This is a genomic window from Paenibacillus sp. CCS19, from assembly GCF_033239625.1.
In the GTDB taxonomy this organism is placed as follows: Bacteria; Bacillota; Bacilli; order Paenibacillales; family Paenibacillaceae; genus Paenibacillus_T.
Genome location: NZ_BTCK01000027.1, coordinates 1 through 57,671, shown reverse-complemented (window position 1 = coordinate 57,671; position 57,671 = coordinate 1). Strand labels below are relative to the sequence as shown.

Sequence of the window (57,671 nt, the reverse complement as noted above, 5' to 3'; positions counted from 1 at the left end):
GCCGCACCGCCATTCACCATCTCGCACCATTCGGTCTGGTACAGCGGGAGCATATCCTCGAACTGCGAGAAATACTCAGCAGCAATTCGCTTATCCTTCTCGGTTGCCCAATAGGAGTGCACCGCATAGGCATCGATCGACTTCGACAGCACCTCGTCGTCCATAATTCGCTTATACATGGCGAGCGTGTAGTTCGGGTCGTTCCATGTGCCGGATTCGGCGATGAGCAGCTTCACCGGCAGATCCCGTTTCTGCAGCTCCAGCGCTACCTTACGCGATAGACTGATGACCTGCTCCGGCTCGTAGTGATTGCCCTCTTGCCCGCCCTTCCACTCCCATTGCGGCTCATTGATCGGGCTTAGATATTTGACCGGTATGCCCTCCTTCAGGAAGAGCTCCGTAATATCAACTAGATAAGTTGCAAAAGCTTCTTCGTTCTCCGGCGGCAGATTGGACAGTCCGTTCGGATCGCCGGAAGAGTAGCCGGATTTCGTCAGCCTCGCCGGCGGGCTGTTGGCGAACAATTCAACCGTAGCGCCGCGTTTGACCGCCGCTTTCATCGCATTGATTGCATTCTTGTCTCGATTGAGATCGTAAACGCCCGGCGATACTTCAACCGATTCCGTACTGCGCCATGGATCATCTGCGACCGTAGGCTGGCCGGCCCCAATGTTGTACCTATAAATGTTGAGCCCGATGCCTTTCTTGCTGTCGTAGAGCAAATCCATAATGTCGTCGATATTATCCCAGCCGCCGACATCTTGCGCCCACCAAGCGCCGGATGCTCCGAAGCCTTCGATTTCCTGATAGGTCTTATCGTAGTTAAGCTGAATGGAATCCCCCACTACATCGCCGCCTTCATCCTCTGGCTTAGAATCATGCTGCATAATTGACCGATAAGCGAATGAACTAACAACGAGACACATAAGCAAGAAGACGATTGGGATGATGAACCTTTTCTTACGAAGAAACATTTGTTCACTCCTAACCCTGCCCACTCGAATGACACCGCTTTCATAAACCTCAGTTGACCCAGTCTCGTGAATGTCGACCGCCCCCTCCGATTCAATAATGAATGGAGGGGCTCCATGATCCGCGCTGCTCTCGATCAATCGGAATCGGTCAACATCCGCAAACTCGTGTGCTATGGAAACCTTATTTTGTCGAATGAATCTGTCGAATTTTATAGAAACCGGTTGCATGAAATGGGTTTCATAATGGTTATAAAGCTATGAACTCTAGTCCGTTCAGTTGTCCTGGTTCCTGTCGATCAACCGCCTCCAGCAAGATCGAGAGTTGTGCGCCGTCATCTCCGAACCAAGGACCTGGCAAGTAAATCGAGCTTGCGTCGCCGCCAGTCAGCACCGGCCTTTCCGCTCCGCCCTTCAGCCACAGTCGGCTTACGATGGTTTCATTATGGAACACGGTCATTTTCAAACCTTGCCCATCTGCTCGCACCCGCCATCCGCGTCCTCGATCGGAATTAGCGACTGCCGCATACAACCATGCCGCTCCTCCGCTCTCGAGCGATAGAGGCAGCTCCACCGTCTCCGCTGCCTGCCGATGACGCTGAGCATGCGCCAGCAATCCTTCTTCGGCTCCGGATATCGTCCAGTTGTCGGCGTCGACCGCTTCGTAGAATCGTACTCTTCCTGCCCTTGCTCCTTGAGCCCGCTCGACGAGTACCGTGAATTGCAGCTGCTCGCCCGGTGTTACAAGCGATGAAAGGTCCAAGTAAGGATCATACGGATGTACTTCACCAGCTTCTCTGCCGTTAATGTACCATACCGCCTTACCTTGGAAACCTTCAAGATGTACGATGAATCGATTCGCTTCTGCGTCCGTCCTATAGGTGCGCCGGTATAATTCACGAACCGGATGATCCGGCGACATCCATCCACCGAAGCCTACCATCGGCCACAATGTATCATCGAACGATTCGGTCCATTCCTGCTTGAAGGGACGATCCTGCAGACGATGCACATGCCAGTTCTGCGTAATATCCGCGGATCGAAACACGGCTGCAATGCCCTTCAAACCTTTGAGCGCGTGAAGTCTGAGTCCTAGCAATCTAGCATCGTCGAAATTCGAATGTCCCCAAATTTCGGTCTTCGCTGTAATGGCAGATACCGTCTTCGGCTCTGCAAAAGGGATGTACCAGCTGCTGCCCGCAGGCACTGCAGTTCCTGCATACCGTCCGTCTGCATACAGCGAGATAATGTCGCTGCCTTGGCGAATGAACAAACCATGTGCCTTCCGGTTGTTAACAGCTGCGACATGGCCTTCATACCAAGCGAAACCTCTGTATATGCCTACCTTCTCCAAGTAATCGATCGTGCCCTTAATCCGCACCACATCGTCGGAGCTCAGATCGGATACCATCGACACGGCGGGATTGAATTCAGCGAGCTGCCATTGCACGTTCGCCTGGACTCGTTCAATCGAAGCCGCTTCCGGCTGCTCGATGACAATGCCCTCATCGATCAAGTAACGTTCCATGTACAGCGCTTTCATCAATGTCGTTGAAACAAGGATCAGTTGGCGTCCATCCTTCAGCGTAATGACGACTTGGCCGTCTTCATTCTCTGTAACCGAGAGTTTAAGGCGGACAAGGTTCTGATCGACCGCTGCATCTGCATGAACGGTATCGATTGCCACGTATCCTTCGAGTTCAAGTACGATCTCGCTCTTCGCATGTTGGTGGAACAGAAGCACCGTTCGCTGATCATCCGCTTCAACATGAAACAGCTCGGCACCTGCATAAATCAGCTTGCCTGAAGCGCCCCACCGTTCAAGCGGTACATCTACCGGAAGGATGATCGATCTGCCTGATGGCAATGACAGCGGATACAATTCCGAGGACGATTCGAGATGACGGCTCTGTATATCGATCTGCTTCGCCTCATTGTCTCCGTTCGTTACGAACAACAAGCTTCCTCCGCCTTGCAGCTTAAGCTCGTGAGGCCCGAACGCTTGCGCGGGCTCATCCGCCAGCTTCCAATCGGTTTCGAATTCAGCCTCCGCCTGTGCTATAGCATCTCCATATGTACCAATGACGCGAGTCAGCAGCCTTCCCTCGTATGCTTCGCCTCGTACGATGCCCTCGGGAGAAATCATCCCGCCGAAATCGTAATCCGACGTCATAAAGGCAAGTGGTCTGCCCCAGTTATTCGTTGCATTCGTAAATCCGAAGTCGGTTCCCGACACCTGCAGATAAGGGCCAAGCAGCTTGGCTCCGGCTGACAACAGCCTTCGCAGCAAGTAGTGCGAGCGATTCGTCTCCGTGACAAGCAGCGGATAGCCCATCCCAGCGAGGATGCTGCGATAGCTGTGCACCTTCTGCTCGAAGATCGGGTCGCGGTCATCCGGATAGAAATTGCATGTCGGCATTACGCCTTCCGTTAAGCCGGATGCTTCGATCAATCCGCCTTGACCAGCGCAGGCGATCAAAGGAACGGTTACGTTCGCTTTCAGCGTCATGTCCCGCAATGCAGCGATATACCCTTGCGGATCCTTGCAATCGAAGAAATCAAGCTCGTTATCCAGCTGAATGGCTATAACCGAACCTGCTGCTCCAAGCTGGAAGCGCGATAAGATCGGCATAATCTGTTCGAACCAACGTGACACATGCATAAGGAAGACTGGATCGTTCTGTCTAATCCGCATGCCATCCTTCGCCAGCAAGTAAGCCGGCAGCGCGCCGCCATCCCATTCGGAGCAAATGTACGGACCAGGTCTTGCTATAACCCACAGACCTTCTTCCCTTGCAGCCTCCAGGAAAGCCTCAACATCGCGCTGACCATTAAAGTCCCATTCCCCTTCGCGAAGCTCATGATAGTTCCAAGGAAAATAGACATCAATGCAGTTGTAGCCATACGCCTTCACTTGCGCCAGCCGTTCCCGCCACAGCTCGCGGGGGATACGGAAATAAAATAAGGAAGCGCTGAGGAGAATAACAGACTTCCCTTGAATGGATACGCTGTTCGGTGTCCATTGCACGATCGGTTCCACATTTACTGATTCCATCAAGCGCACCACCTCATCGGTTAGGATTCGCATGAAAATGCTATGAAATCTATTTCATGAAATGGGTTTCATTAATCTGAGGTCATTATATCGCCGCCTTGGATAATCTGTCAATACAGGATCTGGAACCTTATTGAAAACGCATACATCATTTATTCGGAGCAGGTACAAATCAGCAATATCCCTTGCTGCATAAGGGATCTCAGGTTTCTACCAAGATTGCATGGCGGAACAAGTGATGACATGACAATATAACAAAACGACCACTGAAACCTCCGTCAGAGCTGCACGCGCTGAAACAAAAAAAGCCCTCCGAATCACTCCTTCTTGCGAAAAGGTAGTGTTTCGACGAGCTCTTAGCCAACCCAATTTGAATTATTACTTGCGTCTGGAAGGTGCAGGTCCGCTGCTCTGACGCACAATCAGCCTAGGCGTTAGTACGGTCGTCCGTTTCGTCGGCATACTGTTGTTGATCTGATAAATCCGCTCCACCGCATACTTGCCCAGCTCATGCGTATTCTGCGTTACGGTCGTCAGCTCCGGAATGACGGCGGTCGACAGCGGCGAGTCGTCGAAGCCGACGATCGAGATATCTTCCGGAATGCGCAATCCGCGCTCCGATGCAGCCTTGATCGCGCCGATCGCAGTAAAATCATTCACGCATAGAACGGCCGTCGGCCGATGCTCGCTGTCATCGAGCAGCTTGTTCATCAAGTCGCGTCCGGCTTGGATGGAGAACTCGCCATATTGGATCCACTCTTTGCGCAGCGTCAGCTTCTGGTCTTCCAGCGTTTTCTTGACCGCTTTCACCTTCTGGATCGTCGTGGTCATGAAGTCCAGCCCGCCGATGAAGGCGATATCCCGGTGGCCCAAATCAATCAAGTGCTGAGTTGCAAGCGCGGCGCCAACCGCCTCATCGCTGTACACCCGATGGAACTTCGTCTTGGCAAGATTGCCGTTCACGAGCACGACCGGAATCGTTTCCGCCGCCTCCTGCACCTCTTGAACAAGCTCCGGCGGACAATTCGCCAGATTGATCCGACCGCCGATGAAGATGATGCCGTCAACGCGTTTCTCGCGCAGAATAGTCAAATATTCGGATTCCCGGTCATCATCGCCGGACGTATTGCACAGGAAGAACGTATAGCCCTTATCTCTCGCTTCTTGATTGGCGCCGTAGAACACTTCTGGAAAGAACGGGTTCGTTATGTCAGGGACGATCATCGCGATCGTACCCGTTTCTTTCTTGATCAAGCTTCTAGCCAATGCGTTCGGCTGGAACTTATGCTTCTCGATCACTTTCATGATCTTATCTCTCGTACTGGCCTTTACTGGCGCTGTATCGTTCAACACACGCGATACTGTCGAGACGGACACCTCCGCCTCTCTCGCAATATCGTATATGGTTGTATTCTTCACCATGCCCCTATCCATCCTTAGGAAAGATCATATTTGTCTTGTATCCATGATAACAGAACTATCACAACTATGAAACCCATACCATTAATAATTGTATTAATATATTAATAATCGACGAACACGCTTATGGTTAGATGAAGTATATATCGATAATCATCGTTCATTTCGTTATACTTTGACAAATTATACACGTTGAAGAACAGAGTATGCCACCACCCTGTCCTTATGCGTGCTGTTATCGAGTTTGTTAAATGGAAGCCCACGGCCCGCCGTTCGGCAGCGGACAGCGGCGCTCCTTCTGCTTAGCAACGACCGGGATAATGCAGCCGCATGCCTGACAAGCGACGCCATTCATTAGCTTCGAGCATTCGCTTGCATGCCGACAATCGTTGCTCATAGACCTCATCCGTAACGCATAGGTCGGCGATAGGTTGAACCGCTTTCACAGTTCCATGATATAGGAAAAAGCAGGATCGTGCATCCCCCTTTCTTTAATCGTTCATCCTGCAATAATGGATTATATTCGGGTGAAGCAAGCCATTGGAAGCAATCCTTTAATCTACTGCAACATTGATCATGTTGGTAAAATGATAAAGCAGCAGATTGATCTGCCGCCATGTGGCAGCCCGCTGCTTCCTATGAGGCACTGTTGTTCAAAATATTCATATCATCCATCTTTTCTATTTGATCTGATGATGGAATAACCTTATTCTAAGGTGAAGAAACCCTATCCGAATGAACAAGGAGGAATCGTAATAATGGATCAGCCAAGACAGCGAAAGATTATTCTCGATCTAGCGGTAACTTTGGATAGTTTCATCGAAGGACCCAATGGCGAAATCGATTGGTGCATCATGGACCCCGAAATGGCGTTCGACCAATTCCTGGACCAAATCGACACGATTCTGTACGGGAGAAAAAGCTATGATTTATGGGGACAGTATAGACCGGAATCGTCCGACGCTGCCGAGCTTGAATTCTGGAACTCCATTCATAGCAAAGAGAAGATAGTGTTCTCTAGAACAGAGCGAGAGAGCGATTCCAGCGCGTTATACATAACGGAACGGATCGAAGAAGAAGTATTGAAGCTGAAGAACAAGCCCGGTCGAGACATCTGGCTGTACGGGGGATCTAGCCTAATCACTACCTTCATCCATCTAGGTCTAGTGGACGAGTTTCGACTATCGGTTCACCCTGTTATTCTGGGAGAAGGAAAACCGTTGTTCCAAGACATCAAGCAGAGGTTGAACCTGCAATTGGTGCAAACCAGAACGTTCTCATCCGGCGTCGTGCAGCTCACTTATCAGAAGAGCACGTAACAATGCCAAGAAGGCAGGCCCATGGTTTCATGATTGAGATACGACAGTCTGTCTGATTAGACTGTAACGTTCAGCTCACTCTGGAATCCATAAGCCTGCCTCTGCCTCAACAACTATGCCGAGAACTGCTTATACAATGACTTCGATAGGTCTTTCAGTTGAACGATCTCGCCATCCACTTCCTTCGAGCTGCTCATCTGCGTCTCGCTGACGGTGAACAACTGGTCGACTGCGGCGGCGCTTTGCTGCGTAATGGCGTGAATGCTGCTGATCTCGCTCGCGATTTCAACCGATGCGGATTGAATCGAATGAATGGCGCTGTCTAGATGATGTACCAGCCCAATCATATGGTTCAAATCCTCGCTCATCCGCTCGAACCCGGCAATCGTATCCTTCGCTCGAATGACGGATAAATCAGTTGCCGCTCTGCCCTGCTCCATCTGCTCGACGGAAGACATGCTCTCTACGCGAATCAATGATAGTATAGATTGGATCTCCTTGGTCGCTTCCCCGCTCCGCTCCGCCAACTTGCGGATTTCTGCCGCAACGACAGCGAATCCTTTGCCTTGCTCGCCTGCGCGCGCAGCTTCGATTGCCGCATTCAATGACAGCAAATGCGTCTGATTCGCAACCTCTTGCACCGTGGCAATAATGCTTTCAACCTTCTGCGAGGACTCATGCAGCGATATTATCGTCGTCGAGGCCGTCTCGATCGAATCCGCGACGACAACGATTTGCTCAAACAGCGACTTCATCTGTTGATCGTTATCCATCACGATTGCACCTGTCTGGGAGGCGCTTAGTTTGATTTCCTCAGATGACTGTGCTGTCTGAACGATTCGACCATTGATGTCATGCAAATTATGCTCAATACTGCTTACCGATTCCTCTTGTGTTCGAAGCCCCGCTGCCACTTCCTTGAAGGATGCATTCATCTCCTCATTCATCTGAATCGACGTCTGCGATTTCTCAGCGACAGTCTCCGAAGTCTGCCCTAACTGATCGGACAGCAGCTTCACACGATCCAAGATGGCAACAAGCTGCTGCTGTTTCTGCTCCCTGTCCGCCTCCAGTTCGCTTGTAATCTTATGCTTCGAACGGATTTGCAGCGAAGTGGCAGCCGAAGTGAGAATGAGAAATCCCGCATGAATGACGAGCATCATGTATGTCGCCGACATGCCATAGACAAGCTCAGGGAATAAGTAGAAGCCGCCGATATGTTGAATGGCGAACAGCACGGTCATTAGGACGATTAGCCGAATGCGTTCATAATAAGCGGCCGTTGCAACAACCATGAAGATCGAGAAATGGAACTCTACGGAGCCGCCGCTGCCGGCAATAATCGATATGCTGCTGAACGTCAGAACGAGTGTGACAAGGATAGGAATAACGGCGTGGTCTTTGCGAACCCTTATGTAGATGTAACCGCTCGCGAATAACCCGATAATCGGGATTAGAAGCAGTATATTAAGGCCGATTGGATCAGGGGTGAGTGGTTCCATATGCATGGCGCTCATATCGTGCTCATCGAAGAGATTGAACCTTCTCTGAAGCAAATGAACAATGCAGCTTAATAATACGGCGCTAAGCGACAACAACAGCATTAACTTATTTTTCTTCTGAATCATCAGACTCTCCTTATCTAGGCAATGAAAATGAAAAAGCCGACTAAGGTCATTAGTCGGCAACGGATTCCGCTGTATGATATGCAACTAGTAACTCGTATATAATATGCCAAAATGCGACAAAACTCAACAATTAATTGCACAGTTTATGGCAAAATCAAACCGAACGAGCCCTTATGGTTCTAGTTCAAAAAGTACGATTTTTGCACCTGATGCCGAGTGATGCTTCGCGATCACAAGCGGACCTTTGGACAACCTCTTATAGCTTTATTGTTGCAATAACCCATTCTTGATTGTCGCCCGACAGCTCATACGTATGATTGGCCGGAATCTGGAACGCCGTCTCTCGCCGCACCTCTTTGTACGTAATCTCATACCGCTGACCGTCCACATTGACGTATACCGTATTATGCTCGTGCAGCCAATCCAAGTACTCCTCCAGCGTCAGATTGTTGCTCTGCATAATTTTGCTATGCGGCAGCCCTACGTAACGGAAGTGCCACGGCTCATACTGAATGCCCGTAATGTCCGTCTTATCGGCGGGATAGCGCAAAATAAACCCATAGTCGGCCGCATGCTCCTTCAGCCACTTGCCTTCCGGCGCTTGATCCATCGATTCCAGCGAGGAGCCGATATCGAGCGCCAGCCCTAAGTTATGTTCGCTATTGCCTGCCGGCAGCGCATAATCGGATCCTTTCTCTTTATAAAGCTGCTCCTGCTTCGCAAAATCTCGATAACCGCTGCTGATAACAAAATGGTTTACGTCATCCTTAGCCGCTGCGGCAACCATCTTGCCGAACTGCTCCACCACATTCTGGGACAGCTCTATCGTGTTATCAAGCAAACCGAACCCATTGATGAGCTCCTGATGGTTCAATAACGAAACAATATCGGTCTGGATCCCTTCGGGATGAACCTCGTGATCCTTATTAATGAGCACGAGATTTCCCTGGTATACCTGATCCTTCTGCACCCGCAGCGCCTTCATCGATGTGTCGGTCTGGGAGTAGGTAATCTCCTCCGACTTCGGATAGTCGATCATCACTTTCGACGATGCTGCCGGCGCATGCTTCGCGCATCCCGTCAACAAACAGCAAGCAAGAACAAAAGCCCACTTCTTCACGTGCATTGCCTCCTCAACCTTCTATGCCCTAAGGTTAAGAGAAAATGTTTAAGAAAGAAGAAGGGCAAACTTAAAATTTTTCTTAAATGCTTCGTGACGTAGTCAAAAGCGGAATTTTTGAACTGCCTTTTAGCTAGCCTTGTCGCGGCAGGCGCACTTCAAATGCGGTACGAACCCAGCTGCTCTCAGCCGTAATCGTCCCGCCGTGCTGCTTCACAATATTTCTCGCGATGAAGAGTCCAAGACCCGTGCTGCCTTCTTGATGGGTCCTTGCTTGGTCGCCTGTATAGAACATATCGAATAGATGCGGCAGCTCATGCTCCGGAATGATCTGTCCGTAATTCACGACTTGAACGATTGCTTCCGAGCCTTCGAGGCTGCAGCTTATGTCCACGAACTGCCCATCCTTGCCATAACGGGCTGCGTTCGACATCAAGTTCTCGAACACGCGGGCAAGCAGCTCGCCGTCTCCTTTGATGACCGTGTTCGGAAGTACGTTGAGCCGTGCAGTCAATTTATTTTTCTCGAAAACCGGGTACATCTCATCCGTCAGCTGGCTGAGAAGCTCGCCAAGATCAATGGCATGCTTGTCGATCGACAGCATCCCGTAGTTCATCCGCGTGATCTCGAACAACTCCTCGATCAGCTTCTCTAACCTTCTCGACTTGGTGAATGCAATCGAGGTATAATGCCTCGCCTGTTCCGGTGTCAGCTGTTCATTCGTCAGCAGAAGATCGAGATATCCAAGGACGGATGTAAGCGGCGTCCGAAGATCATGCGCCAAGTTCAGCACGAGCTGATCCTTGCTGCTCTCCGCGAAGTCGCCGCGTTCGATCGCCTTCTTGAGCTGCTCGCTTGCCAGATTGATGTCATCGGCAATGGTCTCGAATTCATCGCCCGAATTGAGCATGATACGGTTGTTGAAATCGCCGACCGCAAGGCTTCGAATACCGTCTGAGATCGTTCTGAAGTAAGTGGCATATCGCTTCGTCAGCAAGAAGAAGAACATGATCGCAAGCGGAATGAAGACGATTAAGAAGAAATTGAAGTCGCCGATATGTCCGATTAATTGGCGGTAGAATACCGTTGCATCGCCCGGATAGCGCACCTTATCGTTGTAGTAGCTCTGGAGAATTTTGTATATGACATACGTCACCAGACCGGAGAACATCATACTCAGCCCGAATAACAGGAGCATTCTTGCTCGGAAGCTGCGGAAGATGTTATCCATTGAACTTGTACCCTACTCCCCAGACCGTCTTAATGAACTGATCCTTATCCTCGCCGAGCTTCTTCCGCAGCGTACGGATGTGCACCATAACGGTGTTGCCGCCCTCATAATACGTTTCGCCCCATACCTGATGAAAAATATTGTCCGCACTGAACACCTTATTCGGATGGCTTGCCAGCAGATGGAGAATATCGAACTCCTTGGGCGTAAGATCGACATTTCTGCCGAAGACGAGCACCGTCCGTTTGTCCGTATCAATCTTCAATCCACCTGATTCAAGCACAGGATTGACGCCCTGCGGCTGCTGACCCAGCAGCATAGACGAACGGCGAAGCTGCGCCTTCACGCGCGCGACCAGCTCCATCGGATTAAACGGCTTCGTCATATAATCGTCAGCGCCGATAATAAGTCCGGTTATTTTGTCCATATCCGAAGTCTTGGCACTTAGAAAAATGATCGGCAGCGCATACTTCTCCCGTATTAAGCGCGTCACCTCATGGCCGTCAAGCTTCGGCATCATAATATCGAGTATCGCCAGATCGATCGATTGCGTCTGCACCGCGCGAATCGCGGCTTCTCCATCGGATACCTTAATGGTCTGATAACCTTCGTTGCCTAGATGAATCGCGATGAGATCCGCAATCTCGGTCTCGTCATCAGCGATCAATATAGTCGTGCGCTTCATCAATTTATTCTCCCCCAATAGTGGTTAGACGGACAGCGCCGATCGTGTCGGCTTCTTGTGCCGGTCTCATCGACAATTGTCCATCGGACAGCGATAACATGGCGAGCCTGCACAGCTGCTGTGCGCTCTCAAGCGAAGTACCTGGCAGCCCATTGTGCAGCCAGTGCCCCATATAACCGACCGTTCCGCCTGCGGCGAAAGCGGCTTGCGCTTCATTCTCGTAGATTCGCAGGAAACGCTCGACCAACTGCTCGTTCAGCCAGCTTGTGAATCGCGAATCCTGGAATCGATTGCGATAGAAACGTTCATATGTGCGAATATGCTCGCAGATGATGATCGTCGCCAGAATCGGAACTCGGTCCTCATACGCCTTGACGATGTTCAGCTGTTCTTCGGTCATGCTAGCCTCGTAGACGGCTAGCAGCTGGTCCGTGATCTCTGCGGTCATCTGCTCAAGCAGATCGAATTTATCTTGATAATGCAAATAAAAGGTAGAGCGGCTGATGCCCGCTTTGTGCACGATGGCATGAACCGATATTTTCTCGAAGGGCATTGCAGCCAGCAGGGCTGTGAACGCTTCGATTATAAGCCAACGCGCGGACAGCTCTTGTCGATCCAGCATGGTCATTTACGCCGCGCCTCCTTGTCGGAATGGACATTTGCATTGCGATTGTCGTTTGAAACTAGTTTTGCTGCAAGCCTATGCTAAAGATGTAACCACATTCATGATAACAACAAACGATAATGGAGGCAAAACGAATGAGCAAAGTTTATGTCATCACAGGCGGATCAGGCGGCATGGGTAAAGCGATCGCTCGCAGGCTCGGCCAGCAAGGCGCGCTGCTCCTAGCAGACGTCAGCGAAGAGCGTCTGCAGGCGGCTATCGAAGTGCTGCGTATCGCCGGGTACGATCAACACCCCAATGGGACGTCAAGAAGCGGCAGCAAACGAGAGCATGAAATGGCTGCTGGCTAATACGCCGCTGCTCCGCGAAGGCGAACCTAGCGAAATCGCTGGCGCCGTCGCATTCCTATGCAGCAGCGACAGCTCCTACATTACGGGAACCGACATCCGGGTCGATGGCGGTACAGCAGCGCGGACGCAGGGCATGCTTGCAGCTATGCGCGCGCAGCATCAGTAAGCTGCATGTAAGAGAAAAACCCAAGAGATCGCTGCTTCTCGCAGCTTTCTCTTGGGCCTTTGCCTTTTATAATCCATAGTACCAACCATTCTGTTGGCGTTCCTCCAGCTATTCTACATAACCGAATCCAAGGATCGTAAACTTGCGGTCACCATGTCCGGAAGCCATCAGAATCTCCACTTTATGTTCCCTTGCGACCGGCTCATTATAAAGGATGACCGCAGAGCAGTGTGTCCAATTCACTTCATGCGGATCTGCATCTCTCGCATGTTGTCCATCCACCCAAATCTCTGCGCTTCCGAAATCGGTTCTTCCGGAATCTTTATAGACGAGCAGCAGTCGTTTGCTGCGGATGGTCATCCTAAAGCTCTCGCTGCCTTCTTCGCCTGCATGCATCCAGTTGTTCGCGAATTGCGGCGTGCCATACGGATGATCGTCCAGCTCTACCATTTGCAGATCGGCATCGATTGCCGTAAAGCTGCCCGGGGCAATTGTCGCGATCGCTTCGCAATTGCTGCGGTCAAGCAGCCTCGTGCCAACGAAATCATTGCCGATAATCGGCGGCTTATCGATCACGATATCCAGCGGCATTGCCGTCGCTTGGTCGGTCTCGGCGAACAGATGGCCAAGACAATCCGCCATCAGTCGATGCCCGGCATTCGTCGGATGATAAATATCGTAGAAGAACTGACGCTTCGATATCACTCTGCCATCGCCCTGCTGCAGATAGAACTGTTCGACGACGGCGTCCTTGATACTAACCATCGGAAGATCATAGTGCATTCCGACAGGGGCCAGTCGATCCTGAAGATTCCAATCGTTCATGAACACCGAGAAAAGAAGGATCACAGCCGGAGCATTATCGGCTGCCAGGGCATTCAGCACTAAGCTTTCGTAGCAAACCCCGTTCGTCTCGTCCCCTGCGTCATTCACAGCGAATTCGATCATGACAATGTCAGGCTTCACGGATCCGTCTCGCAGCACGTCCCGGTCATAACGGACGATTCCGAGCTCGGATGGCGTGCCTCCTACACCTGCTTTGATCAGATGAATATGATCGCCGCCGTTTTGACCGAACATTTGTTTAAAATGCAAATAGGAGCGATAAGCGTAGCTTTCGGTATGGATCGGCTTTGCTCCTGCACCTTGCGTGATCGATCCGCCAATATAGGCGATCGTTACGTCTTCGCCGCGTTTCGCTTTCTCGATTGCCGCTTTCAGCCTGTAATTATTCCCGCTGTTCAGCAGAGACTTTGCAAGTAAAGCTTGATACGCATCCGACTCGTAATCGACAGGAGCTTCCGGCTCGATTGCCTGCACTTGATAACCATCGTTCAAGTAGAAGACAATAGTAGCCGTTCCTAGCGCACCTTGCTCGGCGAACTCGATCGCCATTTTGCCCGGAACATCATCATCAAGCGACCACGCTTGCTCTTCAAGCACAAGTATAACTTCCGTCCCATCCGCCGGTACAGGAATGCGAAGCTTCGTCCCTGTCTCGTATTTGCGTGTGCGGCCCCAGTTCTCCCAAACAAACGATACCGGCGCATGATTCTCATCCTTGGTCTTCACCGATATGCCGATGCTGTGAACAAGCTGTCTGAGCCCGCTGCAATTCATCAATAACTGAAGAATCGACTCGTCTGTTATGCCGCCAATAAACATGGCTTTATCGATGAACTGCCGTCCCTCCAAATAGATCTCCTGCGAGAATCGCCCATCCGGGCGGGCAGTCGCTTCAACGATCGATTCATACATCAGATAGAAGCTGCTGCGCTTATCGACGGGGTCGCGAGGTGCTGCAGGTCCTCCATTAACAGCCCCGTTCACTGCCGTCCTAGGTTCTGTCATTCGGGTACGCCTCCCTTAGTGCAAATATGAGCTGCAATCAAGCTGTCCTAACAGCTGTTATGATCGTGTATTAGGCCAAATTCATGAAAATTGTAACACTGCCAAGCGGTGAACGAACACCTGTCGATCTATACTTCATCCCCTCATAATTTCATGAAGTGGAGGGAATCCGGCACATCCTCATGGATGAAATCACGGCCCTTTATAGATTTAAAGCCGCCCCACATGCCGTGATAGACGGCTTATAGGACGGCCTTAATTACGAGTCCGTGCAAGTATTAATTGATTTTAACCAACTGCCATTGCTGATTCAGGTCCCCTCGATAAAAGTTCTGCTGGATCAACGCGTTATTCGAGGTCGAGGCGTTCGCGACTTCTACAGCCTTGTTGCTATTGACGTTGAGGATGCAATAGTAACCGTTGCTCAGCTTAATCAGTCGGAACTGTTGAGGCAAATTATTATAGCTCTGCATCAGTTGAATCGCTTCGCCGTTATTGGAGGTTCCATTGCGGACATCCATCACTTTGCCATCGGACGAGCTTACGCTTGTCAGTTTGTAGAGGTTATTGTAGGTCCCTTGATCCGTAATCACCCATTGCTGCGCCGTTGCGCCGTTATCCGTATATTGCTGCAGTTGAAGCGCATTCGTGTTCTGGCCGCCCGGCACATCGATCACCTTGCCTGAAGCGCGGTTGACGAATTTGTATGTCGCGCCGTTCGTGAGTCCGTTCCAAACGCCGTTCCAAGGATTGAATTGCGCGCGCTCATAATACCACTCGAAGAGGAAACGCGCCATGCCGTCGCGCGTCGCATCGCCATCGTACTTCAAACCTGCTGTAGGATCAGCGAATGAGCTGCGCGTACCAGGGTCGAGAATGAAGCCGTTCATATGCGCTGCAATGCTGACGTTGCCGGCTGCGGTAAAGATCGCTTTCGTGTTCTTGCCGAAGCCCTCATTCGAGCCGTTAAACAGGTCCCAATAATCGGAATCGCCTGCCTTCTTCTTGAACCAGGTCGTTTCCGTAATGTTGATCGGATAGTTGTCGGCGCAAGGTTTGATCGTTGTATTCCAGATGTTCTGCAGCGTTGCGAAATTGTCATTGGCGCCGTATCCTGGGTACCAATGAACGGAATAACCGAGGTTGTTCAGCGGGTCTGTCAGCGGATTCGATGCGCACAGCTGATAGTATTGATCCCATCCGAGTCCGGCTGCCCAGATGACATTGTCTGCGCCTTGGTTTCGAATCGTCGAGATCATCGAGTTCTGGAAGTTCTTCAGCGAGTTCCAGTAGTCGACGAAATTGGATTGCGACGGATTGCCGCCCCATACGCCGTTCACATCGGAGAGAACAGGCTCGTTTACGAGCTCGAACATGACGTTGTCCGCGCTTTTGATCCCTGGCTGCGATGCAAGATAACCCCATATTTGGTTGAATTTAGCCAAGTTCGACGGCGTCGTCGCTTTATTGTCCAGGAGGGTGAAATCGAGACCGAGCGTAACATACAAGCCCTTTGTTTTGGCATAATTAATGTACGGAATGATTACGTTCTGCGTCACGGTCTGCAAGCCAGCGAAGTTGTACGTTCCCGCCGCTACATCGCCCATATCATCGCGGTCAATGAATAGACGTACTTGGTTCATATACCAGCCGTGCGAGCTTCCATACTTTGCAGATGTATTAGTGAAGGTGTCTGTAATATCCTTCAAATAGGCAAGAATCGCTGCATGCCGGTTGTTGCCGTTCTGACTTAAGTAGTAGTTGCTGTTCTGATACGTCCAGTAAGCGCCTGAGGGCTGATGCCAGCCGCTCAGCAGTACGGGCTGGCCGCTGCTGTTCACGAGCTGTTTGCCGCTGACATGAAGCTTCGACATCTGCATGCCGGACCATGCATTCGCCGACTCCCCATTCATCAGGATCGGCGTCATGATTAACGCCATCAGCAGCAAAATCTTGATTGTCCAACTTGCTTTCATTAATTCCTCATCTCCCTTGTTTTTAACAAATTAGTTGTATGTTAAGTCTTGGTTGTACAGAGGTTAAAGAGCAGTAAAAATCGGACAAAACATATATGAATACGCTTTCATTGGAAGTTTATCATCTGTTGGAACTTTATGACCACCTGTCATTATTCACTTCATCACCTGTCAAAATCTAGCATATTGTTATGTATATCCTTACACAATGAAAAGGAATTTTCGCAATTCCGACCCAAGATCGATTTCGATTAAATGATATAATGATTAAAGTTCAATAGCCTAAAGGAGACGTGCCGCAATTGTTAGAAATCGAACGCAAATTTCTGTTAGACCGCGATCCCAAACAGCTCGTGGAAGAGGGAACGATCATCTTCCTGTCCGAGCAGCGAATCGAGCAGACCTACCTTGCCTTGGATGAGCAACAGGAGGTTCGCGTACGCCGACTGGTCGACCTCGCGACCGATGAGGTGAATTACACGCATACCTTTAAGTCGGGCAATGGCTTGATGCGTGAAGAGATTGAGTACTCGATTACCGCAAGCATCTACGAGCAGTTGATGAGCGGACGCAAGCTGGTTCCGTTGACCAAGAATCGGATTACCGCGCAGTGGGGCGAACGTGTTATAGAGATCGATATTTATGATCAGATTCAACTGACCGTGCTTGAGGTCGAATTCGATTCCGAGGACGCCGCCCTTACATTCGTTCCTCCGGCTTGGTTCGGCAAGGATATCAGCTCCGAGCGCCAATACAGCAACAAGAAAGTATGGCGCGATTTGCAGAATGGAAGCCTGCTATAAGGATGAACGGAAAGACCAATCCCCTGAGAAGGCGGATTGGTCTTTTTTCATAACAGCTAATGCATTACGACTTTCTCTCGCGCCGCCCAACCATTAGATAAGAGAGCAGACTGCCCCCCACTAGCACAATGGCCGTAATCGTGAATGAAGTATGCATGCCTGTAAGGAAGGATTGGCTGCCGCTAACGATTATTCCCGTCATTGCAACGCCTAACGTCGCTCCGAGCTGCCGGCTTGAATTAATCATTCCAGACGCGATGCCTACTTGATCCTTCGGTACGGATGAGATAACCGCAGCCATAAGCGCTGGAATCGTAAGGGATATGCCATACCCAAGCAGGAACAGCCCTGCCAAGGTAAGCCAATAGCTTGTTGCAGCATTGAGCAGGGCAAGAAGCAATGTTCCTAATGCCGCAGCAGCAAAACCGAATGTCATTGGCAATCGCGGACCCCGCCGACTAACAATGCGCCCAGTGAAAATCGGATTTATGGCCATCGGAATCATCATCGGCAGCAGCGCAAGACCCGCGGTATGGGCAGCCAGTCCGCGCTCTTGTTGGAAGAACATCGGAATAATGAACAGAATGCCAGACATCCCTATGTTAATAAGCATGCCTGCAGTCATACCCGCAGACAGCGATCGACTTCGGAACAGCTGAAGCGGAATGAGCGGCGCCTTGCTCCGGGCTTCGACGACAATCAATACGATTGCACTCGCCAGCGCCAGCCCGAATGCCACTAAGATAAGGGCCGAGTTCCAGCCTTGGGACTCCCCTTCCATAAGAGCGTAACACAGCGCCACAATCGTCACGATCGCGAGAAACTGTCCCGTCCCATCAAGATTGCGATGCGGATTGCGAACTGTCTTATGAATGCTGAACCAAGTAATGACAAGACTTACGAGCGCAATCGGCATATTCAGTAGAAAAATGCTGCGCCATCCGAGCGAATCAACGAGCATTCCCCCAACAACTGGCCCGGCAGCTAGCGCGATCCCTGTAACAGCCGCCCAAATGCCGAGTGCCCTGGCGCGCTCGCCCGGATCGGGATAAGCATGCGCAATGAGCGCAAGCGAAGCCGGAAGCAGCGCCGCTCCGCCAACGCCAAGCACCGCTCGCATCGTAATAAGCGCACCTATGGAGGTAGCAGCCGCTGCAATTCCCGATGTGATTAGAATGAGAATAAGACCGCAGATAAACACGCTTCTTGCCCCGAACTTGTCCGTCAACGTTCCCATGGACAGCATCAGTCCTGCGAATACAATCGTGTAGGCATTCACGACCCATTGTAAATCCGACATTCCTCCGCCTAGATCGGAATGAATAGCAGGCAGCGCCACGCTAACGACGGTCATATCCAGCAGCACCATAAAGTAACCTAGCGAAATGCCGAGCAGCAGAACAAGCTTGGACGAACGCGTTACGCTTCTTGTCTGTACCATTGCTTCTTGCAATCGATTAACTCCCTTCCAGATTCCGTGTATCTCGTGCTTGCTAAGCGTATAGCAGATCGTATACTTAAACGAGATGCCCGTTTATCCTAGGAGTAATAATCATACGTTTAAATGAATGTTCCAAAAGTTCGGTTCTCAGCACCGAGAAGGTTGGATCAAGCTGGGAATGAGGATCGGAGCGTTGCGGTTTGCTACGTGAGAACCGGAAGTCACAGCTTCATCCAAGATTCGATGCCGGATACACTTCTTGCGATGCTTCGTGATCAAAATCGGATTTTTTGAACTACATCTAAAAGAGGGGAAATGGCTTTATGGGAATGGAACAATCCGAACAGGAACGCCAGCAGGAGTTAGCCCGCTTCCTCAAGTCGCGCAGAGCCCGCCTTTCTCCCGAGCAGGTCGGTTTGCCCAATACGGGGCGCAGACGCACGCCGGGGCTTCGACGTTCGGAAGTCGCTCAATTGGCATGGATCAGCGTCGACTGGTATACGAGACTTGAACAAGGACGTGACATTCAAGTTTCCTCGCAAGTGCTCGACCATATCTCGAGCGCCCTGCAGCTCAATGCAACAGAACGCCAGCATTTATATGTGCTTGCACTGCAACAGCTGCCTGCTGACTTCACACAGTCTGTCGACACGATTAGTCCGCTTCTTCAGCAATTTCTCGAACAACAAGGAACGAGTCCCGCCCTTGTAATCGATCAGCAGTTGAACATTGTTGCATGGAACAAAGCCTCCGCTCTCATCTACGGTGACTATGAGAGGATGTCTCTCCGCGATCGCAACGCGCTCTGGCGAACATTCACTTCTCCCTACATTAAACAATTGCTGCAAGAGAAGTGGGAGCTTCATGCTCGTCATCGGATCGCACAATTTCGCGCCAATTACGGTAAATTCACAGGCGATCCGCAGTGGATCGCGCTAATCAATGAATTGAGCGAGATCAGCGAGCCATTCCGCGATTGGTGGCAGGAGCATGACGTTATCGTTGGACCGGAAGGAAAGAAAATCAACTACCACCCGTCAGCAGGAAGGCTGGAATTCGACCAGCTTTCGTTTCTCGTGACGGATGCACCTCATCTCACGATCACGATCAACATGCCTTCGAACGAGGAGACACTTGCTCAGGTTCAAGCATTGCTGACGCAAGGATAGCAATTGCTGAAGATGCACATTGTGAAACAGCAAGAAGCACGCCGGATTCCGGCGTGCTTCTTGCTTCTTCCGTCATGCTTCTCTTATTCCTCGATGGTTCTATCCATTAACTGCAGCATCATCGCATTCCACTGGCTTCTATCGTCGCCAAGGCTGGCGAAGAATGACCGGTCAACCGCCTCTACTATTTTTACTGCACTTACGGCCAGCTCGTCACCCGCCTTGGTGACCGTTATCGCATTTGCCCTTGTATCCGACGGATGAGGGGTTCGCGCGATCAAACCTCTCTTCTCCAGTGACCGAAGCACCTGCGAGGTCACGTTCACATCCACCTTCGCATGCTGCGCCAGTTGAATCTGTGTTACACCATCCGGCTGTTTCTCATTGAGCCATTTGCAGGAAAACAATAGTACGAACTGTGGATGGGTCAGCTCCAGCGGCTCAAGCGCCCTTCTGATCTCCTTTTGCCACAAATTCGTTACCTGCCATAACAAGAACCCTGAACTTTCATTCGAATCCCGATACGCCGAGCCCATGTTGCCCTCCCGTCATCGCCTGTGCGATCGTCAGAAAATCCGCTTCCGTAATTTCAAAATGACCGGTACGAAACCGATACCCCCAATTCCGATTGTCTCGAGTGAACGATAAATGCCCTAGCAAGCCGTGAATGGAAGTCTGCTTACATCGAGTATAACGAATATCGCAGCGAAACGGTACAAACGATTCCGACATGCGGTACTCATACACGCGTCCGTCCTCTACTTGCCCAATCGCGGTAAAAGCTTGCAGCGGCTCTCCTTGGTCCATGTCCGTACGCGGCGAGTAGTAGATGAGCCAATCTCCTGGCTTCATGCGCCGCAGCGGAGCGGCTTTGCCATGGCATACCTGCGCGAAACCGCCAGCTACACCACGCTCAACATGCGAAGCCGATACGACACCGATCCAATATCGCGGCTGTCGCGCCTGCACCTGTTCCTTCATCTTCTCACACCTCCAGCTCTAGAGCTGCTGCTGCAAGACTTGCTACTGTCTGTGGGATGCCCTGAGCAAAATGTTCAATCATCCGCGCTCCCACACGTTCCGCGTTTGGTCCATCAATGCGAACAGAATGCGTAATTCGCGTTCCGTTCTCTGTTCGCTCCAACCTATGCGAGAAGTGAACCTCGATTCCAGCCACTGCAATCTCCGTAATATCCGAGAAACCATAAGGTGCATTCACCTCAGTCAAGACGAATGGCAGCTTCCCTTGTCCCTTCGGCTCAAGAAACCCTCGCGTTCCTACCTCGAACGGGCCATCCAATGACACCGATGCAATGCCTGCATCCCACTTCATCCACGATTCAATCGTACTGTACAGCTTCCAGATCGTCTCTACCTTCGCTGCCGTTATTACCTCATGTTCGAATCTCAACATTTCCCATCACCTCAATTTAGTATTTACCCGTATTATATGTACACATATTATATATGTCAATACTATCCATCTGCATGATCGCCACCGCAGGAATAGGCATATCCGCAGCGGCAGACTTGCGCTTCCATGAATATCTGTTTACAGAAAAGGAAACGATTTGTTATCATAAGTCCAATATGAATCACAAGCGATGACGAGAAGAGTAGGGAAAGCCGTTCTTCCACAGAGAGCTCCGGGAAGCTGCGAAGGAGCGAAGAACGTTTCACCGAACCAAGCCTCCGAGCAGCAGGTCGGAACCGTTCGCGGGGATGGCATGACGGGAGCTCCCGTTACAGAGCTAGAGTATAAGCATAGCCGCACGCGGCCATGCCGTACTTGAAGAGATTAATATGGCGACATATTAATGAACCTGGGGTGGCACCGCGACGAGTTCGCCCCCAAGACTAGATGTCTTGGGGGTGAGCTTTTTTTGTCGGATTACAACTACTTCAGATTCATGAGGAGGCGCCAGCCATGAGCACGGAGAAGGAACCATTGACGGAGCATTTTCTAGCAAGACTGATTCACGAAGAGCTTGAACACAGCCCATTCGACCGCGGCATGCGCACCCGATTCCCGCCCGAGCCGAACGGTTATCTGCACATCGGCAGTGCATACGCGATTCACACGAGTTATACGATTGCACACATGCACGAAGGTGCCTTCCACCTGCGATTCGACGATACGAACCCGCTTAAGGAAGATCTTGAATATGTGAACGCGATTATCGCGGACATCAAGTGGCTAGGCTACGACCCGGGCGAGCATATCTACTATGGTTCGGATTATTCGGAAACCATCTATAGTGCTGCAGTAACACTAATTAAGCGTGGCAAAGCATACGTCTGCGACCTTACAGCGGAAGAGATGACGGCCTATCGCGGGACATTGACAGAGCCCGGGCGAAACAGCCCTTATCGAGACCGGTCCATTGCGGACAATCTCGATCTGCTGGCTCGGATGCGCAGCGGCGAGTTTCCGAATGGGGCGAAGACGGTTCGTGCACGCATCGATATGCGTTCACCGAATATGAATCTGCGAGATCCCGTATTGTATCGGATCATACATGCCGAACATTATCGTACGGGGAATGATTGGTGCATCTATCCGATGTATGATTTTGCCCACCCCATTCAAGACGCAGTTGAAGGCATCACCTACTCCCTCTGCTCGGTTGAGTTCAAGGATCATCGTCCGCTTTATGAATGGGTGTTGAATGAGCTGGGCATTGAGAGTCCGCCGCGACAAAGGGAGTTCGGCCGCTTGAACTTAACGGGAGTCGTCACAAGCAAGCGGTTCCTGCGGACGTTAGTGCGGGATGGCCATGTCGACGGCTGGGATGATCCTCGGCTTCCGACGCTGCAAGGACTTCGCAGAAGAGGCTTCACCCCATCCAGTATCCGCAGCTTCGTTGAAGCGATTGGCGGAATCCGCACGGAAAGCACCGTCGATATATCGCTGCTGGATCACAGTCTGCGTCAAGATTTGAAGGAAGCAACCGTTAGCGTGATGGCGGTCCTGCGACCATTGAAAGTCGTCATCACTAACTATCCTGAAGATAAGACGGAGATGTTGTCGATCGAGAACAACAGCGACAATAAGGCGCTGGGTGCGAGGGATGTACCTTGGAGCCGAACGATTTATATCGAACGCGATGATTTCATGGAGCATCCTGTTGCAGGTTTCCATCGGTTAGTACCTGGCGGGGAAGTGAGACTCAAAGGCGCTTATTTCATCCGCTGCGAAGACGTCATCAAGGATCCGAATACCGGAGAAGTCAGAGAGCTTCACTGCACATACGATCCGCTTACGAAGAGCGGCACTGGCTTCACCGGGCGCAAAGTGAAAGGAACGATTCATTGGGTATCCGCTGACCATGCATTGAAGGCGGATGTCCGATTGTTCGAGAAGCTGCTGCTGGAACAAGATATTTCGAAGGATGAGAGCGGCGATTGGGCTTCTCTTATTAATCCAGACTCCAAGGCAGTCCTTCACGATGTGCTTATCGAGCCATCGGTTGCCGACGCTCGCCCGGAAGATAAGCTCCAGTTCATGAGGCATGGCTACTTCAATGTAGATCCGAAGCTTACGACAGGCGAACGGTTGACGTTTAACCGCATCGTGCCGCTGAAGGATAGCTGGAATAGAAAGTAACGGAGAACTCTCATAGGCGCTGTGATGATTGATGCAGGTAACGGTTATCACAGCGGCTATTAATGCTAAATAGGAGCGAACAAAAAACGAACGGTTGCAGTTGAGGCTATCGGTGTGGAAACGATCGTTTCCGGATGAAAATTCACCAATTTAGCTTCAATGCAACCGTTAGCGTGTGAAACGAGACTATTATCGCTGCATAAGCGTTGACGCAACCGTTAGCCTAATGAGCGAGTGGCGAAGCACCCTTGTGTTAGTCGTTGAACTTATACGTCCAGAAGCGCTCCATGCCGAAGCGGTCTTCCAGCTCTTTATCCGACAGCTTGTTCTTCCCCATCAATTCCGGTGCTTGGAATTGGGAGCGGTGCGCTTGAATCGAAGCAATCTTGTTCTTCAAGAAGCCTCTGACGTCCACGATGCTGTCTGGCCGCCCGATGTCTTCCACCGTATTTTTGGCGAAGGCCATACATTGGACGATCGGCCGCTCTTCCTTCGGCATCGCCGCGACCACGCGAACAACCGCTGCGCCAGTGGCATCGTGGTCTGGATGTACGCTGTATCCGGGATAGAACGTAATGACCAAGGTCGGCTTAAGCTCCTCCATGAGCTCGCGGATCTTCCCATCCAGCAGCTGCGGCTCTTCGAATTCAATCATTTTGTCATGGAAGCCCAGCAGTCTCAAATCTTCTATACCAATCGCCTTGCAGGATGCTTTCAGCTCCTCCAGACGAATAGATGGCAATGTAACGCGATTGGCAAAAGGCGGAACGCCCATATTGCGGCCCATCTCGCCTAATGTCAGACAAGCGTAAGTGACCTTGGCGCCATTAAAAACATGGATCGCCAGCGTGCCGGATGCTCCGAACGCCTCATCATCCGGGTGCGGCAGTACGACGAGAATTTGTTTGTGCGTCATTTATGTCTCCTCCTCTTCCCTTAGAACGGCTGCTTGCTCAGCTGAATGGCTACGACAAGCTTCCCTTGACCATCATGGCCCGCCATGATCAATCGCTCCGTCTCCAGCTGCTCATAGTGCGTAAGCCCTTCGGTATAGACCCATCCCTGCTCCATTTTGAGCCCGATCCGGAATGGTCCTTCGCCAGAGATCGCACCATGGCCGAAGCGGACCTTCGTATTCGTAATGAAGATCGATGCAGGATGCTTATTGCTATCGAAATGTGCTGCATAGGCTCCAGTCGTCATCTCTAGATGAATGTATAGGTCCTGATCCTTCAAGGCATCAATTCTTGCTTGAACGTCTGATTTATTAATAAGCTCCATCACAGCGCCTCCTAAACTTAACAGTGAACACATGTACATAAACAACACTACTTACAAAAGCATAGCTCAAATTACAAGGAAGGGCAACGTTACGGCTCGTCTAACCGTCATTGTATGCGCCGCCGATCACGTCCGATTGGGGTTATGGCACCTCAATATTGGATTAGACGGCCACTGGCTTGGCCTAGATGACGGGCGGATGATGAAGATCGAGAAGATGCGTTGTCTGCTAACGGCTGCTGTTGCACTTATTTCGTTCAAATTGGCGTGTTTCCATCTCTAACGGTTCCTACTGCGCTTAGTTCTCTGTTTACCCGTTCAAATGGGACAATATCGCATTAATAAGCTCATCTGCATCCCTTAGCCATAAGGAAAGATGAACATTTCCGCAGAATAGCCACGATAGCAACCGTTACGATTTAGGCTAAGACTGCCGATACTGACGAAGTTTCTAGCGAATGCTGTATCCCCGAATCTTCATTGGGCGGAAGCCGAGACGCTGCGACTCGCTCGTCGGGTGCTTCGGCCGTTTACAACTAATGAGCTATCCCGACACTTGCTGCTCACTGATAATCGTACTCGCGTTATTCTGCGAAGGCTGCTCGATAAGAAGCTGCTTGAGGTAGCAAGTGGAACGATTCGTTATCGCACCTATCGTCTACCTAGCAACACTGGGCTCGGGCTGGTCCCTCAGCGTTAACGGTTTGTATAGCGGCTATCATACCGATATTGAAATTTCCGGAACAGTAACGGTTGTGATCGCGATTAATTCGAACCGATCGGTGCATTCTTGGGCAAAAATGACCACTTAAGCGCTATGGCAACCCCTAGCAGGTAAAAACATACTCGTTCGTTAAAATAAGCCCGATTGCAACCGTTGTTGCGATCGGGCTTTCACCGTGCCAAGCTTCGATCGAGAACGAGATCGATGCTACATCCGACTCGGAGTCGGCAATCCAAGTACGGTCAGCGCGTCGCCGAGCGTCTCTTGGAATTTCAAGGTGAGCCACAACCTGAGCTGCATGGAACGCTCATCTGCCTTAAGAATCGGGCAGGCGGCATAAAAGTTGCTGAACAAAGTCGCCAGCTCATGCGCGTAATTGCATATGAGGTTCGGTGACAACTCCCGACCCGCAGTGTGCAGCGTATCCTGCCAAGCCGCAATATGTCTGAGCAGCGCGTATTCGGCTTTCTCAAGCTGTTCTATCGCAATCGGCACACTTGGCCTCACACCCAATTCCGACTCTGCTTTGCTAAGAATGTTGACGGCACGCGCATAGGCATACATCAAATAAACACCTGTATTGCCCGTTACCTCCGTAGCCTGCTCAATGTCGAATACCACCTCAGTCGCTAAATTATAACGAAGCAGATAATAACGGATCGCAGCTGCCGCAATCATTCTGCTCGACAGGCCGCGTTTATCCGACCGTTTGGTATCGATGATCGTCTCCATCCGATCCAGCAAATCAGCGATTTTGATCCCGATGCCTTGTCTGCCTGACATCGCATAGGACGGCTTGCCATCTGACGTATCGATTCCGAGCTCTCTCGCCGCCCGCGGGCTTAACGAAACGACGCCGTAGCTGACATGGCGAAGCTTCTCGGCCTGCTTGGTATATCCCAGTAGTTCCAGCGCCTGCTTCACCATCGCCTGCGGATATTCCTGCCGATGATCAATGACGTTGATGACGATATCCGCCTTGCCGAACGAGGCGCTCACTCCGCTCCCGCTCGTTGACCATATCCCTTCTCTGAACCGTTTATAGCTGAAGTCCTTCTCCAGCAATCCGAATTTCCATAGATGATAGGCGATGTCTTTGGCCGTATACGTCAGAATCCCGTTGGAGCGAACGAGTACCTTATCCGCTTGATGCTCAGAATCTGACGGTTCCTGCTCCTCGTTGCATGAAGCTTGTTTTAACACCCAGCAGCCTTCCAGCTTTCCAGTCGTCTCTAACTCGAATTGCGTCGTTTCCTTCAATAACTCGAATGCGGATGACCAGAAGCCTTCCCTAACGATGCTGCTCTCCCACACGAGAAGATCGTAATCGATGCCGAAAGCCTGCATTTCATCCAGATGCTCTCGTACGATCCGCTCCGCCACGAGCAAGCCGACCCACGATAAGTTCTCGTCCCCTTCTTCCAATGAATGCAGCGTATTCGTTCTATGCTCCAGCAATAGCGGGTTACGCTGGTATTCCCGATTCACGCTTGAATAGATGTCCCAACAATAATCGCCAAACCGAACATGCTCCTTCTTGTGCGGAATGTGCAGCATACCTACAACCGTATCCGCCAGCTGATTGCCCAGATCATCGATGTAATTATGCACCTCGACCTCATAACCGGTTCTTCTCATCAACCGCACGAGGGCGTCACCAATGCAAGCATTTCGAAGATGTCCCACATGAGCGGATTTGTTCGGGTTGATTGACGTATGTTCGATGACGACCTTCTCGCCATGGCCGACAGGCAGCACGAATTCCCTCTGCGCCCACTGCTGCCAATCGATGTACAGGTTGATGAATCCTGGCGGAGCAACCTCGATTATGCCGATTAGCTGCTCGACGCTTCCATCCTGCTCCAGCTTCGCTTTCAACATGGAAGCGATTTGAATCGGAGCTTTTCTAAGTGCTTTAGCTAGCTGCATTGCAACATTCGTCGCGTAATCGCCATGGTCAAGGTGCGCCGGCTGTTCGATCTGAACACGTACGTTCAAGTCGCCTGCTTCAACCCCTAGCTCAACCAACAGCGCCTGCACGGACTTCTCGATACTGCTTACGATGAATGGACGAATCATTTGAAATCCCCCTTTGTCTGCAATAAAAAAAGCCCCCGCCTCTATAAAAGAGACGAAAGCTTCTGCATTCGCGGTACCACTCTTGTTGCTAGACGTAATACGCCTAACCACTCTAAGATAACGGTCTTCGCCGTGACCTCCTACTGCATCCTTCAGAAGTCATCTCATGGGTCCGTTTCGCCGTTCATGCAGTACCGGTTCTCACCACTCCCGGCTCTCTTGGACTTGCATGTACAGTTACTCTCCCAATCCTCGAATTTCATGTATTGGATAACAGTATATCGAAACATTCAGAAAAGTCAATTAACAATATCTATCGTTTGCCATCATGCTTAATAAGCGGAATATGCGGAATATGCGGAATTTGGAGTTCAAACTCCCACAACATGAATAGACCGTCTTCCACCTGAAGACGGCCTATCATCAACCCTACGGCTTATCATACGTCGCGATTAATCTACTCCATCGCCTTCGCGATATCGTAATCGCTCAGCTCGATCTCAAGCGCCTCGCCAAGGACCAGCTTCGCGAGCTGGCTTCCCATATAAGGTCCCACCGTTAAGCCGGATGCGCCGAGGCCGTTGGCCGCATAAGCGCCATCCCAGCCTGGGACTGCGCCGATTACCGGCAGGAAGCCAGGCGTGAATGGGCGGAAGCCTACTCGCGTCTCGATGATCGTACTATCCGCAAGGGAAGGCGCGAGCGTCAGCCCCTTATTGAGCACCTCTTGCATACCGCCTGCCGTCACTCTCGCATCGTAGCCTTCCACATCATTCTCATGCGTAGCCCCGATCACGATTCGCCGTTGTTGGAAGCCAAGCAAATATTGATCCGTTGGCGGCATGATGACCGGCCAGGCGTCCGTGTCATGTTGCTCTTGTGTCTGCAGATGAATAATCTGCGCCTTCTGATAACTGACATTGAACTCGATTGCGAGCGGCTTGAGCAGCTGCCTCGCCCAAGCGCCCGCACATACGACCGTCGCGTCCGCCGAGTAAGTGCGACCGCCCATCGTCACTCCTGTTACACGCTTCGCATCGGCATCGAATAGAAGCTCTGCATCCCCATACAACAGCTCTGCCCCATGACGCGCCGCAGCGCGAATCATCGCATCGCGGAGCGCACGCCCGTCCACGCGCGCTGCGCCGCTGATGCGCACGGCATGATAGCCCTCCGCCAGCAGCGGGAACTGCTCGCGAATCTCTTGCTCATCGTGCCGCGTAATTTCACCAATCTCAGGCGCATCCTCTCTGCGTAGTCGCGCCCGCTCCTCCATTCGGTCGACCTTCGCTGCCTCTTCATGAATGCTGAGCGCACCTACTTGCGCGTAGCCGGAATCCGTCTCCCCATCGCTGTGCAGTTGTTCAATAAGGGAAGGATAATACCGTGCTCCCGCCTTCGCCAGCCTGTACCACACTTGATTGCGCCGCTGGGACAGCCATGGACAAATAATGCCTGCCGCCGCAGCGGTCGCCTGCCCTGGATCCTGCCGATCAATAAGCAGAACCTTCGCGCCTGATCGCGCCAACTGATAGGCTGTTGACGCACCTAATATACCCGCTCCAATAACGATAACCGTCTTCATTGCTGTAATCCTTTCTATATAGCCATCAAACCATAACCGAATCGCAGCAGTTCAGCTGCTATGCATTCTATCCTATCACAATACTATTGTTTCAGAATTTCTGAAATAGCATTCTCGATATAGGCGAGACATACTGAATGTTATTACCTCTCTTTTTCATCTGGGCAAAAGAAGGGTAATAAAGGTTACTCTCCGAAGTAATAAGGGGAAGTTTCCTGCACAGGAGGTGGCTGATGAAAACGAACATATCAGAATAACCAACCTGCTTCGTGGACAACTGCTCGGCCCTCTGTACATACCAGGAGGACAATTTGTACCGCATCGTATCCCGCTTTTCATCGGCACAATCCAAACCGTTATAGCCCTTCCAACATCGAACATTCATTAACGTCTTTCATTGATTAAACCTGCATGAAGATTGGATGAAACTTTCCATTCCGGCGTTGATTTCAGTCAGAAATAGCTTTATAACAGGGAATAAGAGCACTTATATTTGCTACTTCACTAAATCAAATAGGAGATGATTCGATGGACGCTACAGCTTCTACTAACGCAGGAAAATGCCCGGTTATGCATGGCAGTGCTACGAGTTATAAATCTAGCGGTACTTCAAATAGAGACTGGTGGCCTAACCAGTTAAACCTGAGCATTCTTCATCAACATGATCGTAAATCGAATCCTATGGGTGAAGACTTTGATTATGCGGAAGAATTCCAAAAGCTAGACTACAACGCTCTTAAACAAGATCTTCGCGATCTGATGACTGATAGCCAAGATTGGTGGCCGGCTGATTACGGACACTATGGCCCATTCTTCATTCGTATGGCTTGGCACTCGGCCGGTACGTATCGTACAGGCGACGGCCGCGGCGGCGCCGGCAATGGCACGCAGCGTTTTGCACCGCTGAATAGCTGGCCGGACAACGGCAACCTGGATAAAGCGCGCCGGCTGCTGTGGCCAATTAAACAAAAGTACGGCAACAAAATCTCGTGGGCCGACCTCATGATTCTGACAGGCAACGTCGCGATCGAATCCATGGGCGGCAAAACTTTCGGCTTCGGCGGCGGACGTGCTGACGTCTGGCATCCGGAAGAAGATATTTACTGGGGCAATGAGAAGGAATGGCTCGGCGACAACCGCTACTCGGGAGATCGCGAGCTTGAGAATCCGCTGGCAGCGGTTCAGATGGGTCTGATCTACGTGAATCCAGAAGGTCCTAACGGCAATCCGGATCCACTGGCAAGCGGCCGCGACATTCGCGAAACGTTCGCACGCATGGGTATGAACGACGAAGAAACCGTCGCACTTGTTGCTGGCGGCCATACATTCGGTAAAGCGCACGGTGCAGGCGATGCCGCTAAGGTCGGTCCAGACCCAGAAGCTGCTCCAATCGAAGCGCAAGGCCTGGGCTGGCTGAGTTCGCAAGGTTCCGGCAAAGGCCGCGATACGATCACGAGCGGCGTGGAAGGCGCTTGGACTGCTAATCCAACGCAATGGGACAACGGCTTCTTCGATACGCTGTTCGGCTATGAGTGGGAGCTGACGAAGAGCCCGGCAGGCGCACATATTTGGCATGCTATTGATCAATCGGAAGACCATATGGCGCCAGATGCGGAAGATGCTTCGGTTCGCGTTCCGACGATGATGACGACAGCCGATATGGCACTTCGCGTTGACCCTGTGTACGAGAAAATCTCGCGCCGCTTCCACGAGAACCCGGAAGAATTCGCAGATGCGTTCGCTCGCGCTTGGTTCAAGCTGACGCACCGCGATATGGGTCCACGCGCACGTTATCTCGGACCAGAAGTTCCGGCAGAAGAGCTGATCTGGCAGGACGTAGTGCCTGCGGTTGACTATACGCTAAGCGATGAAGAAATCGCAGATATCAAAGCAAAAATTCTCGACTCCGGACTTACGATCAGCGAATTGGTCACGACGGCTTGGGCATCGGCAAGCACGTTCCGCGGCTCCGATATGCGCGGCGGCGCTAACGGCGCTCGCATCGCATTGTCGCCGCAGCGCGATTGGGAAGTCAACCAACCGCAGCAGTTGACGAAGGTGCTGACGATTCTGGAAGGCATTCAAGAAGAGCTGACGACGAAAGTAAGCCTCGCAGACCTGATCGTACTCGGCGGCAGCGCTGCGGTTGAGAAGGCAGCACAGAATGCAGGCTTTGACGTTACGGTTCCATTCACGGCTGGACGCGGCGATGCAACGCAAGAGCAAACGGACGAAGAAAGCTTCGCCGTGCTCGAGCCGGTTGCAGACGGTTTCCGCAACTACCTGAAGAAGCAATACAGCGTAAGCCCGGAAGAGCTTCTCGTTGACAAAGCACAGCTGCTTGGCCTGACCGCACCAGAACTCACGGTTCTCGTTGGTGGTCTGCGCGTACTCGGCGCGAACCATGGCGGCTCGCAGCATGGCGTATTCACGGATCGCGTAGGTACGCTGACGAATGACTTCTTCGTGAACCTGCTCGACATGAGCGTAGCATGGTGTCCAATGGGTGCGAATGAATATGCCGCACACCACCGTACAACGGGTAAAGTAATGCGTACCGGCACGCGCGTTGATCTTGTGTTCGGTTCGAACTCCATCCTTCGTGCGATCGCCGAGGTCTATGCACAGAATGACAACCAAGAGAAATTCGTACGCGACTTCATCGCAGCTTGGGTCAAAGTGATGAACGCAGACCGTTACGATCTGAAACGCACTCATTAATAATTTTCTTATAACCCCGTCGATCCGACGAAGCTTTCAAGTAAACCATCAATCTCTGTCCACCAGGGCATGGATTGATGGTTTTTTTCGTTTCCGGCCATGAATGAAGACAAGCTTTTGCAGCACAATATGAACTGGAATAACTTGCAGCTTAAGGGTTGTGGTGGAGACACACCCAATGAATGTGACGGGAAGGGGCTGCCAGAATGAAATGGTTTAGAGGAACGCATCGCCTTCCCGATCAAGACATACAGCGGGAGGACAATAAACAAATCGATGATGCGATTGTCCTGCCTAGCTTGCAGCTTACACTGGATAATTTCAAGGATTGCCTTGATCTGACGCATCACACGTTCCCTGAGATCAATGTTAACCTTGTATATTTCGGGCACTTAGTCGGATCAGAGGAGCTTTCTCGAGATGTTACAATTCCTCTGTCTAACATTCGCGAGAATGAAGTACAGGCGCTGCTAGGTAGAAATCAATTTAAGCGGACAAACGATTCCAAATCTCTGATCAAAGGCATATTAAATGGCGAAGCGGCTATTTTTCATAACGATAATACCTATCTGATTGATGTCTACAAACCCGAAGGCCGCTCGATTCAACAATCCGAAACCGAAACGGTAATCACGGGGCCGCACGATTCCTTCATCGAGATGGCCACAGCTAATCTATCGCTCATTAGACGCAGGGTCAAAAGCTCCCATCTCAAGGTGATAAAGCTCGAAGTCGGAGAAGTAACCAAGAGTACGGTGTATCTGCTGTACATTGACGGTATTGCCAACATGGACTACCTTCAGGAATTGGTCGACCGGATTAACTTAATTGAAATCGATGCTGTGCATGACGGTAACATGCTGATTCAATACATCGACGATTGTCCGAATTCCGTCTTCCCGTTATTCTCGACAACGGAAAGAACCGATACGGCAGTCTCGAAATTAGTGGCTGGCAGAATCGTAGGCATTCTGGATGGCAGCCCTTCCGTATTCTCAGCTCCATCATCCTTCTTCGAGTTTATGGCGTCCCCTGACGACTATTATCAGCGGTGGGCGGTCGGAACGGCACTTCGAATTTTGCGATTTATCGCATTAATAATAACCTTGTCGTTCACTGCCTTATATGTAGCGGTGACGACTTACCACTACGAAATGATACCTGAAGCACTGCTGTTAACGATAACGGAATCAAGAAGCAAGGTGCCGTTCCCTCCGCTCTATGAAGCGTTGCTGATGGAGGTAACGATTGAACTCCTTCGGGAAGCAGGAGCACGGCTTCCAACGAAGATCGGCCAGACCATCGGCATCGTCGGCGGTATCGTCATTGGACAAGCTGCCGTACAAGCCGGATTCACAAGCAACATCCTCATTATTGCAGTTGCATCTTCTGCGATTGCATCGTTCGTTATCCCAAGCTATGTGATGAGCGCCTCTATCCGATTAGTCCGATTTGGGTTGATTATTATGGCGGGCATTCTTGGTGACTTTGGCATAGCACTCGGAATCGCCTATCTCGTCGTTCATTTATCAGGATTAACAAGCTTGAATTCATCCTATTTGACACCTGTCTCTCCCAACAACTTCAAGGATTGGCGTGATGTATTCATCCGCGCTCCCTTCTGGGCACTAACAAGAAGACCTACACAGTCCAAGAGTTCAAACGTTGTGAGAAACAGAATGAGGAAGTAACGCTGGAGGTAACCATGAAAGAGAAACTGCATCCGTTTCATGTCTGTTTGCTTGTATTCATGAATCAAGCTGGAGTGGTCACCTTCTTCCTCCCGAGGATGCTGGCGCAGTATATGGGGTATAACGGTTGGATTACCCTCCTGTTATTTTCTGCAATCGCATGCTGTAACATCTTTCTGATATCCGTCGTGTATCGGCTTGGCAAGGGCAGGTCCGTCTTCAAGATCATTGAACAAAGCTTGCCTAAGCTTGTGGTGTTCCCGCTGTATTCCTTGTTAATCGCAGTGTGGACATTACTGGGGTGCATGGTTGCCAAGCAGTACATTATGCTTTTTCAAGTGTTCGTCTTTCCGACGACTCCCCCCATGTACATGAAGCTTCTGTTCGATATCGTTGCTTACAGCCTTATTATTAAAGGCATTTACAATATTTCAAAAGCTGCAACCGTGTTTTTCTGGATGGTCATTTGGACACTTATCCTGCTTCTTTTCTTTATAAGGGGCTTTGAATGGGTAAATCTAACTCCGTTCTTCTTTCAAGAATCCACTGATGTAATTGCGGGAGGCCTATCGATCTTCTCCGCTTTCCTAGGGTATGAGCTTGTGTTGCTGCTCTTCCCCTATGTGGACTCGAAGAAGAAGGGCTTCATGAAGGCTGTGTATATCGGGAACTTCCTTACTACTTTCACCTATTTAGCGGTAAGTTTGACCTGCTTTGGCTTCTACAGCTTTAAACAATTAACGAAGATGAAATTTCCGCTTATCGACTTATTAGCGTACATTAGGCTTCCATTTCTCGAACGTATCGAGAATATTTTCATCGCCTTGTACCTCGTTTCAAGCTTGATTACCATCACCATATATATCTGGGCTGCTGTCGAGACTACCCAAAGCCTTATTCCACGGGCTAACAAACGTTGGATAACAGGAATCCTCGTATGCCTTGCATTCGGCGTATCATGGATCCCCGATGTGCTGAGCGAGGTCGAGCTATGGCTGAAATACCTTGGATACATGGCGACAGGGATCGCATTCGGTTTACCGCTCTTGTTAATCGTAATATTGGCAATCAATAACGGGGGAAAAAAACTTGCCTAACCTACTTCGTCTGTTCCTTACCGTTGCATTACTTGTGTTTATTGCGGGCTGCGGTGACCAACGCATATTGGAGAAGCTTGGTTTCATCCAAACAACTAGTTACGACTTAGCACCTGACAAGGATGATGAATCCGAACAAAAGTTATTGATCAGCGTTACGATACCAAGACCTGATTCTGGATCTGGCAATGGCGGTGTGAGCAGAGAGTTCTTAACCGCAATCGCGTCGACCAGCAAAGGGGGAAGAATGAATCTCTCGAGTCAGACGGAGCTGCAGCTTGTAAGCGGCCAATTGCGGAACACGCTGTTTGGAATAAGCTTAGCGAGACAAGGAATATGGAAGCATATTGACACGTTAGTTCGAGATCCTTCCATTTCTCCTAGAGTAAAGATTACGGTAGTGAACGGTAATGCTCATGATTTATTGGCCAAAAATTATCCTAGTCATCCTAGAACGGGGCAATACATCGATCGCATGCTGGAGAAGGAATCCCATTCCCAAGTCATACCAAGTACGAGTCTGTACCAATTCACGAAGGATTACTTCGATGATGGCATAGATCCTATAGCACCGATCATCAAGGAAGTGGATGGGTCGATCAAAATTGATGGAATTGCGCTTTTTCAGAAGGATCGCTATATCATGAAGATCGAGCCTAAACAGACGTTGATTTTTGCTTTCATGCGGAAAGATATTAAGCAAGGAGAAATTACCGTCGATCTTACCGATGAGAATCGGAGCAATGAACATGTTACGCTCAGCTCATTGGTCAGTCATCGTTCTGTTAAAGTAACGCCTGCCAAAGGCAATTTCCGTGTCGACATAAACGTCAAAGTTACTGGCTCGGTTCTAGAGTATATAGGCGTTCTTGATCTGGAGAAAGAACAAGACCGATCGACAATCGAGAGGTTAGTCTCTGAACATGTGCAGGCGAATGCCGAGAAATTGATTGCTGCCATGCAGAGAAATCGTGTCGACAGTCTAGGACTAGGAAAATATATACGAAGTACGCTCAACTATGCGCAGTGGCATAAGCTAAACTGGCGAGACACTTATCCCAACTTAGAGGTCAAATGCCATGTGAATTTTCGAATTAAGGATTATGGGATGTTTACCAAATAGTTCACACAACAAACACGCCGTGTCTCGGCATGTTTGTTGTGTGAAGCCGTCAACCAAGTTCTGATTCTTCGAATAACGTCCTCATTCATGCTATAGTGAGAAGAACAGTTGGAAGTGCATGGATGGGAGGAAACGCTGCTATGAAAATTAGTCTTGACCTCATTGTTCGTTCTACCGAGATCGATGTGAACGGGCATGTGAACAATGCCAAATACTTGGAGTATCTGGAATGGGGACGCGAGGAATGGTACGAGGCGAACAAGCTGCATTATGAGACTTTAATGGGGCTTGGCGTCCAGACCGTAACGGTCAACATTACTATCAATTATCGCAAGGAATGCAAGCAAGGTGACCGCCTCACCGTAACGACCGAACCGCAGTCGATCGGACGAAGCAGCTACGTGCTGCGGCAAGAGATCGTGAACGATCGCGGCGAGCTGTGTGCAGACGCACTCGTAACGAGCGTTACGATGGACATCGAGACAAGGAAGAGCCGTACGGTTCCTGATGAGCTGCGAGCGTTGTTCGAGTAAATGATTGAAGTATTGATGAAAGCACGCCAATCGATGACGTGCTTCTTTTGTTACAAATCACCAAGGCAGTGCTGCTTGTTTATGGAAGAACCCGCCCGTCGGTCCATCGCTCGGCAATGTCGCCAGCCATACGGCTGTCTCGGCGCCTTCGCTCACCTCCATCGGTGCCGACTCCCCGCCCATGTCCGTCTTCACCCAACCAGGATGGCAGGCATTCACCTTCACGTTGCTATCGCGCAAAGCGATTGACAGCTGCACGGTCCAAGCATTCATCGCCGCTTTCGAGGTTGTATATGCCGGAACGGAGCGGCTGCCGAACATATCGTTGGAGAGCAGCGTGCCCAGCGAACCAAGGATGCTTGATTGATTCACAATTCTCCCCGCGGGACTTGCCTTTAATAACGGAAGAAGCGCCTCGGATAATGCCTGAGGACCAAAAACGTTAACCTCGAACGATCCTCTCATTACATCGAGATTGTTCCCAAGATGATCCAGGTAAACGCCGGCATTATTCACGAGTATGTCCAGTCTGCCGTATTCTCGCTGAATCAACTCCGCCGCTGCGTTGATCTGCCCGCTGTCAGTCACGTCCAGCTCTAACCCTCTTGCTTCGATTTGTTCCTCACGCAATCCGGCTGCCGCTTCCTCTGCCTTCGCAGCAGATCGTGCTCCCAGCAGTACGGTGACCCCTTGTCTGCCTAATTGCCTCGCAATTTCAACGCCTATTCCTTTGTAAGCCCCTGTTATCAAAGCAACCTTTTTCTCGGACATCGTTTCATCCACCACTTTCCATTAATTTTGTACTGATGAGTACATAATGAGTAAAAAAAATGGCTCAATCCAAAAGATGAACCATTTGATCGATCGCCTGACCTATCTCGGCATGATCTGGCCGTCCCTTCATCGTCACAGCTAAGCCGACGGCTGCAATAGATAAAGCTGCAGCGATGCTTGCCGCATTCAACTTAGAGGATAGCTCGCCTTGGCGAATACCGGCTTCAATCGTTTCTTTAAGAATAGCGGTAATGTTACGCTGAAACTCGGCTGTAAAGGAAGCCAGATTCGAGTGATGCGGCGCCAGTTCCGTCATCGCATTCACGCATAAGCAGCCCCATTCAGGTCGTCTGCCACCCTCTGCGCTAGTAATGCCGATCAGATAGCGTCGAATAGCTTCTCTTGCAGAGGTTGGTTGGCCCAGCTTTCCTCTGATATAGGCAAGACTCAACTCGGCGTACTTGCGAATGGCCGCTTGGAATAGCTCCTCCTTACCGCCGAATGTGCCATACAGGCTCGGCCTCTGTATGCCCATCGCTTCTGTCAGATCGCTGATCGAGGTTGCTTCATAACCCTTGTGCCAGAACAGCTCCATCGCTTTGATTAAAGCTTGCTGCTCATCAAACTCGCGTGGTCTTGCCATTATGCCCACTCTTTCTGTACCGATTGGTATATAATTAATTTACATCGTTATCTTCCTCTTGTCAAACATTACCTGTTTCAATGATAAAAAAGAGCTGCCCGACATTAGCCGGACAGCCCTCCCGCCGATAGAAGTCTACTTCGCGTTAATCATCGAATCGGTCGATTTGCTTAGCTGGTTCAAAATAAATTGCGGCGCGACTCGACTCATCATATGGAGCGTATTGCTCTGGCCCGGGCGAATTTCATACCGATCCTGCTGAAGCCCCTTGATCGCTTGTCCGACCATCTCTACGACGTCCATCGCTTTCGAGCCTTTCATATCTTCCGCTTCGAACGAATCGAGCAAAGTCGTCTGCGTTAATGGCGGCGCCAATTCGAACACCTTTACGTTCGTATTCCGAAGCTGTACGCGCAGCGACTGCGTGTAAGAGTGCAGACCTGCTTTGGCCGCGCAGTAGATCGGCGACAGCGGCAGCGGAACGAAAGCAAGGCCGGATGTCACATTCATAATTGCGGCCGATGACTGTTTCTTCAGATGCGGCAGGAACTGCTTCACCATGCGGATCGGACCATTGAGGTTCGTCTCCGTCTCTTGCGTAATATCCATCAGATCGCTTCCGCTGTCATGCAGGTTGATTCTGCGCATAATGCCTGCATTGTTGATCAATACATTCAGTTGAGGGAACTGACCGACCACCTGGTTATGCAAGGCAGTTATAGCCTGTGGATCGCTAACGTCACTTTGAATCGTATGTACCTGCGGCAGTTTTTTCTTGGCTGCGTCCAGCTTGGACTGGTCTCGTCCGGTGATGATGACCGTGCTGCCTAGCTGAATCAACCGATTCGCCAACTCGAAGCCGATGCCCGAGCTCCCGCCCGTAATAAGTGTCGTATTGCCATCTAGTTTCATGGTGTGAATCCTCTCCATAAGGATAATAGAACTATAGGGTAGTAGAAAATGATTCTCCTAGCCTATCGTACAACAATTTTCGCCAAAAACCCACATCAGCTGCTCGCCTATTTATAAAAAAAGCACGCCAATGAATGGCGTACTTCAGAACTGTCCGAGAAGATCTCGACAGCTCCCGAATTATAAATTGCGGAAAGCCTCTTCCGGTTTAACGTCCTTCGTTAACTGTCCATGCTCCTTCAGCCAATCGATGACTGTGCTCCAGGTCGACTCGGACTGGCTGCCGAAAGCTTCATTTCCCGCATCCATCAACGGAAGCAGAATATTCAGGCTGTTCTTCTCGATTTCCGCATCAAGCGGGAATTCGCTGTTTTGCTTGTCCAAGAGCAGCTTCAGCGCCTCTTCCGGATGGCTCTTCGTATAGGCCTGACCTTCGGCAGATGCTTCGATGAACTTCTTGATGGCATCGCCTTTGTCTTTAAGTCCATCTTCGCTAGCAGTCAGAACGAGCTCATAATAATCCGGCACGCCGTACTTCGCTGGATCGAATGCTGTCACCTTCTCGCCATCCTTCTCGATCAGCAGCTTCTCATGGTTGATGTAACCGCCAATGATCGCATCGACCCGCTTGGTCGTCATAGCCGGAATCAGGTCCCAAGAAACATCGGTATAATTAAGCTTGGACGGGTCCCCGCCGTCTGCTTTCACCATCGTATTGACGATCGCTTGATCAAGCGGAATCGACGGGTAGCCGATTTTGCTGCCGATCAGATCCTTAGGACTCTTAACCTCAGCCGAATCCAGCACCATCAACTGATTGAGCGGATGGCGTACGATCGCGCCTACAGACACGACCGGGATTTCCTCGGCGCGCGCGATCGCTACTTGCATCTGATAGCTCAGAGCCAGATCGGCTTTGCCCGTCGCGACGAGCTTAAGCGCATCGTTCGTGTCGGCTGGCGTCACCAATTTTACTTTCAAGCCTGCTTTTTCATAAAATCCTTGCTCCTCAGCCGCGTACATGAAAGTATGTACGGCATTCGGATACCAGTCCAACAACACCGTAAGCTCCGTAGGCTTGGTCTCGCCCGACTCGGATTTCTTATCGGACGAACACCCTGCGGTACCTAGCAGTACCGCGACAAGCGCAATAGACAACCATGATTTACTGTTCCATATCTTGAATTTCAAAGTCTTACTCTCCTTTTTTAACCATTTGATGTTCGACGGTACGCTAGAACTGCCTTCTCCAGCCACATCACCAGGAGGAACAATAGAATCCCCATAGCGGACAGCAGCAGCACGCCAGCGAATACATCATCGGCCCGCAGCATGTTCGATGCCCGCTTCGTATACACGCCGAGACCGCTTTCGCCTCCTAGCCATTCGCCCAGCGTGGCGCCGCCAACGCTGAATGCCGCTGCCATCTTCAATCCGGTGAAGAAACCGGGCAGCGCAGACGGAATTTTCCACTTGAACAGCAGATCCCGCTTATTGGCACCCATCGTTTTCATCAACGCACCGATATCAGGATCAGCCGAGCGGAATCCATCCGCCGTATTCACGGCAATCGAGAAGAACGTGAACAGGATGACAACGGCAACCTTACTCCAGATTTCATAGCCGAACCACATCACCATGATGGGCGATAACACGATGATCGGAATCGTCTGGGAGCCCACAATGAGTGGATACAAGGTCTTCTTCGCTAGGCCGGAACGATCGATCCATACCGCTGCCATCGTTCCGACAACCGTTGAAATACCGAGTCCAAGCAAGGCCTCCCCCAGCGTAATAACACTATGTTTGCCAAGCAACTGTCGGTTGTCCCACAACGAGACGAACACATCGGACAGCTGAGGGATGATATAGTGCGGAATGTCAAAGCTTCTCGTCCCCACTTCCCATACCACAGCCAACAGCAGCACGAAGACGAGGACGGGCACATACGCCGTTATTTTCTTTCTCATATGCGTCCTCCTGCATGGCTGCCAACGGTGCGTCCAAGCTGTCCGATCAGCTGCCGTTTCAAGTCAATGAAGCTGTGGTCGAGTGCCGCTTCATAGCTGCGAGGGCGAGGAAGGCTGACACGCAGTTCGCTTAGCGTTGTAATAGGAGATTCCGCCGCAACCAGCACGCGATCGGACAGCAGCAGCGCTTCATCCACATCGTGCGTGATGAACAAAATCGTCTTACGATGCAGCTCCCATACTTGCAACAGCCATTCCTGCATGCCGACGCGTGTCATCGCATCCAAAGCGCTGAAAGGTTCGTCCAGCAGCAGCAGCTCGCCTCCGCCTAGGAGCGACCTTAGGAACGATACACGCTGTCGCATCCCGCCGGACAACTCGTGCGGATATTTGTTCTCCGTTCCTTCCAATCCGAGCCCTGGCAGCAGCTCCATCACCCGGCGTCTTGCTTCCCGCTTCGATGTCCCACCGAGTTCAAGACCTAATGCTGCATTATCAAGCACGGTTCTCCATGGCATCAGGCAATCCTTCTGCGGCATATATCCGATCTTGCCCTGCTTGGAAGCTTCGGCCGTCGAGCTCGCTTGCGCCCCTATAACGATCGATCCTGCTTGAGGTGCGAGCAGACCCGCCATCATTCGGAACAACGTCGTCTTGCCGATGCCGCTCGCTGCAAGAATGCTGACGAATTCGCCTTGTCGTATGTCAAAATCTAACTTATCGAATAAGAGCGGATGTCCGGGGAAGGCAAAGCTTAGCCCGCGAACGGATAACGCGAGCTGCTGCTCTTCTTGTCCCACAAGGTTCAAATCGGCCACTCTTCTTTCCGGTAAGCCATGTCCCAGAACATATATTCAAGCTTGGATGCCACAAGGAAACGTTCTTCCAAGCGTGCCAGCTCCTGTTCAGGCAAGCCTTCCGCCACTCGATCCATGAAGTCGATCGTCCAATCGGTCAGCACCCCGAATTCCTCCGAGCTGTACATCAAGATCCATTCGCGATACAGCGGGTGGTCGAGCGCGCCAGGAATCTTCGCATAAGCGACCCCGATCTCCCGATAGCTCCACATGCATGGCAGCAGAGCCGCAGCTACCTCTGCCAGCGATCCTTGCGAAGCCGTGTCCAACAAAAACTTCGTATAAGCGATCGTCGTTGGAGCAGGCACTGTATTCTCCAGCTCTTCCCGCGTAACGCCGAATCGCGCTGCATATTCCCGGTGAAGCGACATCTCCACGTGCAAGGTGGAGTGAAGCAGCTCCGCGAATTTGGTCATCGTCTCGAGATCGCGGGACTTCATGCTGGCGAAAGCGAACAGCTTCGCATAATCGATCAAATACACATAATCCTGCTTGAGATAATAAATGAATCGTTCGGGATCAAGCGTTCCGTCTCTTAATTCCGTCAGGAACGGATGCTCGTGACATCGGTTCCATATTGGTTCCGCTGCTTGATATAATCTGCTGCTAAATCGTTGCATATCGATCTCATCCTCTCTGGCTATTCGTTGGTTATTCCGTTCCGTGTGCGGTTGCACCAATCCGCGATGAAGCCGATCATGACCTTCGTATAATCCAGCAGCTCTTGGATGTCCGTGCTTTCATTAACAGCATGGGCATGCTTCAGCTCTCCTGGGCCATAGATGAATGTCGGGATTCCCGCTCGACCTATCCAGCCTGCGTCTGTAACCGTAGGACTCATGCCCGCCTCTGGCGCAACTCCCCGCACTTGCTGGTGGCTGGCGAACAACGCATGGAATGCTTCACTATCCTTATCCAGCTCTAGCGACGGGAAGATTTCGCCTCGCTCCTCGATCATCGACCGTCCTCCCCAGCGGAAGGTAGGCGGATTATGCCGAAGCCACGTATCGCCCGCAGCTACGCGCAGCAGATGCTCTTCGATCTCCGCGGCAACCGATTCATAATCTTCGTCAGGATAAAAGTGGACGGTAATCCATAACGAGCACTTATCCGCGATAAAAGCCGCATGGCGGCCGCCTTCGATCACCGCTGGATTAATCGTATTCGATCCAGGCGGAAATCCAGGGTACGATTTAGTCACAGCCCAATGGCGCTCAAGCTCCTGCAGCCCTGTAATTAGCTTAGCCATTTTCTCGATTGCGCTAGCGCCCTCGATTCCGCCTCCTGCATGAATCATGCGAGAGCGCATGCCATCATGATGCGTCACTGGACTCTGCACCGTCACCCAGCCGGTAATGACCCCGCCTTGTCCTTGGATAGCCATTGCACTTGTATCCGCCACTATTGCGCAATCCGCTGTATAACCTCGCTCCATGCAAGCCCGTGTTCCCGCCTCGCCAGCCTCTTCGCCTATGACGGAATGGAACAACAAATCGCCTTTCAGCTCGACGCCCGCTTCGGTCAACAGCTTCACAGCAAATAACAGAGCGGCAAGCCCGCCTTTCATGTCTGCGGTTCCTCTGCCATACGCTCTGCCGTCCTTCAGCGTCAGTTGGAACGGATCAATCTGCCACTCTCGGCTGTCTCCCACTTCAGCTACATCCATATGTCCGTTCAGCAGCAAGCTTCGATACTTATCCCGCTCCGTACCGCGCCTAACGGCCGTCACATTCGGGTCACCGGGATACACTTCCCACAGCTCCGTCTCGAATCCGCTCGCCTCAAGCTGTTCCTTGAGAAATTGCTGCGCAAGCATCGTGTTCCTCGCTGGTGGACTAACGGTAGGAAATGCGATCAGTTCGGCGAGCAGCGCGAACAGCTCGTCCTTCCGCTCTTCCACTTGCTGCTGCAATTGTTTAATTAAGTTCATCATTTGTTCTCCTTCGCTTGAAACGCGGGCGAAAACAACGAAAAAACCATCCGAGAATATACGAATGGTTACAATTCAATACGTTCTCTACGCCAGCATTACCTGGGTCAGATTAACGGTCAGGGAAATAACGTTCCCAATCTCAGCCAGACTCCATCCAGCCCCCGCAGTTTCCTATGAAAAAATCATTATTTTTACTATAGCTTATAAGTCCGAGAATGACAACAGAAGCGGAGGATTGTGATTGCATTACTTCCGCAGAGCCTGCCAGAGAGTCGTTCCATTGGTTCAAAATGGACAAATTCCCTTGTCAAGGAAGGAGGGCTATGTTAATGTAACTGCATCAGCACATAATCCGAGTAATCGGATGCGAAATGAAATTGACCAGACCACTGGAAAACATAACGATTAAGTTATGTTTTTTTGTTTTTCTATACCTTGCACAATTTGAGCCGAATGCTTCACATGCCAATTCAAATGGAGAGGAAGAAACAAATATGACGATAAGCGGTTTGTCCAGCGGTTCATTGGTCATAGCAGGCGGCGGTCGTCTGCCGGAGGACGTTATTAAGAAGTTTATCGAGTTGGCAGGCGGTCCCGATCGTTCCATCGTTGTCATTCCTACGGCACAAGAACAAGTAGATATGACGAAGAAGGGGCACGATGTCATCGCGTTTGAAGAGGCCGGCGCGAGTAATATCACAATTCTCCATACGACGGATCGGGATCTAGCCAATACGGCAGATTTCGCAGCTCCTATCCAATCCGCCCATGCCGTGTGGTTCTCAGGCGGGAGACAGTGGAGAATTGCCGACGCCTATCTGCATACGGAAGTGCATCGCGAATTGAATGCGCTTCTGGAACGCGGCGGCGTGATCGGCGGTACGTCGGCTGGCGCAACGATCCAAGGATCTTATTTGGTAAGAGGCGATACGAAGAACAATACGATTCTAATGGGCGATCATGAAGAAGGTTTCGGATTCCTGAACAACGTTGCCATTGATCAGCATCTGATCAAGCGGAACCGCCAGTTCGATCTTGTGAAGGTGATCGCTGCCCGTCCCGACCTGCTAGGTATCGGCATCGATGAATCGACGGCGATCATCGTGCAAGGCGACTCCTTCGAAGTCGTAGGCGCAAGCTATGTCTCCATCTATGATGCCAATTATTTGAACGAGCATGAGGGAAACTTCTACTTCCTATCGCCAGGCGATACGTTCAATCTAACGACGCGGGAAGCGAAGTTATCGTATAACATTCAAGCGGCTTCCGTTTAGCGACAAACACCACCTCATAAGCCAAGCAAGAGCTGTCCCGATCTCTCGGAGACAGCTCTTCGTCTTCTACAGAGTCCCCTCAAATGGATATTTATCCCTAAATCGTAGAATTGTCCATCTTACAACCGCTCAAAGATTATCTCATTATAAAAATGATTAAAGATGTTGTAAATCTTTAACGCCATTACACGAACTGGTGGTGATCGATGTCCATATTAATGCGCTGCTCTCGTGAAGTAAAGGCTGCTGCCTAAAGGGAAGTGATTGGTTCATAGGATTGCATAAGTCGAGTCCATCTACTAAAACTTGATAGAGGTGAACTGCTTGAACATATCCATGGCTAGACAATACGTCTTTTCTCTGCCGCTTTACCTTATGCTCGCATTGATCATTGGCTCGATGCCGATTACGCCAGTTGCTGCAGCTGCGGACGCTGCTTCTCCGCCGACTAATTTGCATATTGCGAAGGATGCTGACGGCAAAGATCTCATTACGGACAAAAGCGTTACGATCGCGTGGGATTTGATCGGAGATGATTCGAACAATAATGATATCGACATCTGGGATGCGGATACCGGCGCTTGGGTGACTTGGGGCGACCGCAGTCATATGACCCTTGGCGTCAAACCTTCTACAACTTACAAATGGTACATTACTTGGTACACGGACCGCGGCAAAGATCCGATGCCCAAGAGCAATGTAATCGAATTCACAACGTTAGCGGATACGAGCGAGTACCCTGAGCCTCCGCTCGTGGCTCCTCAATATTTGCATACGACGGCTGTTACCGATACGAGCATCACGTTAGATTGGACGCCATCTCCGGATGCGACTGGCTATGATATCTACGTGAACGGCAGCTGGTTCGGCGGCGTATGGAACGGCACGGACCATACGTTTACTTACACGATTCCAGAGGGCGGCAATCTGAACGGTACCAGCTATGAATTCGTCGTCTCCGCTCAGAACGCAGGCGTTACGCCGCTTAAAGTATCTGCAGGAAGCAACCCTGTATCCATTACGTGGGGCAAGCTCCTTGCGCCGCAAGCATTGCAGGTGATCACAACGAATCGCAGCACAGCATCGCTTGGATGGGCTAGAGTTGACGGTGCGACGGCATACGATATTTATACAAACGGCAAGCGGATCGGCACAAGCCAAGAAGCTCGTTACGTGGCGAAAGGCTTGCAAGAAGGCAAGCGATACGCATTAACAGTCATCGCGAAGAACTCGCTCTGGCAGTCTGACGCAAGCGGGTCGGCTGTAACCGTTCCAGGCGCGGACTACAATATCGTCTCGTACTACCCGCTCTGGTCGGCAAGCGCTAGCGGACGGGGCTTCCTGCCTGCGGACGTCGATCCAACGCAGCTGACACACGTGAACTTGGCCTTCTCGGATGTTTGCTGGCATGGCGTCAGCTCGAACGGAAGCGCTTGCCAGAACGAGACGGTGCCGACTCAGAATGACTATGTGTTCGACGGCGAAATGGTTGTCGGAGATCCATCGGCAGACTTAACGCTATTCGATCAATGGGCCGCGATCCGTGATGCCAACTCGAATCTGAAGCTCATGATCTCGGTGGGCGGCTGGTCTTGGTCGAACAACTTCTCCAACATGGCGAGCACGGAGCAGACGCGCCGTCACTTCGCCAATTCCGTTGTCGAATTCTTGCGAGCTTATCACCTGGATGGACTGGATATCGACTGGGAATACCCGGTCGAGGGCGGAGAAGAGGATAACTCCCGCAGTCCGGAGGATGCCGATAACTTCCTGCTGATGGTCAAGACCGTACGCGAAGCGCTCGATGCGGCAGGCTCGGAAGACGGCAGCTACTATTTGCTCACGATCGCAGCTTCCCAGGGCGACAACTTCATCGTCAATGCCAAGCTTGCCGACTCTTCCAAATATCTTGATTACATCAACATCATGACCTACGACTATAGCGGAAGCTGGGAAGCGTTCGCTCATCACAATTCCCCGCTCTATTACGACAAGAACCACCCCAAAGATTACGCTGCGCGCAACAATGTACAGGGTGCCATTCTTGCGGAACTGAATGGCGGCGTACCAGGCTACAAAATTCAACCGGGCATTCCGTTCTACGGCAAAGGTTGGAGCGGTTGTACGTCCGGAGGCGAATACGCAGCCTGTACGAGCGCACTGACACCATTCGGCACTTGGGAAAATGGCGTATTCGACTATTCGGATATCGAAAACAATTATTTGACGAACCAAGATTATGAATACCATTGGAACGAAGCCTCCAAGGTCGCTTCTCTTTACAATGCGAAAGACGAAATCTTCATTACGTATAACAATGCCGATTCGATCATGTACCTGACTTCGCTCGTTAGATCCCTGAATCTGGCAGGCGTTATGAGCTGGGAGATCAGCGGCGACCGTGATCGGACGTTATCGACGCAGCTGGCGAAAGACTTGCCGACTAGCGGTATTGTGAATCCAGACCAACTCGCCGCACCAACGAATGTGAGCACCGTTATAGCAAGTTTGAATAAAGCGGTGTTGAAATGGGATCCTTCGGCAAACGCATCTGCATACGAGGTTTATGCAGACGGCGTTTATGTCGGCACCACGACAAACACCCATTATCTTGTTGACGGCCTGTCTGCTGGACAGCCGCATACATTGAGGGTGCTTGCGATCAACAGGCAAGACGGCGTTTTGAAGAGCGTATCGAACTTCAGCAGCACTGCTCATCTAACGACGCTGAAAGGTACGTTCAGCACGTCGAAGGCATTGTCCCGTGCAGAGCTCGTATCGATGATCGTGAAGGGGCTGGGCATTACGCCTGTCGATTCTGTCGACGGTCCGGTATTCAACGATGTGCCGGCCGATTCGCCGTTCGCTGCCGATATCGCTGCCGCTAAGCATGCCGGCATCATCTTAACAAGCGGCAGCAACTTTAATCCGACTGGCGCGGTATCGCGCGAAGAGTTCGCAATCATGCTGCATCGTGTGCTGAAACAAGCGAGCGACGATCCTGTAAGCGCGGATGCGCTCAATCGCTTCTCGGACAAATCCGCAGTATCCAGCGATGCGCTTGATGCTCTCGCATTCGTCGTCGATCGCAAATTGCTGCTCGGCGTTTCCGCGGATAAGCTCGCTCCGCAAGCTTCCATTACGGAAGCGCAAGCAACCGAAATCATAGTGAGAGCTATCGCCTCAGCTCTGTAAGGCGAAGACAAACATAAGGCTATAATAAAGAAGTACGCCCATTCATCGGCGTGCTTCTTTTTATAACCGAGAGCTATGTATGATTCATCAAAGCGACTTTAAAGTAAATTCCCCGCCATATCCGAAATACATCAAGGTACCATTCGGCTGCTTGAACAATAAATCGTAAATGGACAACATTGTGCCAGGATGTTTAAAGGCTGAATACTTGCCTGTAACAGCATCAAAAGTATAAGCTTCTGATTCTCCAAGCAGTAGCAACTGACTATCCTTAAGATGCGAAACCAAGTAATTAACTCTTCTAGGGGTACTGTATTCTTTAACTAGATTATTCGCTACGTCAAAAGTATATAGTCTAAGCCCGGCTACAATAACAACATGCTCCGAATCAATAGGGATGACCTCTATCGTTCCTCTATTAATATCGTTCGGTTCTGGGAAGTCTGTATCGTAGCTTACCCACTTTCGATCTTCAACATGAAGGATTTCAAGGGAAGAACCAGCCAGCGTATCTCCGCCTGCCACCACTATGTTGCCGTCAGGCAGTTCAGCCGCAACCGGTCTAATTCGATGCTCCTTCATATCGGGCAACGCTGTCCACTTCTTTAGTTTCAAATCATATATCATCGCGTGATTATAGACGTTTTCTGTAGACTTTCGGGTCCCCAAAAACAGAATCCGCTCTTTGGATAGAGGGATGATGGATTGTACATCATCAAATGAGATGCCTAGCGCTTGCAATGACCAAGTATCCGGATTCATTATTTTAAATGTCTTCCTTGTCATATCGCTTCCATATTTAAACAATACCGTTCCATCTGAAAGCGAATAAATCTCATTGCTGCCATCCGTAAGTTTAAAGTCCGGCTTGCTTATGACTTTACCGGTCCGAGGGTTGTATAAGAATGAGCCGTTATAGCCATGCACGAATATTCGTCCATCCGATAATACAATATTATGAACGCCAGCGCTGTATTTGCCGTTATCTTTATAAGTCCACGCGCCGGGATAAGTAAGATCGACAGTAAGATTCAGTTGTTGAGGCTCGGTAACGGCAGTCCATTCTGAGTTCTGCACCACGCGACCTCTATTATCTCCCCACCCCCAGACGATGCCCTGTTTATCTAGAGCAAAGCTATTTGCGATTTGGACAATGTTGGTCAAACCTTTCACTTGAACGGGTACGCTATGAGGAGTCCTGCTTACCTCTTTATACGGAAAATACCATGGGTTTAAAGAGTCATATGAGTTTGATATTTTCTCATATACTGGCGGAGTCGCTGGAGAACCGTCGCCTAATTCCCCGTTTGCATTGCTCCCCCAAGCCCATACCGTTCCATCTTGAGCCAATGCCTTACTTCCACTGATTGCCACAATTTTAGGAAGACCTTTTACCTTTACGGGAGAAGAACGGTCAATTGTTGTTCCATCGCCTAAATCGCCATCGGCATTGCTTCCCCACGCCCACACGGTCCCTTGATCGTCCAGAGCAAAAGAAGACAGAAACCCTGCATATACCGATACGATATTTTTCAGTCCAGCTATTTTGGACCATTTATATTTCTCGGATTTGCCAACGGAACCATCGGAATAGACGACCAGAATAAGATCTGCATTTGAATTTGTCGACATGAACTTCACGTTCTTCTGAACAATTCTGTCGGGGCTTGCATGGCTGTTTGCGCTCCCGACATGTAAATTCCCTTTGCCATCGAGCGCATACACATTATCGTAGTATTGGGCTATGGCAGTAATTCCCTTGTAAGCTGAAAGCTTGCTTGATTTGAAATAGTTATTATAATGCCAGACTGAACCGCCCGAGTCGAGAGCGAAAGTTCCATATATACTGTCTCCCTCAGACAAAGCTACAATGTTGCTCAATCCGCTTACTTGGTGAGCCTGGATGCTATCGTATTCCCATACGCTCCTGCTCGAAGTAATAAACTTGACTGCGCTGCCTGCATAAATTTTTTTCACCTTAAGGGTTACTTGGCTCGCTGCAGCATATGTAGATTGAGCTGATAGCGACATTAGGCTAATGATCGATATCAAGACAACGAGAAATACTTTCTTCACATCGCACTCTCCTTCATCTCATAATGAATAGAAGGATGAGCTTCCTCAGCTCATCCCGATATTTGAACGATATTAAATTAGTAAAACTTCGCTTCAACTAACCCGAAACCGCCAGTTGCAGCATGGTATGTTCCGTCCCCTTTAAATGCAATTTTAACTTTGAGAGCGCCCGTCAAATCAACATTCACTTTAATCGGTTCGGTAATGTTAGAAGCGATATGTCCACTTTTGTAAACCGATACATCATCAACGAACACTTCTAGACTACCACTGAATTCAGTTTGCGATGGCGCCGTGCTCCATTGCTCTCCTGGTACCAGCAGCGCTTCGAAAGACTTGTACTGACCGTTCAACAGATACTCTTTCGTAAATCCCCAACCGGTATCTTCATCGGAACTACCGCCTGTTTCACCATTAAAGAACGGCAATTCATAACCATGAACATACTGGTCGCCCGTATTCGAGATGAATGTTTCGATTTTTCTTTCACCGATTTCAGATTGGTTTGAGTAAGCCTTCATTTGTTCCATATAGGTGAAGGCACCTTCCTTTTGCTTGCCCACATAAACAGAAGAAGTCTTGCCGTCGTATCCGACTTTTTTGCCAAACGCCTCCGACACGAAGCGCAGCGGTACATAAGTCGTTCCTTTATAAACGAATCCTTGTTGGTCTTCTGGCGCCTTCTTCTCAATTCCGTCGAAGAAATATTTTAAGGGTAGAAAATTGACATTAATGCTCGTCGACGCTGCATAGGATACGCCCGAGAACAGCACTCCTCCGAGGACTACTCCAACAGTGACGTCTTTCATTCTTTTTAACTTGGTCATGTATACCGCTCTCCCTTAGTTTATGAAGTGATTGCCGCGTGAACCGTCGCTTTATTGTACTAAACAGACCGTTACACTAGGGTTACAGAAATTTGGGCAAAAAAAGAAGAGTCTATTAAGACCCTCCCGATCGTTTCCTCGAAACTCGATTTCCTTTTTGTTGTTTAACTCTGCTTTTCAATTGATCATATAAGGACATGGTCTCATCCAATAACCATTCATCGTCTGGATGGTATACTTGCGCGGTATTCAAAAAGTTAATGCTGCTCTGTAGATTGCCTCTCTTTTGTTCAATATCCGCTGCTTCTTTGGCCAACTCAACAATCTGCTTCTCGAGCTTTTCCCTGTAACGAGTAATCCAATCATCATACAACCCTGGCATCAAGGTTTCCGGTAATGTACTGAAGATCTCTTTCATCCATTTTATCTTAAGCTCGCTATTTTGTTCGCTTTGGGCTTTCCGCAGATCATTCTTGAGTTTAAGCACATCCGAGCGTACACTGCCTCGCAGACTAATATGTTCTTTATCCATTATCAGAACGGATCGACTGGAACTATGCGTATCAATAAGCTTCTTCAAATAATTCAGATAGACCTTTAGATTGTTCATCGCCTTACGCAAAGGTATAGCCGGGAATAAAGCATCACACACCTGCTCCCGAGTTGTGGTCTGGTTAAAAGTCAGATACAACAGTAAGCTCTTCGCATACCGCTGATTCCATCCATCCCATATGTCCTCCCCATTGATCGACACGCGAAAGTTCGACAAAAAATCAATGTGCAGAACCTCTTGCAGTTCTAATTTATTGATTCCAATCTCATACACTTCATGAAATTGATCCATCACACTTTCGGCTCCAATGCTCTCGAATGAACCGTAATTGCTTCGATTAAGAATCGGTGTTCGTATAAAATCATGAATCCATTCGGACGTTAGTTGGGGCTGGTCTATAAATACCGCATTAGAAGAATGGGGGACCACTAATAATCTAGTCTGAAATAACAACTTGGACGATAACGTATAGGAGTTCAAATAAATAGGGTCATGTACCCCTACTAAAGATAATGTAGGGTGAGTGATACGCCCAAAATCCCCATTCGGCGGTGTATCCAAATATAAATCAAAAATTCGAAAATACGTATCCGGCGTCACTTTCGAATACGCATTCACAATTTTTTGATACATGCTGCTCTCGGATGGCGCCATCGTAATGCCTTTTGCCATGCTTTGCGCCAGCGGCAGCATAGAACCACTTTGTGTTAATGCTTTACGACTGTCAATCAATGAATCAATCGATTTTCTTGGAAAAAATGCGGGAACCGCAAACAAAATAATACTTTTAACCTGCTCTTTATGTCGTTGCCCATACTTTACTGCCACATTGGCGCCGAAGCCATGACCAGCAAGATGAAATGAGTCTATCTGCAACTGTTTCATTAAGATGTGCATGTCCTCAACAAACAGTTCCCAACTGAAAGTCGATGTTCCTCTCTCTGTTTCGCCATGCCCTCTAATATCGAAAGTGACGATCCGATATTTTTCCAGAAGATATGGAACGATGGGCTCCCATAATTCCATATTCAGCCCTACTCCATGCAGAAGAACCATTGTATCTGATGAAGTGTGAGATTGGTATATTTGATAGTGCATGTTGATATCCTTCACTTGAACAAACGGCATATGATCCTCCCGAGTTAAGCCTGGTAGGAATAAAGTACCACATGAAAGATAAGGATGTAATCCTTTCACAAATAAAAAGTTAAAATCAATGGATTACGACATTTCACAATAAAAAGTAAACCACGCCCTATGGACGTGGTTTACTTTGCTTAAATCTTGCTTAAGGTTGTAAAACCCACACAACTGTTGCTTTGTCATTATCCGTCGGTGTCGATTCGAGACCATTGTGAACCGCTACGACGGTGAAGGTTACCAAGGACCCGTTCTTAAGTGTATCGTTCACTATATATGGACTTAAATCAATAGGCACTTCAGTTCCAGGAGCTTCTCTACTTATTTCACTGAAGAACGGCATTGTTTCGGAGTCTATCGTGATATACACCTTGTAATAGGAAACCATTTGTATCCCGGCATCGGTATCCGTAAACTTCACAATAGCAAGGTTTGGGTCACTACCGCTCTGTACAGCGCTCACTTCGTTTACACCATTTGGAGCCACATTGATATCATTGACGATCTGCGCTGTCGCCGCTGATAAGCTCTCTCCACCAGCGTTAGTCGAGTACACGCCAAATTGAGTAACCCCGGTCGGAATTGGCGTTTGATCCGGAATATCGATGTAATAAAGGATACTGTTATCCGCTTGGACCGTTGCAATCGCATCCCCCACCTTAGCGCCCGAAGCATCCAAGAAATAGACGGTATAGCTATCGATATCCGTTTCATCTTCTGCCCCCGTCCAAGTGACAGCTCCGCCAATCGTGTCTCCATAGTCCATATCGATGAACGCTGCGTCTCGAGCCGGATGCGTTGGCGCCGCGACTGCCCAATCGGTAACCGCGGAGCTTACGGCAGTCCCAATGTTGCCGAAACGGTCAACAGGCGCCGCCGTGACTCGAAGATTCGTTAATTCGGAAACATTCAAGCTTGGCACAGATACGGATACAGTAGTGGATTCGCCCAGCACTTGCTCTTGTCTAAACAATTCGATATCGCTGCCGTTCGTGACGGTAACGACAACGGCTTGCGCATCGTATGGATCGCTTGACGAGAGATCGATCGGTCGGGTTACTTGAATTTCCCCTCCGATACTATTCGCCCGCACATCCGTGTCGGTGAACGTTACCGACATCCCTTCTCGCGATGGACCGGATTTATCCCAGATCACGGTTGTCTTGTCGCTCGCAGTCGGAATCGAAGCATTGCCCGCGGCATCGTAAGCAATGACAGTGAGATGGATCGTCTGACCATCGACTGGCGTTAAGCCCCCGCCTGCTAATGTGGTCAAATCGATATCTTTCGCACCAGTACCGCTAATTTGTTGATAGGAATCCGAACTTGCTGCATCCCCGGTTAACGATACAAACACGCGATAATGATCAACGCCTTCCGCTGCCGCATCCTCGTCGATTAACGTTACAGTGACAACCGTCGTGCCTCCTACTTTCTGTACAGCTGTCGCAGGCTCGCTCATGCCATTGGGAGGCGTCGTGTCCGTTGCCGGAGGCGTAATTATCGGCGTAGGCGTCATGACTGGCGCCGTCGATTGACCGTTGATCGCCGATACTTTGGACAGATCGCTTGGATTCGCGAACAAGCTCTTCGGATCTATACCTGCTGGGACAATCAGATTGTTAATCGTTGCCGTACCTGTCAGTACGAGCTGCGATGTGCCCGTTACTTCGAGCGTCCCGATTGTTCCCTTTACATTTAGAACGAATGGAGCGCCGCCCTTGCCGTTCACCGTAACACGTTCAATGTTCGCCGAACCGATAAAGGTCGCCCCTTCGGTCGCACCGGCATCGCCAAGCGTCAGCTGATCAATCGGATCGCTTCCGATATATTGCACTTCAGCCCCGGAATGTACGGTAACCGTATTGATTGAACCGGTCGTTCCCGTGTCCAGCAGCGATCTAGCGAATGCATCGATGTTACAGTTCACGTTGGCACACACGATTTTTTTAGGTGCAGGCGGATTTGTTGGTGCAATAGGCACAACAGGTGCAGTCGGATCCGGCTGTTTAGTTGGCGGAGTCGAATTGAATATCGGCGGCGGCGTGAATTGAATGCCGGGATTGGTCGGCACCACGATTGGCGGCACCGTAACACTAGGCGTAAATCCAAACTGACCTGACGAGAAAGTCGTCTGACTGCCGCCCGAGTTCGTGAGTACGATGGTTCCATCAATGACTTGAACGTAAAGCCCTGGCGCTAGACCACTAGGGACGACTGGCGCACCAGCAGTTGCATAGTTACTCGCATGTACACGAACATCGGCGCGGATATTGCTCCTAGACTTAAGCGCTTGATCTTGGTCAGGAATGGCCTCAACTTGATTCAAGCTTGTACTATTGCCAAGAACCAGTGTCCCCAAGTCGCTGTTCTGAAATTCCAGATTCGCGATCTGAGACTCCGGACGATCGGTATCTTCAACATAAATCGTCTTGCCGCTGACAATTACGTTATTAGCTGCAAAATTCGTCTGGAATGCCTTCGTCAATACCAAATCGCCTTTCACTTTCAAGTTAGTCAGCGTAATCTGATCTGCATCCACGGTTACTATGCCGTTAATCGCGGCCCCGCCAGCATTAAAGACCTGCGATCCATCGTCGCCTCCGGCCAAAGCTTCATGATAACCGATAATCAAGTTATCAACCGACACGATCGTATCGCCTTTACGGATAAACTGAATGGCTGCGTTCCTCAGTACTGCCTTGTTCGACGATTGAAAAATACCTGCAACTGAATCATCAGCGCGATAAGCTGTGCCGTCGATGAGTATCGTGCCGTCATCCCGAATGTCCTGAATGATCGACGCTTTATAGAAAGTGCGGTACAACAAAGTAATTGTTTCGGCACGCACAATAACATCGCCCGGCGCGAAACGATCCTTTGTTTTACCTGTAATGATTCCCGTACTAGCAAGAGCGTTAACGGCATTAGAGTACCAGCTTGTCGGCTTAACATCGGTGAATAGGCTGTCCGTCTGCGGCTCCAGTTGAAGCTTCTTTGCTGCAGCGAGCCAGCTGGCAGCTTCAGCCCGCGTAACCGGCGCGTTCGGACGGAATGTGCCGTCGGGATAACCATGTGCAAGCCCCGCTTTCTCTAGGGCCGCAACGTATCCAGCCAGATCGCCGTCTGGCAGATCTGTAAACGACTCGGACTTCTCGGAAGGAGCGAGCCCAAGCGAATACGCGAGTAAGAAAGCAAAATCGCCTCGCGTCGTTATGAACTGAGGCTTAAATTCGTCGCCCGGATTCGGACTCAGAATCCCCCGCGCGATCCACTCGGTAACCGCTTCCGCATACCACGCATGCTCTAGGACATCAGAATAGCGCTTCGTGTTTGTTGGATCAGCAATGGCTGTATTCGACACCGTTGATGCCGTTTCGTTCGCCTTCGCCTTGATGGAATCGGCTGCCACACTACCCGGAGCATAGGTTGCCAACAGCAACGTTGTTGCCAGTGCAGCGTAAATCCATTTCGAACGTTTCAATAATTGCGACATGAATAATCTCCTTTTCTATTTATATTTCAACATACCTATGCGTGAACATGATGAAAATATATGGTAAAAGTCAAAGAAAAGTATAACATAGTTTTATGCACGGTAGACTTTGAAATTAATTAATTTAGTTACTTAATAAGAAAGCTGAGGATCCGCCCTCCGTGCTATTCTTGCGGACTGACCCCATCACAGGTTGAAGTTCGCCCTGTTCCTGATCTAATAACAGAAACCCACGCTCGATGAACGTGGGTTTAGCTGCTACTGCAATTTGTCCATCCGAAGCAGACGATAATAAATATTACCTTCAAGCGTTTCATGTGTTACCAGGTAACCGTCAGCCATCACCTTGTCGCCAACCGAGATGCCAGGCACTGGCTTCTCGGACTCATACGCAAGCCCGCCGCCTTCTTCAAGTTGCAGCTCGTACATCGTTGTATTCCGCGAGGTCGTAAGCTGCTCCACAATTTCACCTGCAAATTGTCTGGAGATATGGTCCATATACCAGCGGCCAGTTGCCTTATCCTTCGTCAGAATAAACCGGACATGGGTTGTTCCGCCATCCTCATAAAGTCGAGAGATACCAACCGCAACGCCCCCATCCTTCAGAAGCTCATAGCTATCTAGAACGTAAGAGCGGAGCGCCGACCGTCGAGCATAATCGTTATCAAAATAGCGCAGCATTTCATCCACGCTGACATCCGGATCAAACGTATGCGTCTCTGGGAAGTAGGCTTCCATCAGGAAGGAGGGGGTGACCCATCCGCGTGTAACGCTCATTTTCTGATTAAAATGCTTCAAATGGTTGGTCAACATCGCAAGCGCCTCCGGATCCATTGCGTTCATGACCTGCTGTGATTCCGGTGTTATTCGCTGCTTAACAGGAAGATATCTCTTCTTAAGCTTCTTCAGCAGTCTGCCCAGCAGGAAAGGAGTCAGGAGCGCTAATACAAATAATCCTCCCACAATAATAATGCCCATGATCGTGCCTACCGTACTGCCCATAGTTGTTTGCCACCCTTCAAACAAATAAATGTAATAACTCGTTACTCATGAATAGTTGAGAGGGTATGACGGTGTCCGCCTCTTAGATTGCGCCACAGCACGACGATCGTCGTAAACGGGCCAAACGGCACGCTCCACCACCCGAACAGCAGCGTAATTAGGATGAACATCGTTTTATGTATGAGTGTAAAATGGCCCCCTTCAATAAGATATCGGCTTTTACGATATGAACTGAAGAGAGCAAAAGATATGACAGCTTCATAACGGATGAACTTGGTCTCCGGTGTAATCTCCAAATGGTGAAAGAAAGCTCGACCCGTTAGAATCTCCGTCCGATTGGAATGGAGCCAAAGGACAAACTCCTCCTGTTCACGACGGTCTCTGAGCAGGTATAAGAAGAAGCCCAATAAGACTGTTCCCGTAACCAGCTGGAAAATAAAATCCGCCTGACTCGCATCATAGCTCCATAATGTTGCACCGTAGAAAAGGATCGAGAAAAGTAAGATAAGCCATTCCATACATAGAAGCTCCTTTATCATCAATAAGTGGCAATAGTCCAATTGTTCTTCCTTCTTTATCGGATTTCGCCGAGTTTCCATGAACAGAACAAGCAGTTTTCCGGTTTCGGGTTTAGCTCCCTGCATGCGGACTGAGCCCCAGGGGTCCCGCCAACCTCTCTTGCTATAAAAAAAAGCCCCGATTCCCTTTGAAGTGCACCCCTTATAGTGGACATTGGAAAAACACCCTGGTGTTTATGCCGATGTAATAC

The 57,671-nt window shown here is 50.2% G+C and carries 46 protein-coding genes and 2 other annotated features (1 of these 48 running past the window's edge); of the genes, 13 read left to right on the top strand and 33 right to left on the bottom strand.

Annotated features, from left to right (window positions below; genetic code table 11):
• The 4 genes from SBI19_RS18200 to SBI19_RS18185 all read right to left on the bottom strand — a co-directional run.
• Positions 1 to 974, bottom strand: the 5' portion of a protein-coding gene (locus tag SBI19_RS18200) for a glycoside hydrolase family 30 protein (RefSeq protein ID WP_317970738.1). It extends 496 nt beyond the left edge of the window; the window shows 974 of its 1,470 coding nt (coding positions 1–974); its start codon is at positions 972 to 974; the stop codon falls past the left edge of the window.
• A gap of 247 nt (positions 975 to 1,221) precedes the next feature.
• Positions 1,222 to 4,026: a beta-galactosidase gene (locus SBI19_RS18195; RefSeq protein WP_317970736.1), complete on the bottom strand. Its 2,805-nt coding sequence runs from the start codon at positions 4,024 to 4,026 to the stop codon at positions 1,222 to 1,224.
• A 378-nt stretch (positions 4,027 to 4,404) separates the two neighbouring features.
• Entirely contained in the window at positions 4,405 to 5,445 is a 1,041-nt protein-coding gene (locus SBI19_RS18190; RefSeq protein ID WP_317970782.1) for a LacI family DNA-binding transcriptional regulator, read from the bottom strand.
• A gap of 247 nt (positions 5,446 to 5,692) precedes the next feature.
• The gene (locus tag SBI19_RS18185) at positions 5,693 to 5,842 is read right to left on the bottom strand and encodes a hypothetical protein (protein WP_317970734.1); all 150 of its coding nucleotides are present in this window, start codon (positions 5,840 to 5,842) and stop codon (positions 5,693 to 5,695) included.
• Between the two features lie 361 nt (positions 5,843 to 6,203).
• Here SBI19_RS18185 and SBI19_RS18180 point away from each other — a divergent pair, with 361 nt between their 5' ends.
• Positions 6,204 to 6,764: a dihydrofolate reductase family protein gene (locus tag SBI19_RS18180; protein ID WP_483312308.1), complete on the top strand. Its 561-nt coding sequence runs from the start codon at positions 6,204 to 6,206 to the stop codon at positions 6,762 to 6,764.
• Between the two features lie 113 nt (positions 6,765 to 6,877).
• On the opposite strand, the gene SBI19_RS18175 is transcribed toward SBI19_RS18180, so the two are convergent.
• From SBI19_RS18175 to SBI19_RS18155, 5 genes are all read right to left on the bottom strand, one after another.
• Positions 6,878 to 8,392: a methyl-accepting chemotaxis protein gene (locus SBI19_RS18175; protein ID WP_317970732.1), complete on the bottom strand. Its 1,515-nt coding sequence runs from the start codon at positions 8,390 to 8,392 to the stop codon at positions 6,878 to 6,880.
• A gap of 256 nt (positions 8,393 to 8,648) precedes the next feature.
• Complete coding sequence (locus SBI19_RS18170; RefSeq protein ID WP_317970730.1) at positions 8,649 to 9,512, bottom strand: D-alanyl-D-alanine carboxypeptidase family protein; 864 nt, start codon at positions 9,510 to 9,512, stop codon at positions 8,649 to 8,651.
• A 133-nt stretch (positions 9,513 to 9,645) separates the two neighbouring features.
• Positions 9,646 to 10,743, bottom strand: coding sequence for a sensor histidine kinase (locus tag SBI19_RS18165; protein ID WP_317970728.1), 1,098 nt, complete (start codon positions 10,741 to 10,743; stop codon positions 9,646 to 9,648).
• Positions 10,736 to 11,428, bottom strand: a complete 693-nt coding sequence (locus SBI19_RS18160) for a response regulator transcription factor (protein WP_317970726.1) — start codon at positions 11,426 to 11,428, stop codon at positions 10,736 to 10,738. The genes SBI19_RS18165 and SBI19_RS18160 overlap by 8 nt, the downstream gene beginning before the upstream one ends.
• A 4-nt stretch (positions 11,429 to 11,432) precedes the next feature.
• Positions 11,433 to 12,056 (bottom strand): TetR/AcrR family transcriptional regulator, encoded by a 624-nt coding sequence (locus tag SBI19_RS18155; RefSeq protein WP_317970724.1) that lies wholly within the window; start codon positions 12,054 to 12,056, stop codon positions 11,433 to 11,435.
• Positions 12,057 to 12,187: 131 nt separating this feature from the next.
• On the opposite strand from SBI19_RS18155, the gene SBI19_RS18150 reads away from it, so the two are divergent.
• Both SBI19_RS18150 and SBI19_RS18145 read left to right on the top strand, forming a co-directional pair.
• Positions 12,188 to 12,403 (top strand): SDR family NAD(P)-dependent oxidoreductase, encoded by a 216-nt coding sequence (locus SBI19_RS18150; protein WP_317970722.1) that lies wholly within the window; start codon positions 12,188 to 12,190, stop codon positions 12,401 to 12,403.
• Entirely contained in the window at positions 12,351 to 12,569 is a 219-nt protein-coding gene (locus SBI19_RS18145) for an SDR family oxidoreductase (RefSeq protein ID WP_317970720.1), read from the top strand. The genes SBI19_RS18150 and SBI19_RS18145 overlap by 53 nt, the downstream gene beginning before the upstream one ends.
• Before the next feature lie 108 nt (positions 12,570 to 12,677).
• On the opposite strand, the gene SBI19_RS18140 is transcribed toward SBI19_RS18145, so the two are convergent.
• Positions 12,678 to 14,420, bottom strand: coding sequence for an SGNH/GDSL hydrolase family protein (locus tag SBI19_RS18140; protein ID WP_317970718.1), 1,743 nt, complete (start codon positions 14,418 to 14,420; stop codon positions 12,678 to 12,680).
• Between the two features lie 278 nt (positions 14,421 to 14,698).
• Complete coding sequence (locus SBI19_RS18135; RefSeq protein WP_317970716.1) at positions 14,699 to 16,396, bottom strand: RICIN domain-containing protein; 1,698 nt, start codon at positions 16,394 to 16,396, stop codon at positions 14,699 to 14,701.
• Positions 16,397 to 16,698: 302 nt separating this feature from the next.
• Here SBI19_RS18135 and SBI19_RS18130 point away from each other — a divergent pair, with 302 nt between their 5' ends.
• Positions 16,699 to 17,199, top strand: coding sequence for a CYTH domain-containing protein (locus tag SBI19_RS18130; protein ID WP_317970714.1), 501 nt, complete (start codon positions 16,699 to 16,701; stop codon positions 17,197 to 17,199).
• A 64-nt stretch (positions 17,200 to 17,263) separates the two neighbouring features.
• Here SBI19_RS18130 and SBI19_RS18125 read toward each other — a convergent pair whose 3' ends face one another.
• The gene (locus tag SBI19_RS18125) at positions 17,264 to 18,652 is read right to left on the bottom strand and encodes an MFS transporter (protein ID WP_317970712.1); all 1,389 of its coding nucleotides are present in this window, start codon (positions 18,650 to 18,652) and stop codon (positions 17,264 to 17,266) included.
• Positions 18,653 to 18,963: 311 nt separating this feature from the next.
• On the opposite strand from SBI19_RS18125, the gene SBI19_RS18120 reads away from it, so the two are divergent.
• Positions 18,964 to 19,809: a helix-turn-helix transcriptional regulator gene (locus SBI19_RS18120; protein WP_317970710.1), complete on the top strand. Its 846-nt coding sequence runs from the start codon at positions 18,964 to 18,966 to the stop codon at positions 19,807 to 19,809.
• An 83-nt stretch (positions 19,810 to 19,892) separates the two neighbouring features.
• Here the strand turns inward: SBI19_RS18120 and SBI19_RS18115 are convergent, their stop codons facing one another.
• The 3 genes from SBI19_RS18115 to SBI19_RS18105 are packed head-to-tail and all read right to left on the bottom strand — an operon-like array spanning position 19,893 to position 21,223.
• The gene (locus SBI19_RS18115; RefSeq protein ID WP_317970708.1) at positions 19,893 to 20,282 is read right to left on the bottom strand and encodes a MarR family winged helix-turn-helix transcriptional regulator; all 390 of its coding nucleotides are present in this window, start codon (positions 20,280 to 20,282) and stop codon (positions 19,893 to 19,895) included.
• Between the two features lie 34 nt (positions 20,283 to 20,316).
• Positions 20,317 to 20,790, bottom strand: a complete 474-nt coding sequence (locus tag SBI19_RS18110) for an EVE domain-containing protein (protein WP_317970706.1) — start codon at positions 20,788 to 20,790, stop codon at positions 20,317 to 20,319.
• Between the two features lie 4 nt (positions 20,791 to 20,794).
• Positions 20,795 to 21,223, bottom strand: a complete 429-nt coding sequence (locus tag SBI19_RS18105) for an SRPBCC family protein (protein WP_317970704.1) — start codon at positions 21,221 to 21,223, stop codon at positions 20,795 to 20,797.
• A 181-nt stretch (positions 21,224 to 21,404) separates the two neighbouring features.
• Positions 21,405 to 21,665, top strand: a binding site (T-box leader).
• Between the two features lie 71 nt (positions 21,666 to 21,736).
• On the opposite strand from SBI19_RS18105, the gene SBI19_RS18100 reads away from it, so the two are divergent.
• Positions 21,737 to 23,416: a glutamine--tRNA ligase/YqeY domain fusion protein gene (locus tag SBI19_RS18100; protein ID WP_317970702.1), complete on the top strand. Its 1,680-nt coding sequence runs from the start codon at positions 21,737 to 21,739 to the stop codon at positions 23,414 to 23,416.
• 253 nt (positions 23,417 to 23,669) lie between these two features.
• Here the strand turns inward: SBI19_RS18100 and bshB2 are convergent, their stop codons facing one another.
• From bshB2 to SBI19_RS18080, 4 genes are all read right to left on the bottom strand, one after another.
• Positions 23,670 to 24,332, bottom strand: a complete 663-nt coding sequence (gene bshB2 / locus SBI19_RS18095) for a bacillithiol biosynthesis deacetylase BshB2 (RefSeq protein WP_317970700.1) — start codon at positions 24,330 to 24,332, stop codon at positions 23,670 to 23,672.
• A gap of 20 nt (positions 24,333 to 24,352) precedes the next feature.
• Complete coding sequence (locus tag SBI19_RS18090) at positions 24,353 to 24,697, bottom strand: YojF family protein (RefSeq protein ID WP_317970698.1); 345 nt, start codon at positions 24,695 to 24,697, stop codon at positions 24,353 to 24,355.
• Between the two features lie 931 nt (positions 24,698 to 25,628).
• Positions 25,629 to 27,500 (bottom strand): arginine--tRNA ligase, encoded by a 1,872-nt coding sequence (locus SBI19_RS18085; protein WP_317970696.1) that lies wholly within the window; start codon positions 27,498 to 27,500, stop codon positions 25,629 to 25,631.
• A gap of 45 nt (positions 27,501 to 27,545) precedes the next feature.
• Positions 27,546 to 27,762 (bottom strand) — a binding site (T-box leader).
• 195 nt (positions 27,763 to 27,957) lie between these two features.
• Positions 27,958 to 29,085 (bottom strand): NAD(P)/FAD-dependent oxidoreductase, encoded by a 1,128-nt coding sequence (locus SBI19_RS18080; protein ID WP_317970694.1) that lies wholly within the window; start codon positions 29,083 to 29,085, stop codon positions 27,958 to 27,960.
• A 528-nt stretch (positions 29,086 to 29,613) separates the two neighbouring features.
• On the opposite strand from SBI19_RS18080, the gene katG reads away from it, so the two are divergent.
• The 5 genes from katG to SBI19_RS18055 all read left to right on the top strand — a co-directional run bounded on the left by katG (position 29,614) and on the right by SBI19_RS18055 (position 36,250).
• Positions 29,614 to 31,806 carry a catalase/peroxidase HPI gene (gene katG, locus SBI19_RS18075; protein ID WP_317970692.1) on the top strand — a complete coding sequence of 731 codons (2,193 nt, stop codon included), beginning with the start codon at positions 29,614 to 29,616 and terminating at the stop codon, positions 31,804 to 31,806.
• Between the two features lie 206 nt (positions 31,807 to 32,012).
• Complete coding sequence (locus tag SBI19_RS18070) at positions 32,013 to 33,497, top strand: spore germination protein (RefSeq protein ID WP_317970690.1); 1,485 nt, start codon at positions 32,013 to 32,015, stop codon at positions 33,495 to 33,497.
• A 14-nt stretch (positions 33,498 to 33,511) separates the two neighbouring features.
• Entirely contained in the window at positions 33,512 to 34,594 is a 1,083-nt protein-coding gene (locus SBI19_RS18065; protein WP_317970688.1) for a GerAB/ArcD/ProY family transporter, read from the top strand.
• Positions 34,587 to 35,717: a Ger(x)C family spore germination protein gene (locus SBI19_RS18060; RefSeq protein ID WP_317970686.1), complete on the top strand. Its 1,131-nt coding sequence runs from the start codon at positions 34,587 to 34,589 to the stop codon at positions 35,715 to 35,717. Before SBI19_RS18065 ends, SBI19_RS18060 begins: the two co-directional genes overlap by 8 nt.
• A 140-nt stretch (positions 35,718 to 35,857) precedes the next feature.
• The gene (locus tag SBI19_RS18055) at positions 35,858 to 36,250 is read left to right on the top strand and encodes an acyl-CoA thioesterase (RefSeq protein WP_317970684.1); all 393 of its coding nucleotides are present in this window, start codon (positions 35,858 to 35,860) and stop codon (positions 36,248 to 36,250) included.
• A 57-nt stretch (positions 36,251 to 36,307) separates the two neighbouring features.
• On the opposite strand, the gene SBI19_RS18050 is transcribed toward SBI19_RS18055, so the two are convergent.
• The 8 genes from SBI19_RS18050 to SBI19_RS18015 form a co-directional block, all read right to left on the bottom strand.
• Complete coding sequence (locus tag SBI19_RS18050) at positions 36,308 to 37,021, bottom strand: SDR family oxidoreductase (protein WP_317970682.1); 714 nt, start codon at positions 37,019 to 37,021, stop codon at positions 36,308 to 36,310.
• 64 nt (positions 37,022 to 37,085) lie between these two features.
• A complete protein-coding gene (locus tag SBI19_RS18045) occupies positions 37,086 to 37,667 on the bottom strand; it encodes a TetR/AcrR family transcriptional regulator (protein ID WP_317970680.1) in 582 nt (193 codons plus the stop codon).
• A 135-nt stretch (positions 37,668 to 37,802) separates the two neighbouring features.
• Positions 37,803 to 38,579, bottom strand: a complete 777-nt coding sequence (locus SBI19_RS18040; RefSeq protein ID WP_317970678.1) for an SDR family oxidoreductase — start codon at positions 38,577 to 38,579, stop codon at positions 37,803 to 37,805.
• A gap of 180 nt (positions 38,580 to 38,759) precedes the next feature.
• On the bottom strand, positions 38,760 to 39,770 hold the full coding sequence (locus SBI19_RS18035) for an ABC transporter substrate-binding protein (protein ID WP_317970676.1): 1,011 nt from the start codon (positions 39,768 to 39,770) through the stop codon (positions 38,760 to 38,762).
• A gap of 17 nt (positions 39,771 to 39,787) precedes the next feature.
• Positions 39,788 to 40,549, bottom strand: a complete 762-nt coding sequence (locus SBI19_RS18030; RefSeq protein ID WP_317970674.1) for an ABC transporter permease — start codon at positions 40,547 to 40,549, stop codon at positions 39,788 to 39,790.
• On the bottom strand, positions 40,546 to 41,349 hold the full coding sequence (locus tag SBI19_RS18025; protein WP_317970778.1) for an ABC transporter ATP-binding protein: 804 nt from the start codon (positions 41,347 to 41,349) through the stop codon (positions 40,546 to 40,548). Before SBI19_RS18025 ends, SBI19_RS18030 begins: the two co-directional genes overlap by 4 nt.
• Before the next feature lie 5 nt (positions 41,350 to 41,354).
• The gene (gene tenA / locus SBI19_RS18020; protein ID WP_317970672.1) at positions 41,355 to 42,026 is read right to left on the bottom strand and encodes a thiaminase II; all 672 of its coding nucleotides are present in this window, start codon (positions 42,024 to 42,026) and stop codon (positions 41,355 to 41,357) included.
• 20 nt (positions 42,027 to 42,046) lie between these two features.
• Positions 42,047 to 43,336 (bottom strand): acetylornithine deacetylase, encoded by a 1,290-nt coding sequence (locus SBI19_RS18015; RefSeq protein ID WP_317970776.1) that lies wholly within the window; start codon positions 43,334 to 43,336, stop codon positions 42,047 to 42,049.
• Positions 43,337 to 43,833: 497 nt separating this feature from the next.
• On the opposite strand from SBI19_RS18015, the gene SBI19_RS18010 reads away from it, so the two are divergent.
• Both SBI19_RS18010 and SBI19_RS18005 read left to right on the top strand, forming a co-directional pair.
• Positions 43,834 to 44,613, top strand: coding sequence for a cyanophycinase (locus SBI19_RS18010; RefSeq protein ID WP_317970670.1), 780 nt, complete (start codon positions 43,834 to 43,836; stop codon positions 44,611 to 44,613).
• A gap of 324 nt (positions 44,614 to 44,937) precedes the next feature.
• The gene (locus SBI19_RS18005) at positions 44,938 to 47,808 is read left to right on the top strand and encodes a glycosyl hydrolase family 18 protein (protein ID WP_317970668.1); all 2,871 of its coding nucleotides are present in this window, start codon (positions 44,938 to 44,940) and stop codon (positions 47,806 to 47,808) included.
• A gap of 87 nt (positions 47,809 to 47,895) precedes the next feature.
• On the opposite strand, the gene SBI19_RS18000 is transcribed toward SBI19_RS18005, so the two are convergent.
• The 6 genes from SBI19_RS18000 to SBI19_RS17975 all read right to left on the bottom strand — a co-directional run bounded on the left by SBI19_RS18000 (position 47,896) and on the right by SBI19_RS17975 (position 57,420).
• On the bottom strand, positions 47,896 to 49,884 hold the full coding sequence (locus SBI19_RS18000) for an RCC1 domain-containing protein (protein ID WP_317970666.1): 1,989 nt from the start codon (positions 49,882 to 49,884) through the stop codon (positions 47,896 to 47,898).
• 77 nt (positions 49,885 to 49,961) lie between these two features.
• Positions 49,962 to 50,711, bottom strand: a complete 750-nt coding sequence (locus tag SBI19_RS17995; RefSeq protein ID WP_317970664.1) for a stalk domain-containing protein — start codon at positions 50,709 to 50,711, stop codon at positions 49,962 to 49,964.
• A gap of 115 nt (positions 50,712 to 50,826) precedes the next feature.
• Entirely contained in the window at positions 50,827 to 52,392 is a 1,566-nt protein-coding gene (locus tag SBI19_RS17990; RefSeq protein WP_317970662.1) for an alpha/beta fold hydrolase, read from the bottom strand.
• Positions 52,393 to 52,552: 160 nt separating this feature from the next.
• Positions 52,553 to 55,900 (bottom strand): S-layer homology domain-containing protein, encoded by a 3,348-nt coding sequence (locus SBI19_RS17985; protein ID WP_317970660.1) that lies wholly within the window; start codon positions 55,898 to 55,900, stop codon positions 52,553 to 52,555.
• A gap of 258 nt (positions 55,901 to 56,158) precedes the next feature.
• Entirely contained in the window at positions 56,159 to 56,902 is a 744-nt protein-coding gene (locus SBI19_RS17980; RefSeq protein ID WP_317970658.1) for a hypothetical protein, read from the bottom strand.
• A 41-nt stretch (positions 56,903 to 56,943) separates the two neighbouring features.
• Positions 56,944 to 57,420, bottom strand: coding sequence for a hypothetical protein (locus SBI19_RS17975; RefSeq protein ID WP_317970657.1), 477 nt, complete (start codon positions 57,418 to 57,420; stop codon positions 56,944 to 56,946).
• Between the last annotated feature and the right edge of the window lie 251 nt (positions 57,421 to 57,671).

What these genes read in the sequence shown, in the direction of transcription:
- SBI19_RS18195 (WP_317970736.1), bottom strand. Translation starts at nt 4,026, where the DNA reads ATGGAATCAGTAAATGTGGAACCGATCGTGCAATGGACACCGAACAGC.
- SBI19_RS18185 (WP_317970734.1), bottom strand. Translation starts at nt 5,842, where the DNA reads ATGAGCAACGATTGTCGGCATGCAAGCGAATGCTCGAAGCTAATGAAT.
- SBI19_RS18180 (WP_483312308.1), top strand. Translation starts at nt 6,204, where the DNA reads ATGGATCAGCCAAGACAGCGAAAGATTATTCTCGATCTAGCGGTAACT.
- SBI19_RS18175 (WP_317970732.1), bottom strand. Translation starts at nt 8,392, where the DNA reads ATGATTCAGAAGAAAAATAAGTTAATGCTGTTGTTGTCGCTTAGCGCC.
- SBI19_RS18165 (WP_317970728.1), bottom strand. Translation starts at nt 10,743, where the DNA reads ATGGATAACATCTTCCGCAGCTTCCGAGCAAGAATGCTCCTGTTATTC.
- SBI19_RS18160 (WP_317970726.1), bottom strand. Translation starts at nt 11,428, where the DNA reads ATGAAGCGCACGACTATATTGATCGCTGATGACGAGACCGAGATTGCG.
- SBI19_RS18155 (WP_317970724.1), bottom strand. Translation starts at nt 12,056, where the DNA reads ATGACCATGCTGGATCGACAAGAGCTGTCCGCGCGTTGGCTTATAATC.
- SBI19_RS18150 (WP_317970722.1), top strand. Translation starts at nt 12,188, where the DNA reads ATGAGCAAAGTTTATGTCATCACAGGCGGATCAGGCGGCATGGGTAAA.
- SBI19_RS18145 (WP_317970720.1), top strand. Translation starts at nt 12,351, where the DNA reads ATGGGACGTCAAGAAGCGGCAGCAAACGAGAGCATGAAATGGCTGCTG.
- SBI19_RS18140 (WP_317970718.1), bottom strand. Translation starts at nt 14,420, where the DNA reads ATGACAGAACCTAGGACGGCAGTGAACGGGGCTGTTAATGGAGGACCT.
- SBI19_RS18135 (WP_317970716.1), bottom strand. Translation starts at nt 16,396, where the DNA reads ATGAAAGCAAGTTGGACAATCAAGATTTTGCTGCTGATGGCGTTAATC.
- SBI19_RS18120 (WP_317970710.1), top strand. Translation starts at nt 18,964, where the DNA reads ATGGGAATGGAACAATCCGAACAGGAACGCCAGCAGGAGTTAGCCCGC.
- SBI19_RS18110 (WP_317970706.1), bottom strand. Translation starts at nt 20,790, where the DNA reads ATGAAGGAACAGGTGCAGGCGCGACAGCCGCGATATTGGATCGGTGTC.
- SBI19_RS18105 (WP_317970704.1), bottom strand. Translation starts at nt 21,223, where the DNA reads ATGTTGAGATTCGAACATGAGGTAATAACGGCAGCGAAGGTAGAGACG.
- SBI19_RS18100 (WP_317970702.1), top strand. Translation starts at nt 21,737, where the DNA reads ATGAGCACGGAGAAGGAACCATTGACGGAGCATTTTCTAGCAAGACTG.
- bshB2 (WP_317970700.1), bottom strand. Translation starts at nt 24,332, where the DNA reads ATGACGCACAAACAAATTCTCGTCGTACTGCCGCACCCGGATGATGAG.
- SBI19_RS18090 (WP_317970698.1), bottom strand. Translation starts at nt 24,697, where the DNA reads ATGGAGCTTATTAATAAATCAGACGTTCAAGCAAGAATTGATGCCTTG.
- SBI19_RS18085 (WP_317970696.1), bottom strand. Translation starts at nt 27,500, where the DNA reads ATGATTCGTCCATTCATCGTAAGCAGTATCGAGAAGTCCGTGCAGGCG.
- SBI19_RS18080 (WP_317970694.1), bottom strand. Translation starts at nt 29,085, where the DNA reads ATGAAGACGGTTATCGTTATTGGAGCGGGTATATTAGGTGCGTCAACA.
- katG (WP_317970692.1), top strand. Translation starts at nt 29,614, where the DNA reads ATGGACGCTACAGCTTCTACTAACGCAGGAAAATGCCCGGTTATGCAT.
- SBI19_RS18070 (WP_317970690.1), top strand. Translation starts at nt 32,013, where the DNA reads ATGAAATGGTTTAGAGGAACGCATCGCCTTCCCGATCAAGACATACAG.
- SBI19_RS18065 (WP_317970688.1), top strand. Translation starts at nt 33,512, where the DNA reads ATGAAAGAGAAACTGCATCCGTTTCATGTCTGTTTGCTTGTATTCATG.
- SBI19_RS18055 (WP_317970684.1), top strand. Translation starts at nt 35,858, where the DNA reads ATGAAAATTAGTCTTGACCTCATTGTTCGTTCTACCGAGATCGATGTG.
- SBI19_RS18050 (WP_317970682.1), bottom strand. Translation starts at nt 37,021, where the DNA reads ATGTCCGAGAAAAAGGTTGCTTTGATAACAGGGGCTTACAAAGGAATA.
- SBI19_RS18045 (WP_317970680.1), bottom strand. Translation starts at nt 37,667, where the DNA reads ATGGCAAGACCACGCGAGTTTGATGAGCAGCAAGCTTTAATCAAAGCG.
- SBI19_RS18040 (WP_317970678.1), bottom strand. Translation starts at nt 38,579, where the DNA reads ATGAAACTAGATGGCAATACGACACTTATTACGGGCGGGAGCTCGGGC.
- SBI19_RS18030 (WP_317970674.1), bottom strand. Translation starts at nt 40,549, where the DNA reads ATGAGAAAGAAAATAACGGCGTATGTGCCCGTCCTCGTCTTCGTGCTG.
- tenA (WP_317970672.1), bottom strand. Translation starts at nt 42,026, where the DNA reads ATGCAACGATTTAGCAGCAGATTATATCAAGCAGCGGAACCAATATGG.
- SBI19_RS18015 (WP_317970776.1), bottom strand. Translation starts at nt 43,336, where the DNA reads ATGAACTTAATTAAACAATTGCAGCAGCAAGTGGAAGAGCGGAAGGAC.
- SBI19_RS18010 (WP_317970670.1), top strand. Translation starts at nt 43,834, where the DNA reads ATGACGATAAGCGGTTTGTCCAGCGGTTCATTGGTCATAGCAGGCGGC.
- SBI19_RS17995 (WP_317970664.1), bottom strand. Translation starts at nt 50,711, where the DNA reads ATGACCAAGTTAAAAAGAATGAAAGACGTCACTGTTGGAGTAGTCCTC.
- SBI19_RS17990 (WP_317970662.1), bottom strand. Translation starts at nt 52,392, where the DNA reads ATGCCGTTTGTTCAAGTGAAGGATATCAACATGCACTATCAAATATAC.
- SBI19_RS17985 (WP_317970660.1), bottom strand. Translation starts at nt 55,900, where the DNA reads ATGTCGCAATTATTGAAACGTTCGAAATGGATTTACGCTGCACTGGCA.
- SBI19_RS17980 (WP_317970658.1), bottom strand. Translation starts at nt 56,902, where the DNA reads ATGGGCAGTACGGTAGGCACGATCATGGGCATTATTATTGTGGGAGGA.
- SBI19_RS17975 (WP_317970657.1), bottom strand. Translation starts at nt 57,420, where the DNA reads ATGGAATGGCTTATCTTACTTTTCTCGATCCTTTTCTACGGTGCAACA.